Here is a 56,522-nt window from a genome sequence, read left to right as displayed (position 1 = left end):
CCTGATGGAAAACCAGATCTTTGCCCCTGGTGAGGTCGTGGACCATGTCCCGGTCCCTCAGGTCACCTTCCACCAGCTGTACGAGTCCGGTAGCCAAGGCATCGTTGAGGTTGGACCGGCGCCCCCTGACGAGGTTGTCCAGGACGTCCACGTGCGCCGCACCGGCGTCGAGCAGTTGGTCTACCAGGGTGGATCCGATGGTTCCGGCGCCTCCGGTGACCAGGACGTTGGCGCCGAGCAGCTTCTTCACTGTGCGACCTGGAGAGCGACCTCGTTGCCCGCAACGATGGTGGACTGGCCGTCTGTTCCCAGGCTTTGGGTGACGGCTTCCAGTACTGAGAGGACCCTGAGCCCGGATTCTCCGCTGGTGCGCGGTATCGTGTGGTTCCGGATGGAGCCAGCCAGCTCGGCGACCACTTGGCCCAACGGTTCGCGCTCCTGCAACGCCGGTGACCAGGTGTCGCCCAGGCGATAAGAGATGGCCGAGGTCTTTTTGTCCGCCGCGGACCGTGGCTGTTGTTCCAGGCTGACGCCGCGATCATAGACGCTGAGGCGTTGTTGCGGGTTCAGGTCGTCCCAGACGAGCGTCCTCTTTGAGCCGCCAATGATCATTTGGCGGATTTTGGTGGGACTGAGCCAGTTCACGTGGATATGTACCATGGCGTCGTTTGGCAGGCCGAAGGTCAAGTGGCCTACGCAGTCGCGGCCGGTACCCAGCGGGTCTGCGCCGTGGGCAGAGATCTCGGTGGGGTGCAGGCCTCCCGGTAGGATGAAATCGAGGATCGAGAGGTCGTGCGGTGCAAGATCCCAGAACACGTTGACGTCCGGTTGGACAAGTCCGAGGTTGATGCGCACGGAGTCAACGTACAAGATGTCGCCCAATGCCCCACTTGATACAAGCTCCTGGATCTTCAAAACCGCGGGAGTAAAACAATAGGTATGGTCTGCCATGAGGACCAGGCCGCGGGCTTTGGCTTCCTCCACCATTTCCAGGCCCTTGGCACGGCTATCCGCGAGTGGCTTCTCGACGAGTACGTGCATGCCGGCGCGCAAGGCAGTCATCACTACTCCGTGATGCGTGTGCGCCGGGGTCGCCACGGCGACGGCGTCCAGGTTGTAGGTGTCCAGGAGTTCGTCCAAGGACTCGACGACGGCGACGCCGCCTACCGTTTCGGCCAGCCGAAGTCCGCGCTCCACGTCAAGATCGCAAATTGCCACGAGTTCCCAGTCCGGGCTGGCTTTAAGGTTCCTGGCGAGGTTCGGGCCCCAATATCCCGCTCCGACCACGGCGATCCGCAATTTCGGGGTCATCCCGTGGCCGTTGAGGTGGCCTGATGGAATAGTTCCTATGCTCATTTTCCACTCGGATTCTGTGTTGGATAGCTCGGTTCTTTCTCAGGTACTGCTTGTTGTGCTGCCCGGCGTGTCCCGGGTCAGACGGTTGGTTCCAACCCTCATCAGTAGGCACCGGAGGGCTGGATCATGGCCCTGAAGGTGCGCCACATGATCATCAGGTCGCCCGCTATCGACCAGTTTTCGACGTAATAGAGGTCCAGCCGGACGGCTTCATCCCAGGGAAGGTCTGATCGTCCATTGATCTGCCACAGGCCAGTAATTCCAGGTTTGATGAGCAGCCGGCGATGGGTATGCCGTTCGTAGCCATTGACTTCGCGAAGGAGTGGCGGTCGGGGGCCCACAAGGCTCATGTTCCCGGCCAGCACATTCCAGAACTGGGGTAGCTCGTCCAAGGAGTACTTGCGCATCCAACGGCCGCACTTGGTGATGCGGGGATCCTCGCGGATCTTGAAGAGGACACCGGCGCCCTGGTCCTTACCGCTGAGTTCTTCCAGCCGCGCTTCGGCATCAACCACCATGGAACGGAATTTCAGCATCTGAAAGGTGGTGCCTCGCCTACCTATCCGTTCCTGCCGGAAAAGGACTGGACCCGGGCTGTCAAACCTGACTATCAGCGCCAAAACAGCCAGCAGTGGCGCCAGGCAAAGCAAGGCAGCAGCCGACACCACAATGTCCATGAGGCGTTTGAGTGTGTGTTTGCCACCGGAGTAGTGCGGAATATCCACGTGCATCAAGGGCAGGCCTTCAACCGGGCGCCAATGGATGCGCGGGCCTGCCACGTTGGTCAGCGTTGCTGCCAGGACGAGTTCGGCGGCATCTTCTTCCAAGCGCCAGCCCAACTCCTGGATGAACTGGTTGCCGCCAGGGACCGGACCGGCAACGATCACCGCGTTGGCGCCCGTCTGACGCACGGTATGGGCAATACCGTAAATCGATGACAAGACGGGAACCCGCACGTTATCCACCACCAGGACGGCGCCACGCCGGGCCCCTGGAAGGCATGCCCCCAGGATGTTGTACGCAGCACCGGACTTCCTGTTGATTTGCTTGATGACGTATCTGACATCCTGCGGCTCCCCCACCACAATGGCACGGGAGAGGCAGCGGCCGCGTGACTTTTCGCGCGTCAGCCAGCGGCGGAACATCCACCGGCTGCCTGTCAGGGCCACCAAGCCCACTGGCAGGGACACCAAGACGAATGAGCTTGCGGACTCCAACTGGAAAACGACTGCCACGAGCCCCAGAAAGCCGAAAACGCGAAGGCTCGCGGACAGGACACGCTTGTACTCTTCGGGCCCAACCCCGAGTACTTTCGGATCCCGTGTCCGATAGACCTCCAGAGCGCCCAGCCAGGCAATGCCAAGTATGAAGCCGAGCATAAGCTGCCGCTCATGTCCCGCGCCGCCTGCCGCAACGGCAAGGCCGTCAGTGTTCAGAAGGAAACCTGACGTGACTGCTGCCGCTACCAGGGCGCTGTCTGCCAATCGAAGACTGTTGGTGAGCGCCTTGGCCCAGCCGGATCCGTTGTACCGTTCGGCCCCGGAGGAGGCGATGCGGGAGTTGCGGTGGGTGACTGGCGGCTTGAGGTCCAGGGTGACATCTGCCCTCAACGCCGCCAGTCCCGCCTTTTCAGCCCGTTGTGCAGCAACGGACTTGTCAATCCAGGGAGACACCGGCGGATTGACATCGACAACACCAGGTTTCGCGGTGAACGCCGTGCCCAAGGAAAAGTTAGGCGCACCCTGTGGTGCTGCCACCTTGCCCGAACGCAAGACTGGAACTTTTACCATGTCAGCCTTCTTCGCAGACCTGCCGTTGCCTACATCCCAGTGAAGCGGCGGCTGTCAGGAGGCGCACCAGTAGTCGGTACTCAAGTTTGCGCAGCTTTACCCATGGCTCCTACGTGCGAGTACCTAGCCAGATGACGCAGGACTACGTGCTTTAAGCCTCACGGCGCCACCGAAAACCGCTACATTCCGGGCTGGAAACAGGACAAAGAGCTCGGGAAACGACACAAAAAACCGGCCACCGTCGGTGGCCGGTTGGTTGCCGCTTATTGAAGGCTCCCTAGTATTAGAGGCTCCCTAGTCCTCCAGGCTTTCGAGGTCTTCGTCCAGGACCTCGTCATCGTCCTCTTCCTCGTCATCAAACACCTGCAGCGGAGTAACCTCGGAATATGCCTCGTACAGGGCGTCTTCGTAAACCTCGAAGGCGTCTGCGATGGCGAAGAACGCCGCCTCGACGTTGGGGTCACCCTCGCCCCGGCGGGCTGAAGCGGCGGCCAAGTGCTCTTCCAGGGCAGCAGTCAGTGACTGAAGCGCGACACGCGGATCGATGCTCATGACTTCACGTTAGCCCGAAAAGGACGAAAATGGAGAGGGATGAAGGAACAATTTCGAGGCAGCTCCGAAGAGCGCCAACGTGACTATGCACGTCAGTACGAGTACCTCGTACTGACGGTAGGACCTGACGATTCACTGCCCGAAGCCCGGCGTCGGCTCGCAGAGCACTCCGAGTACGGAAAGTGGGAGCTGGAACGCAGCCGGCTATACCTCGGTGGCGGCAGGCGCTTCTGGTTGCGCCGAAAAGTCTATTCCGTGCAGCGCACGGTTTAGTCAGCTGCCAGGTTCCTCAGTTATCCAGGTTCCTCAGCTGTACAGGTTCCTCAGTTATCCACGGGCCCAAGCCAGGCGTTCGCCACCGTGTTGTGCGCCGATTCGTCGTTGGACGGATGGAAAATTCCAGCGAGTACATCCCGGTAGAGGCGTTCCAGTTCCGAGCCGCGGAAGTAGCTCGATCCTCCAGTGACCCTGATCGCCAGATCCACCACGTAGCGGGCATTTTCCGTGGCCCGCAACTTGAGTCCAACAAGCTTGGGGAACCACTGGGCTCCATGGTCCACCAGGTTGTCGATGTCGCGGGCTACAGCCGACAACTGGGGATAGATACCGTCCATGGCCAAGGCCGCATCGGCAACTTTCCACCGGATGTCCGGGTCCTGGGCGAAACTGCGTCCGCCGTGCTTCGCCGAGACCCGTCGCTTGACACTTTCAATGCCCAGCATGAATGCACGCTCTGCCAATCCCGTGTAGACGGCTGCCAACAAGGTCTCAAAGCAGGCAAAAATCGCGAAAATCAGTAAGTCCTGGTTTGGCCCGACAGGCAGTTTGCGGAAGATCCGCTCCTTTGGAACCGCCGCTCCCTTCAACAGGGTGGTGTTCGAGGCACTGGCCCGCATTCCCAGGGTGTCCCAATCGTTAAGGGTTTCGTGCCCGGGTTCATCACGATGGATAAACCCGAAAACCAACTCGCCCTCTCCGTTCCTGGCGCTGGCGTCCTTGCCGAACGTTCCCAGACGGGTCCAGCCACGGGAGAGGCTCGTGAAGATCTTCCGTCCGGTGAATCGATAGCCACCGTCGGGCAGCGGCTCCGCAACAGTAGTGGAGTCGAACAGCATTGAATCGTTGCCCGCTTCGGAAATTCCGAAAGCAAACACTTCCCCCTTGCCGGCTTCCTTCAGCACGAAGTCCAGCGTGGCCTCTCCCCTGGCAGCCATGAAATGCGCGACGCCGGTCCAGACCAAGTGCATGTTGACTGCCAGTGCTGTGGCCGGGGCGGCCGTGGCGAGGCGCTGCTGCAGCGCAGCTACCGCTTCCAGACCCAGTCCCATACCGCCGTCGGCAACTGGCACGAAGAGTTTCAGGTAACCGGCGGCTGCCAGCTCTTCCAGGTCTTCATGGAAGAAGAGATTGTTGTGGTCATAACCGGCCGCCCGTCCGCGCAGACGTTCCAACAGCGCATCCGGAAGGATTTCCTCTGGGGTCATCGCCCACCGTCTTTCGTGAAGATTGCGTTTTAGTAGTTGCTCAGCAGCCTGTTGAGGACGCGCGCGCCGAATTGCAGGGACTCCGCCGGCACTCGCTCGTCCACGCCGTGGAACATGCCTGTGAAGTCCAGCTCGTCCGGCAGCATCAGTGGAGCGAAGCCATAGCCGGTGATGCCGATCTTGCTCAGGGACTTGTTGTCGGTCCCTCCGGAGAGGGTGTACGGAAGTACCTTGGCGCCCGGGTCCTCGGAATGCAAGGCGTCGATCATGGAGTCCACCAGGTTGCCGGCAAACGGCACCTCCAGCGAGACATCCTTGTTGACGTAGCTGATCTCAATGCCGTCCCCAACGAGCTCCTTGATGGTTTCGAACACCAGTTCCTGCTGGCCGGGCAGCGTGCGGCAATCCACGAATGCCTCGGCCGATTCCGGGATGACATTGTGCTTGTAGCCCGAGCGGAGCAGGGTGGGATTGGAAGTATTTTGCAGCGTTGCTCCCACAAAGCGGGCCACGGTGCCAAGCTCCTTGAGCAGGATATCCGGGTTGTCGGCATCAAACTCCACGCCAGTAAGTTCGGTCACGCCGTCCAGGAACTGCCTGGTTGTGGGAGTCAGTTCTACGGGCCACTTGTATTCGCCGATTCTGGTGACGGCCGCCGCGAGCCGGGTGATCGCGTTGTCCGTATTGATCTGCGAACCGTGGCCAGCCCGTCCATGGGCCACCAGCCGCAGCCAGGACAAGCCCTTCTCGGCAGTTTGAAGCAGGTACGTTCGCTGACCGCCGATGGTCGCGGAGAAGCCGCCCACTTCGGAGATAGCCTCGGTGGCCCCATCGAACAATTCGCGTCGGTGCTCCACGGCATACCGGGCGCCATAAGTGCCGCCAGCTTCCTCGTCTGCGAAGAAGGCGAAAATGATGTCCCGCTTGGGCCTGCGACCAGTCCGGGCGAAGTCCCGCATCACTGAAAGGATCATGGCATCCATGTCCTTCATGTCCACGGCACCGCGACCCCAGATCAGTCCGTCCTTCAGCTCACCACTGAAGGGGTCAACGCTCCACTGATCCTTCAGGGCGGGTACAACGTCCAAGTGTCCGTGCACCACCAGCGCGTCAGCTGAGGGGTCCTCCCCGGCCATGCGCGTGACGACGCTGGCACGTCCCGGTGCAGACTCGAAAATCTCGGCCTCGAGACCCACTTCCGTGATCAGGCCAGCCGTGTACTCCGCTGCAGCACGTTCGCCCGGTCCCGTGTCGTCGCCGAAGTTGGAGGAGTCGATCCGGATGAGCTCCTGGCAGATCCGGACAACTTCGTCTTCGGGGCGGATGACAGACATGGAAATTCTCCTTGCGTTGGCTGGGCTGCAGGTGCCGGCGACGCGCACTGCGGACCCCGCAGCTCTACCGTCCCGTGTTCCACCAGCCTACTCACCGGAAGCGCCGTCGGTTGGGCAATTCCCGGCGCCGCCACGCGTTGGAGGCCTGCAACCCGTCCTGACCAGCATCGATTTTTTAGTTGCTTCAAAGCGTGTTAGAGTTTTTCTCGCTGCTTCGGAGGAAAGTGAAGCACCGGAAGGTGCGGAATGGCTTCTCTGAATACCACCTGCGCGGGTGGCGGAATGGCAGACGCGCTAGCTTGAGGTGCTAGTCCTCGAAAGGGGGTGGGGGTTCAAGTCCCCCTCCGCGCACAAAGAAGGCCCCGGGAAACCGGGGTTTTTTTGTGCCTTCAAGCACACTGGACCCCCCCCCTTCCAGTCATGGGTGGCGTTTTACTACGCCAACGGCCAGCCCCGCCATGACTCCTGGGCCACCCGTTTGATCTGTCCGGCTGGAAACCATTCCACATGGTAGTCACGCCGATCATCCACCCACTCCACGAGGCCATAGGTCCGCGTGTACTTGATCGCCCGTCCATACACCTCACCAACACGAACAAGCGGTTGGGCACCCGGCTCCAGCTCCATGATTTTGCCATCGTCAGGTTTAGGGTGCTTTGCTTCCGCCTCGGTCTGCAACATCATGCGGGCGAAAGCTTTGGAGTCTTGCTTGGGTCTCATGGACTAAGAATAGAACATATATTCGAATAAGACTGAGGGTCTGCACGGCGGCATCACCTTTCAGTTGCCTTGGCGGGCAGCCTTCTCGACCGCAGCCAGCATACTTTCGAAGGTCGCCGTCAGCATTCTGTCAATCAGAGGGCCGGTCAGGCGGCCGAGAGGCCCACCCCTGGGCACATAACGGTAGTCAAAGGCCATCGCTGTCCCCTCGCCATCCGGCTGGAGGACGAGCCTGGAGTTGGCTTGTTTGAAGGGCACCAGTGTCGACGGCTCGTTCTTCGTTGCGAGGACGCGGCCTTCCTCCCATTCGGTGATGGTTTCGATCATCGAGCCGACGGGCGACAAGCGTACCTGACGGCAGGCGCCCAGCCCTTGGGTCTTGTTACCGACCGATTGTGATGCCCTTAGGCCGTTCCAGACGTCGGCGAGGTTCCCGAAATCCGCTAACACAGCCCAGATGGAGGCACTGGATGCAGCCGCTTGTCGCCGTACGGTCAGGTGGCGTTCCCTCATGATCATCACTCCCACCAATCCAATTTTCCTGGCTCATCGCTTGAGCGAAATGCCGCGCCCCTGAGCCTGCCGCTGCTGAGGAGCACGTCGAAAGGCAAGAACGTGGTCGGTCGCGTCCAGAGTCAATCGGGGAAGCTTGGCAAGGCGTCTCCACAGGAGGTAGGTCCGGATATCCACACCTTTGCGTTCGAACCGCGACATGAAGACGTCCCTGCAGGATGAATAGCACAGCCGAAAAGATTCCCGAAGGCCACCAAATTGCCCCGACCTCACGAGCAGGAGACCCACATGACCTACGAGTACCGGCACCACAAACAAAGTTGGTGTGTGGCACCACTTGAAGCGAAGTTCGCTTCGCCAGCGCAATTGGCGCCTACGTAGAGGGTGACGGTCAGGATTCGGGCAGTGCTCCACCGGATCCGAGGTTCCGTGCCTGACTACGAGGCCTGAAGCCAACAGTCGAATCGATAAATCCGATTCCTCACAATAGAACCTATAGGATTCACGCAAACCGCCACAGGCCAGTACGGCATCCCGGCGCAGAGCATGAGCCGCGCCGATAAAGCTCCGGGCCAGTTGAACAGTATCGCCTGATTGGTCGCCCTGCATCAAGGCGCCGTTCTCGGTAAAGGGGACCGCAACGGCGGCAATTGCAGGCGATGAAAAGTCGGCCACGGTTTGCCGGGCCGTGGAGGCGGATGTGAAGTACGCGTCATCATCGAGGATGAGGACGAATGGAGTGGATGCTGCCCGGATGCAGATGTTCCGGGCAGCGATCAAACCGACATTCTCCTGACCCGTAATAAGTTCAACGGCGGGAAACTGCTCTCGGACCACCTCTGAAGTGCCGTCCGAGGATGCATCGTCATAGACGATGATGGGAATTGCGGGTTCCTGGCCGAGAGCGCTGGAGAGCAACCTCTTCAGATCATCAACCCGGTTGTAGGTCGAGACGCACAAACTTATCTGGTTCATGTGGCAAGACTCTCCTCCTACGGGCGGTCCGTCTGAAGAGAATATCCCGCCCCTAAGGATTTATGGAGGGCCTACGACAATGGAGCCACGCTCCCCCTAAAGTGGCGCCGGCCGCTGCGTGGGTTCCACGCCACGTAGTCCGAACGCTGCCAAGCCCCGGTTTCCGCCTGGATGGTGGATATGTCCAGCGCCACCCGGGCAGGCAGGAACACCGGCGCTTCAAACGTCACGTCCCAGGTGAAGGCATCAGACTTGACCGCTCCGACGTCTGCCAACGCTCGCGAGGCAAGGTACATGCCGTGGGCAATGGATCCCCTCAGACCCAATGCTTTGGCCGATAGCACGCTCAGATGGATGGGATTGAAATCTCCGGAGACGGCGGCATAACTGCGTCCGATGTCCAGGTCCAGTTGCCACAGGGCTGTGGGGTCCGGCGGGGAAAAGTTGCCATTGTCCCCGGAGCCGCTTGAGTTTCCCGGCTTGTCGATACCAGGCAGGAAGACCCCTTTCGCAAGGTACGTGGAAATTCCCCGCCACAGCAGCTCGCCTGAGGAGCTGGAGCGGACTTCGGCGATGACATCCACTTGCGTACCCACGCGATGACCCGAAAGGTTCTCCGACCAAGACAGGATGTCCAGGGCTTCTGTGAACTGGATGGGAACCCGCTGCTCTACATGGTTCCTGAGGTGGATCATCCCGAGCAACGGCAACGGAAAATCATCCCGGTTCATCACGCTCATGGACACCGGAAAGGCCAGCGCGTGGACGAATCCTGCTGGCAGGATGTCGCTGGCGGTCTCCCCCAGCAGGTGCTGGTAGGCGGTCAGGTTGGCGACGTCCGCCTGGACTCCCTTGACCTCGTGGCTGACGGCGGGCAGTGTCGCCTGCCCCGCAGATGACCCCATAATGCGGCGGCGAGCGGCAGTTGCCGCGGCATTCATGTAGAGCTTGGACAGCGACGGCAGCTCCCCAAGGATGACCGGCTGTGGTTTGCTCATGCTCCCACCAGTTGCTGTCCGCACACGCGAAGGACTTCGCCCGAGATTCCTCCCGCGGCATCGCTCGCGAGGAAAGCGATGGCTTCCGCCACATCCCGGGGCTGGCCGCCCTGCCTGAGGGAGTTGGCCCTGCGCGCGGCTTCCCGTATGACGAACGGCATCCGGGCTGTCATCTCTGTTTCAATAAACCCTGGTGCCACAGCGTTGATCGTCCCCCCGAAGGACTCCATGAGCGGCGCTGTTAAGCGCACCATTCCGATCACGCCACCCTTGGACGCGGCATAGTTTGTTTGGCCCCTGTTGCCGGCAATGCCGCTGGTGGATGCCACCGAAACGATGCGCGGCCTCTCCTTGAAGTGCTCGGATGCCAGGAGGGCCTCATTGATCCTCAGTTGCGCCGCGATGTTGACAGCGATGACAGACTGCCAGCGGCCCTCATCCATGTTGGCAAGGAGCCGGTCGCGGGTGATGCCGGCGTTGTGGACTACGACGTCGAGCCTGCCATGGCGTTCCACCGCGTGGTCGATAATCCGGTGACCGGCGTCCTCACGGGTGATGTCGAGTTGGAGGGCGGTCCCACGGACCTCGTTGGCCACTGCCGCCAAATGATCCCCCGCGGCAGGGACATCCACCAGCACAACCTTGGCCCCATCACGGTGTAGCGTCCGGGCGATCGCGGCACCAATACCCCGCGCTGCACCAGTGACCACGGCAACTTTGCCGGCAAGAGGTTTTTCGGCGTCAAAGGGCAAGCTACCGGACGAGGAGCTGATGGTCAGGAACTGGCCATCCACATAGGCGGAGCGGCCGGAAAGGAAGAACCGGAGGGCTCCCAGCGCGGACGGACTGGTGGTGGCCAAATCCTCATCGAGAAGAAGGCCGTTGGCGGTGGCGCCTGCGCGCAATTCCTTGGCCAATGAACGCAGCAGGCCATCGACGCCCTGCCGGGCAGCCGCCGAAGCGGGCCCTGATGCGGACCCGGCCGTTCTTGAGAGGGTAATCACCCGTCCGTTGGGTGCAAGGTCCCGCAAGGAAGCACCAATCGTGAGCACGGGCTTGCCCAGGTCCTCTGGGTGCTGCACGGCGTCGAGGACAACAATGATGGCCCCGAGCTTTTCCTTGGGCAATGCATGACGGCGGACGTCCAGGCCCCAACCAAGAAGCGCGGTGGCGAGGTCATCCGCGCCGCGGCTGTCGCCGTTGACCAGCACCGGCCCATCGATAAGCGGTGCGCCTGGCTGGTGTCGACGCAGCTCAACCGGCTGCGGCAGCCCGAGCCTTTTGGCGACGTCCTTGCCAAGTCCCTTGCTGACGATTTTGGCGTACTTGTCTGTCATCACGCTCCCCTAGGCTGCTTCCAGAATGGCAACAACGCCCTGCCCCCCGGCGGCACACACCGAAATCAGGCCACGTGCCGGCCTTCCATCCACAGCTCCCTTGTCATGGAGCATCTTTGCCAGCGAGGCCACGATCCTGCCACCGGTTGCTGCAAACGGGTGCCCGGCAGCGAGTGAAGAACCATGGATGTTGAGTTTGGTGCGGTCCACCTTTCCCAGCGCGCCGTCCAGCCCCAACCGCGTTCGTCCGAAGTCTTCATCTTCCCAGGCAGCCAGCGTGCTGAGGACGGTCCCGGCGAAAGCCTCATGGATTTCGAAGAAGTCGAAGTCCTCCAAAGTCAGCCCGTGGCGCGCGAGGAGGCGCGGTACGGCAAAGACCGGCGCCATCAGAAGTCCGTCCTTACCGTGGACGAAGTCGACGGCGGCTGCCTCACCGTCCAGGACGGTGGCGAGCTTGGGCAGGCCCCGGCTGTCCGCCCACTCTTCGGTGGCAAGCAGGACGGTTGCGGCGCCATCGGTCAGCGGCGTCGAATTGCCGGCGGTCATCGTGGCCTCGGATCCCAGGTTCCTGCCAAAGACAGGCTTCAGCGTGGAGAGCTTCTCCAACGTGGTGTCTGCGCGAAGATTCGAGTCCCGGTTGAGGCCGCGATACGGAGTAATGAGGTCCTCGAAGAAGCCGCGCTCATACGCGGCGGCGAGGTTGCGATGGCTGTTGAAGGCCAGTTCGTCCTGCGCCTCCCGGCTGATCTTCCACTGTGCCGTGGTGAGCGCTTGATGTTCGCCCATGGACAGGCCAGTACGCGGTTCGCCGGTGTTGGGAGCATCCGGGGCCAAATCCTTTGGCCGGATGCGGGCCAGGACCTTCAGCTTCTGGACGGAGGTCTTGGCGCGGTTGAGGTCCAGCAGGATTTCCCGCAGCCCCTCGCTGACGGCGATCGGGGCATCGGACGCGGAGTCAACGCCACCGGCGATCGCGGACTCGATCTGCCCAAGCTTGATCTTGTTTGCAAGCCCAAGCACGGTTTCCAGTCCCGTGGCACATGCCTGCTGAAGGTCGTACGCGGGTGTCTCTGGAGATAACGCCGAACCCAGTACAGCCTCCCGGGTGAGGTTGAAGTCCCGTGAATGCTTCAGCACCGCTCCAGCAGCTACCTCACCGATCCGCTCATCCTGCAACCCGAAGCGGGCGATCAGCCCATCCAATGCAGCAGTAAGCATGTCCTGGTTGGAGGATTTCACGTAAGCGCCGCCCGTGCGGGCAAACGGGATCCGGTTGCCCCCAACGATCACAGCAGCACGCGTCCTCTTGACGCCCTTGCTCTGCTCTCCGCTTGCGAAGCCGTCTGTACCTGCGTGCGTGTTGTGCGTGCCCGCGGTACCTGTGTTCTCGCCCGCGGGCGCGTCTGCTGCAGCCATGCTTGACTCCTTCGATGAATACCAGTTACTGATACCCAGCGTACCTGATACGCTGGGTATCGTGAACCGTCGCCGTACAGATTTTCCGAACGCACTTGCCTCTTCCAGCACGGGTGCCGTTGATGCCACCGTGGAGTCCGGCAACTCTGTTCCCGACCTTGCGGTAGATGGGCGTGCCGCCAGATGGCAGAGCCATCGCGAGGAGCGTCGGCGCGAGCTCATCAAGGCAGCACGCAGGGCTGTGCACGCCTTGGGAAGCGAAGCATCCATGGAAGACATCGCCGGTGCCGCGGGCACCTCAAAGTCGGTCTACTACCGCTATTTCGGCGATAAGGCAGGCCTTCAAGGGGCCATGGGAGAAGTAGTTCTAGGGCAAATGCAACGCCGCATGAAAGAAGCGGCCCAGTTGGCGCAGACACCACGCGAAGGGCTGTACGCCATGGTTTCGGCTTACCTGCAAATGGCGGAGTCCAGTCCCAACGTTTATGCGTTCATCACCCGGTTGACGCCCGGGGAAGCTTCCTCGCAGGATGCGATTGCGGCGTCGGGCGCGTTGGGAAACTTCTTCGAACAAATCACCGACATGATCGCCACGCCTATGCGGCAGTACCTCGGCGCAGAAAAAGAGGCGTTGATCGAGTACTGGCCCACTGCCGCCATTGGGCTCGTGCGGAACGCCGGTGAAATGTGGCTGGGAAGCCCTGCCTCGGACAGCAAGCCTAACCAGGCAACCATGGCCGGCCACATTACGGATTGGCTATGCCTGGGCATCGCTCCTGAACTCAAAGCGGCCAACTGACATGAGAAGTGATCCATCAGTTGTAAGAACCAAAGAAGGAACCAACATGACTGAAGTAGTGGACCGGGCTTCATCAGCCCATCAACCATCAGGCCGCGAGGACGCGGCCATTCGCACCAGTGGCTCCGGTACCAGTGGATCCGGCAAGCGGGCTGCGGACCCGGTGGTGGATGTCGCAGCGCTGGGTGAGCAGCTCTTGGGCAAATGGGCCCACATCCGGCACCAAGCCCGCCAAATAGCCGGTCATCCCGACGTTCGCAAAATTGAAGGCCTCCACCACACGGAACACCGGGCCCGCGTGTTTGAACAATTGAAGTTCCTGGTGGACAACAATGCTGTACACCGGGCGTTCCCCACCCGCCTGGGAGGTTCGGATGATCACGGCGGCAATGTTGCCGGATTCGAAGAGCTCGTTACGGCCGACCCGTCACTGCAGATCAAGGCCGGCGTTCAGTGGGGCCTCTTTGGCTCCGCTGTCATGCACCTTGGTACCCGGGAGCACCACGACAAATGGCTCCCCGGTATCATGAGCCTGGCAATTCCGGGTTGTTTCGCGATGACGGAGACGGGCCACGGCTCCGACGTCGCCAGCATCGCCACTACGGCCACTTATGACGAGGCGAACCAGGAATTCGTCATCAACACCCCCTTCCGGGCAGCTTGGAAGGACTACATCGGCAACGCCGCAAACGATGGCCTGGCCGCCGTCGTGTTTGCGCAGCTGGTAACCAAAAACATTAACCACGGCGTGCACGCCTTTTATGTGGAGCTGCGCGACCCCACCACCAAAGAATTCCTGCCAGGCATCGGCGGGGAAGATGATGGCATCAAGGGCGGCCTGAACGGCATCGACAACGGCCGGCTCCACTTCACCGACGTCCGTATCCCCCGCACCAACCTCCTGAACCGATACGGCGATGTAGCTGTCGATGGCACGTATTCATCAACCATCGAGAGCCCGGGCCGCCGCTTCTTCACGATGCTTGGAACCTTGGTCCAAGGCCGGGTCTCCTTGGACGGGGCAGCTGTGGCGGCCAGCAAGGTGGCGCTCAAGACAGCCATCCAGTACGCCACCGAGCGCCGTCAGTTCAACGCTTCCTCACCTACTGACGAAGAAGTCCTGCTGGACTATCAGCGTCATCAGCGGCGCCTGTTCACCCGCCTTGCCACGACGTACGCTGCGAGTTTTGCCCACGAGCAGCTCCTGCAAAAGTTCGACGACGTTTTCTCCGGCGCCCACGATACCGACGCCGACCGTCAGGATCTGGAAACCTTGGCGGCCGCACTGAAGCCCCTCAGCACCTGGCATGCGCTGGACACTCTACAGGAGTGCCGCGAAGCCTGTGGTGGCGCAGGCTTCCTGATCGAGAACCGCTTTGCCTCGTTGCGCGCCGACCTTGACGTTTACGTGACTTTTGAAGGCGACAACACCGTCCTGCTGCAGTTGGTGGCCAAGCGTCTACTGGCCGACTATGCCAAGGAATTCCGCAATGCGGACTTCGGCGTGCTTGCGCGGTATGTAGTGGACCAGGCCGCGGGTGTCGCCTTGCACAGGACGGGCCTTCGGCAGGTTGCTCAGTTCGTAGCTGACACGGGTTCGGTGCAGAAAGCAGCACTGGCTTTGCGCGACGAGGAAGGCCAGCGGACCCTGCTGACGGACCGCGTGCAGTCCATGGTGGCCGAAGTAGGTGCGGCGCTGAAGGGCGCCAACAAGCTGCCGCAGCACCAGGCGGGAGCCCTGTTCAACCAGCACCAGCATGAACTCATCGAAGCCGCTCAAGCCCATGCCGAGCTCCTCCAGTGGGAAGCTTTCACGGAGGCACTGGCGAAGGTTTCCGATGAGGGAACCAAGCGGGTCCTCACCTGGCTGCGGGATCTGTTCGGGCTTTCGCTCATCGAGAAGCACTTGTCGTGGTACCTCATGAACGGCCGGCTCTCCATGCAACGCGGCCGGACCGTGGGGACGTACATCAACCGGCTGCTGGTCAAGATCCGTCCCCACGCGCTGGACCTCGTGGATGCCTTTGGCTACGGACCCGAGCACCTGCGCGCAGCAATCGCGACCGGCGCCGAAGCAAGCCGCCAGGATGAGGCCCGAACCCACTTCCGTAAAGAACGGGCCAGCGGCACCGCGCCAGCGGACGAGAAGTCACTGCTGGCACTGAAGGCGTCCAAGTCCCGCTAACGGTACGAGATTTCCGGTCAGTGAACTTTATCGAAAGCTTGGCCAAACCACGACGGCGCCGTCCCCAGTCAAGGGGGCGGCGCCGTCGTAGTTTTCACTGCTTTTCCGGACGGTTTTGAGCTAAGGCTGCTCAGTTAAGAACGGAGCGGTATACCTCAAGGGTGGTTTCAGTGATCGATTCCCACGAGAAGTGTTCCTCGGCGCGGCGCCGTCCCGCCATGCCCATCTTGCGGGCGCGCGCTGGATCTGCCACTACCTCGTTAAGGGCTGCAGCAAAGTCGGCCACAAATTTCTGTGGGTCCAGCGGTGTTCCCGTACCGTCGGTTACCTGCTCCAAGGGGACCAGCAAGCCGGTTTCGCCATGCTGGACCACCTCTGGAATGCCGCCGGTTGCGCTTGCCACCACAGCGGCGCCACAAGCCATGGCTTCAAGGTTCACGATGCCCAGCGGTTCGTAGATGGAGGGGCAGGCGAATGCCGTGGCATGGCTGAGGACCTGGATGAGTTCCCGGCGCGGCAGCATTCGCTCAATGAGGATCACGCCCTCACGCTTGCTTTGGAGTTCCTCAATGAGGCGTGCTGTTTCAGCTGCCAATTCGGGAGTGTCAGCTGCACCGAGGCAGAGGACCAGTTGAACATCGGCGGGAAGGCTGGAAGCGGCGCGCAGCAGGTAGGGGACGCCCTTTTGGCGGGTGTTCCGGCCAACGAACACCACACTTGGCTTGGAGGGATCTATGCCCAACGCACGGATGGCGTCGTCCTCTTCGTCCCGTTCCCACAGGGAAACGTCGATCCCGTTATGCACCACCCGGACCTTGGCGGGGTCAACGTCAGGGTAGCTGCGCAGGATGTCCTGCCTCATTCCATCGGATACGGCGATGATCGCCGCGGCAGCTTCGTAGGCTGTCTTCTCCACCCATGAGGACAATGCATAGCCGCCACCGAGCTGTTCGGCCTTCCACGGACGCAACGGCTCCAGGCTGTGGGCACTCAGTACATGGGGAATGCCATGCAGCAGCGAAGCGAGGTGTCCTGCCATGTTCGCGTACCAGGTGTGCGAGTGGACGAGATCCGCTCCCGCAATGTCCGGAACGATCCGCAGATCCACGCCCAACGTCTGGAGGGCAGCATTGGCGTCGCCGAGGTCCTCGGGTGTGCCGTAGGAAGCCACGGTGGCCCCATGGTAGTCGGCATCACGTGGGGCGCCAAACGCCCGAACATGAAGATCCACGTGCTTCGCCAGCACCCGGCTGAGCTCGGCAACGTGGACACCGGCACCGCCATAAATTTCCGGAGGGAATTCTTTAGTCACAATGTCTATTCGCACGTTACCCAACGTAGTCGTTCCGGCTTATGTGTTCTAGTGTGAAAGGGTCCGGAAAATCGGACTTTTGGGGGCTACGAAGACGTACGGGGAGCTATGACCATGGCGTTGAAGAAAGTATTGGCAATCGTGTTGGCTGGCGGCGAAGGCAATCGCCTCATGCCTTTGACGGCGGACCGGGCGAAGCCAGCGGTTCCGTTTGCGGGGGGCTATAGGCTTATTGACTTTGCACTATCGAATCTGGTCAATTCGGGATATTTGAAAATCGTCGTTCTGACGCAGTATAAATCCCACAGCCTTGACCGACATATCTCCGAGACCTGGCGCATGTCCACACAGTTGGGCCGCTACGTAGCTTCCGTTCCCGCGCAGCAGCGCGTCGGCAAGAGCTGGTTCCTTGGCAGCGCCAACGCCATCTACCAGTCCCTGAACCTTATCCACGATGACGCTCCGGACATTGTGGTTGTGGTCGGCGCGGACCACGTTTACCGCATGGACTTCTCACAAATGGTGGAACAGCACATCGCCAGCGGCGCGAAGGCTACGGTAGCAGCCGTACGGCAGCCGCTGAACATGGCCAACCAGTTCGGTGTAATTGAAGTTGACCAGAACGATCCCCAGAAGATTGCGGCATTCGTGGAGAAGCCGGCCAGCACGCCCGGGCTTGCGGCCGATCCCACCCAGTTCCTCGCCTCCATGGGCAACTATGTCTTCAACGCGGACGCCCTGGTTGAGGCCCTTCATGTTGACGCCGAGCGCCTGGATACAAAGCACGACATGGGCGGGGACATCATTCCCTATTTCGTGGACAAGGGTGAGGCCGGCGTCTATGACTTCACGCTTAATGACATCCCTGGGGCGACGGAACGCGACCGTACCTACTGGCGGGACGTTGGCACCATCGACTCCTTCTACGACGCCCACGTTGACCTCATTTCCCCCGTTCCCGTCTTCAATCTCTACAACTCCGAGTGGCCCATCTACACCCGCCAGAGCATTTCCCCTCCCGCTAAGTTTGTCCGCGGCGGGAACAGCACAGTGGGCACCGCCCTGGACTCCATCGTGGCCAGCGGTGTGGTCATCTCAGGCGGCATCGTTGAAGGGTCCGTGCTCTCCAACGACGTCTTCGTGGAGGCGGGCAGCCGTGTCCAGGATTCAGTACTGATGGATAAGGTCCGCGTCGGCGAAGGCGCAGTGATCAAGCGGGCAATCCTGGACAAGAACGTCAAGGTCCCTGCCGGCGCCGCGATCGGCCTGGACCCGGCGCTGGACAAGGCCCGTGGCTACAAGGTCACCGAATCCGGGATCACAGTACTTGCCAAGGGACAGCTTGTACCTGAACCTGGCGAGGAGGAGCTCGCGTTGTCCGCGGAGTACCGCCGCGGCCTGCCGGAAGCCGTTAAGGCTGCCACCCAGGATGACCCCGAAATCCTGGATTCTGCAGAAAAGGTAGCTGCCGGCATCCAGGCCCGGGTAGTAGACGCAGCATCACAGGGCGCCGGCCGCTAGGCTCCCGCCCGGCACCGGCTGCGCTGGTAGAACCCGAGGCAGGCCTCAGGCTCCCAAGGCTGTAAAATCAGGTCAATGAGCTCCACCGATCTGACGCCTGAAGAGATCCAGGCCTGCCTCAAGGTTCTGACCACAATCCACGTCTATGACGAGGAGCACCCGGACTACGTCGCAGTCCGCCGCGCAACGGGCAAGATGTTCAAAGCCGTCAAGCGGCACCGCCGCGTCACCAAGCGGGACCTGATCGCGGAAGCCGACCGTGCAGTCCTTGCCCTGACCGCAACAGCTGCGCCGGACCGCATTGATGACGAAACGCGTGGCAACAAGCTTGCTCCGTCAGCCACCGGCGAGGTTGCGGGCCACCTGATCCGTTCCCGGCCCTGCTATATCTGCAAGCAGCACTACACGCAGGTGGATGCGTTTTACCACCAGCTGTGCCCGGAGTGCGCTGCATTCAGCCACAGTAAACGCGATGCCCGCACGGACCTCACGGGACGCAATGCCCTGTTAACCGGTGGACGCGCCAAGATTGGTATGTACATTGCGCTCCGCTTGCTCAGGGACGGCGCCCACACCACCATCACAACACGCTTCCCCAAAGACGCGGCACGTCGGTTTGCTGCCATGGAAGACAGCGCGGATTGGCTGCACCGCCTGCGGATAGTTGGCATCGACCTCCGTGATCCCGCCCAGGTGATGGCCCTGACGGACTCCCTGAACAAGGCTGGCCCGCTGGACATCATCATCAACAATGCCGCGCAAACCGTGCGACGCTCCGGCAACGCCTATAAACCCTTGGTTGACGCCGAGGACGAACCCTTGCCGGCCGCCTTGGAGGCTGCCAACGGAGGCCCCGAGCTGGTCACGTTCGGCCACGCCCATGACAAGCATCCACTGGCCTTGGCCAGCAGCGTCACCGAACATCCTGTCCTTGCCGGAGACGCGATCACTTCCCTGGCGCTCTCTACCGGCTCGGCGTCATTGGCCAGGATCGAATCCGGAACGGCTATCGATGCCGGTGGCCTGGTCCCCGACCTCGCCACTATCAACAGCTGGACGCAGGTAGTGGACGAGGTGGACCCGCTCGAAATGCTCGAAGTGCAGCTGTGTAACGTCACAGCTCCGTTCCTGCTGGTCAGCCGACTGCGCGATGCCATGAAACGCTCAACGGCACGTCGAAAGTACATCGTGAACGTTTCGGCCATGGAAGGGCAGTTCTCCCGCGCCTACAAGGGTCCTGGACATCCTCACACCAATATGGCCAAAGCCGCCTTGAACATGATGACGCGCACCAGCGCCCAGGAAATGTTGGATTCCGATGGCATCCTCATGACTGCCGTAGACACCGGTTGGATCACCGATGAACGCCCGCACTACACCAAGGTGCGGCTCATGGAAGAAGGATTCCACGCGCCCTTGGACCTGGTGGACGGTGCCGCCCGCGTGTACGACCCCATCGTGATGGGCGAGAACGGCGAGGACCAGTACGGGGTCTTCCTCAAGGACTACAAGCCCTCCCCCTGGTAAATCAAGAATCCTTTGAGTTTTGATACAGAATATGGCCCCTAGGAATGCTTCCAGGGGCCATGTCTGTAAAGAAAAATACTTATGCGAGGCGGGTGATCTCCACGGAAACGGATAGGCCCGAACCTCCACCGCCCGAAAGAATGCCTTTCAGCGGCGGAACATCCCGATAATCCCGTCCCCTCGCCACGGTCACGTGGTAGTCGCCGGCGGGCTTGTGGTTGGTGGGGTCCCAACTGCGCCATTCGCCGTCCCACCATTCCAACCACGCGTGAGACTGACCGGCCACCGTTTCGCCGATGTCAGCGGAGGACCGCGGATGGATGTAGCCCGAAACGTAGCGCGCTGGTATGCCCCGGCTACGCAAGGCGCCAATGGCCAAATGGGCAAGGTCCTGGCAGACACCCTGGCGTTGCGTCCACGCCTGTTCGGCATTCGTCGTGACGCCCGTGGTGCCCTTCATGTACGTCATCTCGCCGGCCATCCACGAAAAGATGGCCAACGCGGCCTCATGGGGGTTCTTACCGTCCACCACGCCTGGAATGATGGCGAGGACTTCCTCACCCGGACCGCTCAAGCGGGACTGGGGCAGCCAATCGCTGAACTCGTCCTGGATCTTCTCCGAGCCGATGACGTCCCAGCCCACGATGTCGTCTTCGGTTGCCACGCGCTCGGTGCGGTGCACTTCCACCGTGGCCGTCGCAAGGACCTCTAGGCTCTCGTGGGGCATCTGCATATCGAAGGCAGTGACGCGCGTGCCCCAGTAGTCGCGGTAGGTGCTGACCGAGGCCTGGTTGGGTGAAACCTTCAGCGAGGATTCCAAGACAACCTGCTGGCCGTCCGTCAATGGAGTCATCCGCGCCTCGTTATAGGACAACGTCACGCGTCGGTTGTATTTGTAGGCCGTCTTGTGGACGATGCTCAGCCGGGTCATGAAACTTCTCCCACCCAGGCGTGCTCATCAGCCTGATTGAAGTACTTACGGGAAATCGCGTCCGAAGCCTGGGTTACGGCCTTCTGCACACGTTCCATATGCTCGGGCAATTCGGACATCAGGTCATCGGTCCTGTGGAACTCAAGGAACGTTCTGGCCTGCCCAACAATCCGACGGGCATCGTTGATGAAGCCGACCCGCTGTGCTGACGGATCCAGCTTTGCCAGGCACTCGTCCGCGTCGCGCAGGGCGTAGACGATCGAGCGTGGGAACAAACGGTCCAGAAGCAGGAACTCGGCGGCGTGCTGGTCGCCAAATGCGGCCCTCCGGGTCCGGATGAAGGACTCGTACGCGCCAGCACACCGCAGCATGTTCACCCAGGACATTCCGGCGGACTGCACATCCCGCGTGGACAACATGCGTGCTGTCATGTCGGCACGCTCAAGCGAACGCCCGAGCACCATGAACAGCCAGCTCTCGTCATGGCTGACGGTGGTGTCTGCCAGCCCGCGCACCATGGCGGTCCGCTCAAGGACCCAGTTGCAGAAACGGTAGGTTCCCACAACGTCCTTGCGATGCTGGCTGAGGCCGTAATACGTGGTGTTGAGGCTTTCCCAGAGTGACTGCGAGACGGTCTCCCGCGCCCTGCGTGCGTTCTCACGTGCGGCGCCAAGCGAGCCCGCGATGGAGGATGCGCTCTGCTTGTCATAGGCAAGTGCATGCAGCAATTCGGGCAGGCCGAAGTCTTCGCTTTGTGGTTTAGCGCCCATTACGGCGAGGAGTTCGCGCGCAACACTGCGCTGCTCTTCAAGGGGCAGATGGTTCAGGCGCTCCAAGTGCACGTCCAGGATTCTGGCAGTGCCGTCGGCCCGCTCTACATAGCGTCCGATCCAGAAAAGTGACTCGGCAATACGGCTCAGCATGAAACTGTGCCTCCTTCGCGTGGTGCTTGTCGAAGTTCGGGGGTCGATGGAGCAGGGGTCCCTCTGGGCCCTGCCATCCGGATCATTGTTGCTGCTCCGTCTGGCGGTCCCGCCAGTTGCTTTCCACCGGCCACACAGAGACCTGTTCGCGGACCGTCACGGACTGGCGCGGAATGATCTCGGCAGGCATTTGCGGCGAATTGGCCAACACCCAGGTGTCCTTGGAACCGCCGCCCTGGCTGGAATTCACAATCAGTGAACCTTCCTTGAGTGCCACCCGGGTCAGGCCGCCGGGAAGGACCCAGACGTCGTCGCCGTCGTTGACTGCAAAGGGGCGGAGGTCCACGTGCCGCGGGCCGAACTTATCTCCGGAGAGCGTGGGTACCGTGGAGAGTTGGAGAACTGGCTGTGCGATCCAGCCACGGGGATCCGCAATCACGCGCTTCCGCAAAGCATCAAGCTCGTCCTTGGAAGCATCCGGGCCGATGACCAGGCCCTTACCGCCTGAGCCATCGACGGGCTTGACCACCAGCTCCTCCAAGCGGTCCAGAACATGTTCCCTGGCTTCCTTTTCCTCGAGCCGGAAAGTGTCGACGTTGGCGATGATCGGCTCTTCGTGAAGGTAGTACCGGATCAGGTCAGGCACGTAACTGTACACGAGCTTGTCATCGGCTACGCCGTTCCCAACAGCGTTGGCGATGGTCACGCCACCAGCGCGGGCAGCGTTGACCAGGCCAGGGCAACCAAGCATGGAATCGGAACGGAACTGCAAGGGATCCAGGAAGTCGTCGTCGATCCGCTTGTAAATGACATCAACGCGCTGCTCGCCGGCTGTGGTCCGCATGTACACACGGTTGCCGCGGCAGATCAAGTCCCGCCCTTCCACCAACTCCACGCCCATGAGTCCGGCGAGGAGGGTGTGCTCAAAATACGCGCTGTTGAAAACGCCCGGCGTCAGGACCACAACCGTGGGATCGTCGACGCCGGCCGGTGCGGTCTTGCGCAGCGCTGAGAGGAGCCTGCGGGGGTACTCCTCCACGGGCCGAATGTGCTGCTGGCCGAACGCCTCGGGCAGGCCCTTGGCCATGGCGCGGCGGTTTTCCAGTACGTAGCTCACTCCGGACGGGACGCGGACATTGTCCTCGAGGACACGGAAGGTGCCTTCAGCATCACGGACGACGTCGATGCCGGATACGTGGACGCGGACGCCGCCGGACGGTTCGAAGCCGTGCACGGCACGGTGGAAATGGGCGCTTGTGGTGACAAGTTGCCGGGGAATGACGCCGTCAGCCACCACTGCCATCCGGCCATATACATCGTTGAGGAACGCTTCAAGGGCCTTGACCCGCTGTGCCACGCCGCGCTCAAGGACATCCCACTCGTCAGCAGGGATGACGCGCGGGACGATATCCAGCGGGAACGGCCGCTCCTCCCCCGCATAGTCGAAAGTCACACCGCGGTCCAGGAACGTGCGTGCCATGGAATCGGCGCGGGCGGTGACATCGGCCAGGGAAAGCTCGCGCAGTGCACCGGCAACCTGACCGTAGGATTTTCTGGCGACGTGGCCGGGGGCGAACATCTCGTCGTAGGCGCCGCTGCGCGCAGCGGCCTCGGAATAATCCTGAAATAGGTCAGACATGGGAATTAGACAATCACCTTTTTGAGTCAAGCGCATTTCGCACTGGTTGTGTCGCGGTTTCCGGAGACTCCCGGTTCGCCTTTCGGTGCCCCCATCCGGCAGGGTTGAGGCATGCCCTTGAACAGTCCTGCGCCCCACCTGTCCCGGCTGGGGCCGGGGTTGGTCCTGAGTATTGCCGCAACGGGAGTCGCCTTCACCGTCCACGCGGTATTTCCGGCATTGGGGGCTATTCCCGTCATGACGCTTGCTGTTGCACTGGGCCTGCTCTCTGCAAATATACCGGGCACTGCTGTCTGGGCGGCGGGGCGCGCCCGGCCAGGCCTGGACTTCGCCGGGAAGCACCTTATGCGTGCCGGAATCGTCCTGCTTGGACTCAAGGTAAGCATGGGCGACATCCTCGGAACGGGGTGGCTGTCACTGCTTCTGATTGCAGCCGTGGTGTTACTGAGTTTTGCCGGAACCTACGGACTCGCGAAGATCCTCCGCCTTCCGGATGAGGCGGCACTCCTGATCGCCACAGGGTTCTCCATTTGCGGTGCGTCGGCCATCGGGGCCATGGCAGCGGTAAGGCGGGTCAAGCACCAGGACACTGTACTTCCCGTGGCGCTGGTGACGCTGTGTGGCACCCTGGCGATTGGGGTGCTCCCCCTCCTCATGCACCCCCTGGGCTTGAACCCGGAACAATTCGGAGCGTGGACCGGTGCGTCCGTGCACGACGTGGGCCAAGTGGTTGCCACCGCCCAAACTGCAGGGACGGCGGCGCTGGCTGTCGCCGTCGTCGTTAAATTGACGCGGGTGGTGCTCTTGGCGCCCATCGCCGCGGCTGCAGGGCTTCACCAGCGCGTGATGCACGTACGGCGACGGGCCAACGGTGTATCGGGTCAATCAGGAAAGCACGACGCCGATGGCCGGTTTCCGCCAATTGTCCCTCTGTTTGTAGTTGGCTTCATCGCGATGGTGGGCGTTCGCACCTTGGGGTGGGTGCCACCGGCAGCTCTGGAAGCCGCCGCCGGTGTACAGGACATCCTGCTCGCGACCGCCCTGTTTGGGCTCGGTTCCGCGGTGCGTGTACGCACCCTCGTTCATACCGGGGGCCGTGCCGTTGCTGTGGCACTGGGATCGTGGCTGCTCATCGCCTCGCTAGGCCTGGGCGCCGTATGGATCATGATTAGATAGCTGTGTGTCGAATCACAATCTCTCGCGCGATGAAGCCGCAACACGTTCAGCCCTGATCACCACCCATAGTTACGACGTCACCCTCGATGTCCGCGACGCGGCAGATCCCGCAACCGCCGGCTACCCGAGCACCAGCACTATCAGGTTTTCAGCCGAACCCGGCTCAGCTACCTTCCTGGATTTCATCAGTGGCGGAGTGAAGTCAGTGATGCTGAACGGCAAGGCCCTTGAAGTTGACCGTGTAGTGGACCGGGACAGGATCATCCTGGAAGACCTGGCCGCCGAAAACACGGTCACTGTGACAGGAACAGCGCTCTACAGCCGCTCCGGAGAGGGCATGCACCGTTTCGTCGACCCCGCCGATGGCCAGTGCTATCTTTACACCCAGTACGAACCGGCCGACAGCCGTCGCGTCTTCGCCAACTTCGAGCAGCCCGACCTCAAAGCCGAATTCACTTTCCACGTCATCGCTCCCGCAGGATGGGAAGTCGCCTCCAATGGCGTGGAGACCGCCCGAGCGCCTCTAGCGGACGATGCGGCAGCCTGCAGCTGGGACTTTGCTACCACCAAGCGGATGTCCACCTACATCACCACCATCCTTGCCGGGCCCTACTTCAAGGCCACTGATCATTGGGGAGCAACGCTCGACGACGGCACCCGCCTTGACGTCCCACTGGCCCTCTACTGCCGGGCGTCTTTGGCGGAGTCGTTCGATGCCGATGAACTCTTCCGGCTGACCAAGAGCGGGCTGGCGTTCTTCAATGAACTTTTCGACTACCCCTACCCTTGGGGCAAATACGATCAGGCGTTCGTGCCCGAGTACAACCTCGGAGCCATGGAAAACCCCGGCCTGGTCACCTTCACTGAGAAGTACGTCTATGCTTCGCGGGCAACAGACGCCCAGTACCAGGCGCGCGCCAACACTCTGATGCACGAGATGGCCCACATGTGGTTCGGCGACCTCGTCACCATGACCTGGTGGGACGACCTCTGGCTGAAAGAATCCTTTGCCGACTACATGGGGACCCTCGGCGTGGACCGGGCCACTGACTGGGATACCGCATGGGTGAACTTCGCCAGCAAACGCAAAGCCTGGGCCTATGTACAGGACCAGCTGCCTACCACGCACCCCATCGTTGCCGACATTCCGGACCTCGAAGCGGCCAAGCAAAATTTTGATGGAATCACGTATGCCAAAGGGGCCTCTGTTCTGAAGCAACTGGTGTCTTACGTGGGCTTTGACGACTTTATCGCCGGATCCCGCCAGTACTTCCGGGACCACGAGTTCGGCAACACCTCGCTACAGGACCTTCTGCAAGCGCTCAGCGTCGCGTCGGGAAGGGACCTTGCCGGCTGGGCGCGCCAATGGCTGCAGACATCAGGCATTTCCACCATCACCGCAGACATTGTGGATGACGACGGGATCATGGGCGCCGTGACGCTCCAACAGGATGCGAGGGACCCCCTGACGGGCAAGCAGGAGTTGCGGCCCCACCGACTCCGGTTGGGCTTGTATGACCCGGATTCCTCGGGACACCTCGTCCGGAGGGAGAGCATCGAGCTGGACGTCTCCGGCCCGAGCACGTTGGTGGCCGAACTGGCAGGGAGGCCCCGGCCCGCCCTGCTGCTGGTCAACGATGAGGACCTCAGCTACGCGAAGGTGCGGCTGGACGCCCTTTCGGAGCACACAGTCCGGAGCTCCCTGGGAACCATCCAGGACCCCATGGCACGGGCGCTGTGCTGGACCGCCCTGTGGGATTCGGCTCGGGACGGCGCAACGCCAGCGGTACGGTACATTGGCGCCGTTGAGCGTTTCGCGCCCGTTGAAACCGGGATCGGCGTCCTCCAGAACGTGTTGGGAAATGCAGCCACCGCTATTGAACGTTATGTCCCCGATGCCGTGCGGGATGGCGTGCGTAAGGACTTTCTGGCAGTCGCCGCCGCCCAATTGCAATCCGCAGCCCCCGGATCCGACCACCAGCTTGCCTGGGCCAGGGCCCTGGCCGATGTTTCCAGGCACGGTGACAGCGAGCTCCCCCTGCTGCGGGGCATCCTTGAAGGCGCCACGGTCATTGATGGCTTGACGGTCGATGCCGAACTGCGCTGGAGTTTCTGGCAGGCCCTCGCCGCCCATGGACAAGCCATGCAGCGCGAGCTGGACGCTGAACTTGAGGCGGACAAGACGGCCTCCGGCCGCGAAGGCCATGCAGTAGCCTCCTCAGCCCGCCCTGATGCCTCCGTAAAGGCGGCAGCGTGGGACGCAGCCGTCAACACTACCGGGCTGTCCAACGAGATCCTCAGCGCAACAATCACGGGTTTCACCATTGCGCCCAGAGACCTCCTGGAGCCATACATCGAGCCCTACTTTGAATGCCTGGAACGTGTCTGGACTGAGCGCAGTATAGAAATCGCCGGCAGGATCGTCAGGGGCCTCTACCCCGGCGCCCAGGATCTGGTGGCCGGAATGGAGCCAATCACGCATCCGGTGCTGGTGACGACTGACCGGTGGCTGCAGGAGCATACTGACGCTCCCCGTGCTTTGCGCCGCATCATCATCGAACAGCGTAGCCACCTGCTGCGGGCGCTGACGGCGCAGGCAGCCGGGTAGGGGCATCAGCGCACTAAGGAACCGTGCGCCCTAAGGAACCCTGTTCAACCACTCCTCCGTGCCGAACTTCGTTTCCACCCGCTTCCTGGCTTGAGAAAGTTCATCGTCCGACACGCGGGATTCAACTGCGCCGTAGCGTTCCGCAAAAACTTCCTGCATGGCCTCAATGATGGCGGCGCGGGCCAAGCCGGTCTGACGGCGCAATGGGTCCACTCGCTTCTTGGCGCTGCGCGTGCCTTTGTCTGAGAGCTTTTCCTTGCCGATGCGCAGCACTTCCACCATCTTGTCGGCGTCGATGTCATAGCTCATGGTCACGTGATGAAGCATCCCTCCGTTGGCCAGCCGTTTCTGGGCCGCGCCCCCGATCTTGCCTTGCTCAGTGGCGATGTCATTGAGGGGAACATAGAAAGCGGTGATGCCGAGCTTCTCCAACGCCGCCATGACCCATGCATCAAGGAAGGCGTAGGAATCGGCGAAACTGATGCCATCCACCAACGTCTGCGGTACGTAGAGGGAGTAGGTGATGCAGTTGCCGGCTTCCATGAACATTGCACCGCCACCACTGATACGGCGAACTACCGTGATGCCGTGCCTGGACACGCCGTCGGGATCCACCTCGTTCCGAACGGACTGGAAACTCCCGATGACCACCGAAGGTTCTTCCCAGTCCCAGAACCGCAGGGTGGGATTTCGGCGTCCCGCGCCAACTTCTTCCGTGAGGACCTCGTCGAGAGCAACGTTGACGTGTGTGGGCAGGACCGTAGGAGGGATGATTTCCCATGGGTGATCGGACCAACTGGTGGCTTTGGACAGCGCACGGCGGACGGTCACCGCGACGGCCTCTGGAGAGAACCCAAACAACACAGCCCCTTGGGGCAACCCGGCCGAGACAGCCGCAGAGATGTCTGCAGCCGGGGTCGTCGCGGGCATTCCAGTCAGAGCGGCGTTGATGTCCCCCAGGGCCTCATCGGGTTCCAGGAAGAAATCTCCACTGAGTGAAACGTCGGCCAAGAGGCCGTCCTGGACGTCCAAGTCCACCACCACGAGTTTGCCGCCGGGAACTTTATACTCCCCGTGAAGGCGAGTGGCGCCGTCGTCAATGTACTTAGGGTGTTGTTCGGGTGCGGGCTGGAACGTCATGGGTTCCATCTTGCCGGAAAACGAAAAAGCCCGCATTGCTGGAAATTCCAGCAATGCGGGCTTTCGAAAAGCCTTGGGGCGAAGTGGGTTACTTCGTGCCGCCGAAGCCCTTGAAGCGAGCGTTGAAGCGCTCGACGCGGCCAGCGGAGTCCATGATGCGCTGCTTGCCCGTGTAGAACGGGTGGGACTCCGAAGAGATTTCGACGTCGATAACCGGGTAGGTGTTTCCGTCTTCCCATTCGATGGTCTTCGAGGAAGACACAGTCGACTTGGTCAGGAACTTCGTGCCGGAAGCCAGGTCGTTGAAAACAACAGCTTCGTACTTCGGGTGGATATCAGACTTCATAATGGGACCTTTTGTTCACGCAACTGGATTTTGCCAGCTGCCAGGTATGAATGGAGGTGGTCCGCCTGCTGCAAGGTAGAGATTTCAGCGGCCGGGCCAACAATCAATCATAGCCGAAACCCGCCGGGTGCACGAACCAGGCTCAGTCCTGCGGGCGAAGCTCCCAGAACGCCACCGCCGAAGCGGATGCGACGTTCAGCGAATCGACACCGGCGCGCATCGGAATCTTGACAGCGAGATCGACGGCGGCAAGCGTCTCCGCGCTCATTCCGGCACCTTCCGTGCCGAGTACCAGAGCGAGTTTGGGGATGTTGCGGGCAGCGAGTTCATCAAGGTCAACAGCGTCTTCGGTCAATTCCATGGCGGCAACTGTGAAGCCCTGATCCTTGAGCCTTTCCAGATCACCAGGCCAGCGTTCCAGGCGGGCCCAAGGAACCTGGAAGACCGTTCCCATACTGACCCGGACGCTCCGGCGATACAGCGGGTCCCCGCAGCGCGGCGAAGCGGTGGCGCACCCCGACGCCGACCGGTACCTGCGCGCCGGGGGATTCCCCTGCGCAGACGGCCGGGTTTACTGTGAGTGCGTGCGCGGGCGAATCGAAGCCGACTATCTGGTGGTCGGCGCTGGGACAGCGGGGATGGTCTTCACCGACCGGATCCTCGCGCATTCGGATGCCACTGTCGCGATCGTCGATCGTCGGCACGCACCCGGGGGACACTGGCAGGACGCATATCCGTTCGTTCGGCTGCACCAGCCCGCGAACCTCTACGGCGTCGAATCCGTGCCATTCGGAGCCGACAGGCGCGACGTCGACGGCACGAACGCAGGCATGTACGAGCTGGCCGGTCCGAGCGAGATCTGCGCGCATTTCGAAGAGGCGATGACACGGGTCTTCCTGCCGACCGGGCGTGTAGTCTACTTGCCCGAATGCGAGTTCGTTGACGAGGGTCGGATCGTCTCCCGCCTGGACGGTCACACCGTGCCGGTCACTGTGCGCCGCCGCGTGGTGGATGCCAGGTACCTCGAGGGCCGCATCCCCGCCACGTCCGCCCCGCCGTTCGCCGTGGCCGAGGGAGTTCGTTGCATCCCCACCGGGGGGCTCGCCCGACTCGCCCACCCGGTCGGACGCTTCACCGTGATCGGCGCGGGAAAGACCGCCCTCGACACGTGTGTGTGGCTTCTCGAGCAGGGTGTGGATCCCGCCGACCTCACGTGGATCAAACCGCGCGAGGGCTGGTGGCCGAATCGGCGCTACCTGCAGCCGCGCGACCTAGTCGTCGACCAGTACGTCGCGAACGCCGCACAGATCGAGGCCATGGCCCAAGCGACGACGGTTGACGATTTCTTCGCGCGGCTCGATGAACAGGGAATCCTCCTGCGGGTCGATCCGTCGGTGCCACCCACGATGTTCCACGGCGCCATCGTCGGAGAAGCCGAGATCGCCATCCTCCGGCAAATCGAGAATGTAGTCCGCCTCGGCCACGTGCGTACTGTCGAGCGCGACCGCATCATTCTCGACGACGGTGTCATCCCCACGACACGCGACACGCTGCACGTCCACTGCGCGGCGTCGGGACTCGTCCGGCCTCCACTTCGTCCGATTTTCGAAGCTGGCCGCATCACGCTTCAGCCGATGTTCTGGGGTACCGTCTCGTTCCAGTACGCGATGCTTGGCGTCGTCGAAGCCGAACTCAACGACGACGACCAGAAGAACAAGCTGTGCCGCCCGCTGCACCTCTGGGATCGGAATGTCGACTTCCTCATCGCCTACGCCGCGCTGATGGCGAACGCCCGGGCACGCGGCCAGCATCCGGCCGTGTCCGCATGGTCGCGCACGAGCCGGCTGTATCCCTTCGCCGAGCTGGAACGTTACGCCGACGACCCACGCATCCCCGAGGCTCGCGAACGCAGCCGAGCCCATGCCGCCGGAGCGCTCTCCAACCTCCCCCGCCTCATCGCCTCGGCGTGACCCGGCCATCGTCGGCCGCCGATCGCTGAGGGTCGCTTTCCTCCCAGCGTGCATCGGACCGAGGTGAGACAAGGGTGTCCCTGGGTAGGCTGTGCCTAGCAGAGGGCTGTAGCCTGGCCTTTTGGCCAGCATGGTCTTCCCGGCTCCAGGAGGAGTGTGAATAACGGCATGAAGACTGATACTGCAACCGCTGCAATACAAGGCGAAAGGGTGCGTTCATCTCATGAACATCACGCTCGCTTCAGACGGCGGAGCTAACCACTCCCCTGGATGTAGTGCACTGAAGCCGATGCTTGCTGGCACGTCCTCAAGTCCAAGTTTCAACCCTTGACTCGCTCGGGACCACGCCGTCGGAGAAACAGGGAACATGACTGCCGGACCGACCATGGTGAGGGATCCGTTTCGACGGACATTCTTCTCGGCTTGCAGGCCGAGCTGACCAGTCATGCCGAACTTGGTCATCGTCCCCCGCGATGGATCGGATGCTGGTCCGCTACAAGATCAAAGCCGCTGGTCTCCGACGTCGTGTGGGCCTGCCTTCACTTTGACAGCGTCGACGCAGACTTCAACGACCTGCTCAACCGCCGCGATTGCCCATATCCCGAGCTGTTGGGTCGAAGGGGTCGACGATCACACCGTTTCCGAGGGCTCGCTCGGAGTTTCCGCTTCCGTCCATCCATGCGAGGACATCGAACGCTCGCAGAATGCCAGCGCGGGGAGTCACCACCCCGCGCCGGCCCCTTTTGCACTACTCGATGCAACGCCAGATCACTCGGAGTGCCCTGGAAACGACAATTCTTTCATCGCGATGGTGGAGTTCAAGCTTTGAACGCCCGGCACCGGCTCAGGACCTTGTCGTGCAGCCGCTGGTAGGCCTCTCCATTTGCAGTCACGATGGTGGATGTCCACCAGGAGGCCTCTTCATCCATTGGAGAGCATAAACACCGGCCGGAAGCCGGGTTAGATCATGCGTCGGAGCCAGCCGCGCGTATGGGCGGGTCGGCGTACTGGAGGCCGAGAAGGTGTTCGCGGATCACCACAGTGTTCAGCTCGGGTGTGGCCTCACCGACGGTGATGTTTAGTTCCTCGCCCTGATGAGAGGCCACTACATTTTGCCCTCAGCCTCTTCAGTGACCGGTCAGGACTTTGCTGCCCACACCGATTCCGGGGCCCTGAAATGCTCGTGCAGGCATGCATGAAAGGGCACGGGATGCATGAATGAGCCCCCGCGAAAGCCGGGGCTCATTCAGCTACCACTGGATCATGCGGGGAGTGATTCAGCCGTTGAGGCTGACCTTCTCATTGTCGGGTTCGGCTTCCCGCAGGTCCTGGGCTTTGGTTTCCGGGAGCCGGCTGATCACCAGTGCTGAGATCAGTTGCAAGGCCACGGCATATCCGTAGAAGATGTCGGCATTTCCGATCGAGCTGAAGTACGTCTGCAGATAGGGGGCGGTGCCGCCGAAGGCCGCGACGCAGATGGCGTAGGGAATGGCGACGGCGGTCGTCCTGATGTGGGTGGGGAAGAGTTCTGCGTAAACGGCCGGAACGATTGATGCTGCCATGGCGATGCATATGAGAGCGATGGACATCGCTACTCCGAGCATCACGGCGCTGTTGCCGATCAGGGCGTTGAGCGGAAACATGAGGATCGCGCCGCTAATGGCTCCGAGCAGCAGCACGGGCTTACGGCCGATCCGGTCGGAGAGGATCCCGCACAGTGGAAGGGCTGCTATGAAGATGACGTTAGCGACGACGCCGGCCCAGAAGGCATGGTTAGCATCCACCCCGCGGGAAGCGATGGCCTGCGCCGGCGCGTAGGAGGACCATACGTTGTACATCACGGTCAGCCCTGCGGTCATGCCGATCACTTGCAGTGCCTGCCGCTTGTGGGTCCAGACTCCCTTGAGGATATTCGGTTTCCGCGCCTTCACGAGGGAGGCACTAAAGACTTCGGGTTCCGTCATGCGAAGGCGCATGAACAGTCCGAAGATCCCGGACAGGCCGGCGATAATGAATGGGATACGCCAGCCGTAGTCGTACATGGCGTCCTTGCCAAGTGACGCTGTGAGCACAGCGGCCAGTATTGTTCCGGCGAGCACGCCTGTGGTCCCTGATGTGTAGATCAGGCTGGACCACAGTCCACGGCGCTCCTTCGGGGCGAACTCGGACACGTACGTCTGTGCTGATGGCAACTCGCCACCGTGTGCCAGCCCCTGCACAAGACGGGCGACCACAAGAATGACGGAGGCTCCGGCCCCGATAGCACCATAGGTGGGGCTGATTCCGATGGCGAGGCTTCCAACCGCGGCAAGGGTAATCGTGAGCGCCATTGACAGTTTTCGCCCTACCCGGTCGGAGATCCAGCCGAACAGGAATCCCCCGAACGGCCGAGCTACAAACCCCACGGCCATGACGACCAGCGCTGAGAGAAGCGCCGAGGTGGAGTCCTTGCTGTTGAAGAACTGGGGGGCGAAGTAAACGGCGAAAATGCCGTACAGGCTCGTGTCGAACCATTCGAGCGAGTTGCCGACACCGATTCCCAGGATCGCACGGGTATCGTTTTGGCGGACGCGCAGGCCGGCACCTGCATTTGCTGCAGCATCTGATGACATGGGGGTACTCCTTTAGAAAAGCCGTAAACGACGGAAACTCAGGCTTGTGCCCAACGGAGCCGCTGAATGGCCACTTCGGCATACAGCGCCGCGCCGTCCGGAAGGACAGAGTCGTCATATTGGGCGAACGGTGAGTGGTTGAAAGGTGCTGTCTCCGGGTCCACACCGATCGGGGTGGCGCTTAGGCCGATGAAACTGCCGGGAACCTGGGCAAGGACGAGGGAGAAGTCCTCTGAGGCGTTGAAGGGGTTTGCCAGCACGGTGCGACGGCCCTGCAGCACTTGATCGGTGACGCTGGCCACTAATGCCGTCTCGTCGTGGTGATTGAACGTCACGGGATAGCCCTCGACGTGCCGGAGCTCGACCTCGACCCCGTGGGCTGCTGCGATGCCCTGGAGCAGCCTCGGGATTGATTCCATGGCACGGTCCCGTGCTTCAGAAGAAAAGGTACGAAGGGTCGCTGCGAACTCCGCGGTTTCGGGGATGATGTTGCGGGCCGTTCCAGCGTGAAGCGAACCAACGCTCAGCACGACAGGATCGAAGACGTCGAACTGGCGCGTGACCATGGTCTGGAGGGCGCTGACCATTTCGGAGATTGCGGTCACGGGATCTTTGGCGCGGGAGGGTGCGGAGCCGTGTCCGCCGACACCGCGCACGAGGACATCCAAAGAATCGGCTGCTGCCATCATGGCTCCCTTACGGGTAAGCACTTGGCCGGTCGGGTGCCCGCCGGAGAAAACGTGCATGCCGAACGCTGCATCGACACGACGCCCGGACGCGTCCAGGACGCCCTCCTCAAGCATGATGTCCGCGCCGTGCCAGCCTTCTTCACCCGGCTGGAACATAAAGACGATGTCCCCGTCGAGCTTTTCCCGCTGGTTGGCAAGCAAATGTGCTGCGCCCACGAGCATCGAAGTGTGCAGGTCGTGGCCACAGGCGTGCATAGCCCCGTCGGTGCGGGATCGCCAGGGGAGGTCGGTTCGCTCGGTGAGGGGAAGTGCATCCGTATCGCCCCGGAGCAGCACAGTGCCGTTGTCCCTGCCGCTGCTTCCCCGCAGGACGGCCGTCACGGAGCTCAACTTTTCTCCTGTCGTGATTTCCAGCGGGAGGCCGTCGAGGGCTTCAAGGACGCGCCTTTGCGTCTTCGGAAGATGAAGCCCGATTTCGGGTTCCGCGTGGAGGGCCCGCCTAAGACCCACCATTTCGGTTGTCATTGCCCCGGCATCAGCCAGCAAGTTCATGGGACTCCTTGAGAGAATGGCCCGGCTTGCCCGGACTAAAATTCAGTGTGACACTTACCACGTTTCAGTCCGCGAAGATCTTTGGATTCGCGCATTCCCAAGAACGAAAGACCATAAACCGTGCAATCCTCCGAACTTTCTGAACAGGATTTCGAGCTAATCAATGCGCTGCAGATTGCTCCCCGCGCCGCATGGACAGACTTGGCAAAGATCTTGGGTGGAACGCCCGTTTCTGTCGCTGCACGGTGGCACCGGCTCTCCCGTGCAGGATCAGCTTGGATCACCGCATATCCGGCGATGAAACCCCGGAACGTCCTTTTGTGTTACATCGAGCTAGACTGCGCCCCAGGGACAAAGCCGTCAGTCCAGGCACAGCTGCTCAGGGAACCACGTGTCGTCACGGTCGAGGAGTCAGCCAGGGGAAGGGATCTGCTGCTCACCGTCATGTGTCCAGACCTTGACGAGGTAACGAAATTCGCCTTGGATGACCTGCCGGCGATTCCCGGTGTCCTGAGGCCCAGGACCCATTTCGTCACCAAGCTCCATTCCGAAGGCAACAACTGGCGGTTGGACGCACTCAGCCCTGAGCAGCGCCGGCGATGCGAATCCCTGGCGAGGACCAGCGGAGCCGAGCAGGTAACGCAATTGCCAGGCGATGCCTGGCCCTTGATCCAGGAACTCGCCAAGGACGGACGAGCCACCGCCGCTGATCTCGCCCGGGCTACGGGGCGGAACACGGCCACCGTCCGACGCCAGCTGAGCAAGATCATCGGATCGGGCGCTCTATCGTTCCGATGCGAACTCGCCCAAGGCAGATCTCGCTGGCCCGTCACGTGCACGTTCCTGGCGCGGATCCCGCCGGCGGATCTCGATCGCACCATCGCGGCCTTGAAGACGCTTCCTGAAATGCGGGTCTGTGTTTCAACCACAGGATCGACCAACATGCTTTTCAGTGTGTGGATGTCGTCCATTGAAGACCTGCACCAAGTGGAGAGGCGCTTCGGAACTCACCTTCCGTGGCTGGAAATCATCGACTCTGCCGTCACGCTCCGGAACCCGAAACGCATGGGATGGATCCTCAACTCCGACGGCTCCTCGACCGGACAGGTCATCGTCCCCGCCGCCCTGCGCCCAACCAGAATTGAGTCCGCCATGGACTCAGGCTTGAAGCGGTAACGCTCAAGGCCTACTCTTCCCGCCCACTTCGCACCTACTCCGCCGTGCTCCGGGGCGCATGAGCAGCCAAACCGTGGTCGCGGAACGTGTGGTCGGGATTCTGCAAGTCTGGGCAGGCGAATCAGTGACAACCAGTCTCATGGTTGCTGACAACTTGAAGGCGGCCCGGGCGGAACCGGGTGAGCGGGGCCGGCTTACTCCGCTAGTCAATGGAACGGCGGACAACCGGCAGCGCCCTGGAGGCGATTACTTCCTTCATCACGATGGTGGAGTTGAGACTTTGGACGCCGGGCAGACGGCTTAGCACCTTGTCATAGAGCTTTTGGTAAGCCTCACGGTCCGCCGCGACGATGCGGATCATGTAATCCGGCTCACCAAACAGTCGTTGGGCCTCAACGATTTCTGGGACGTCGGTGATCGCGGCATCAAACTCATCCAGGACGTCGGGACGGGTAAGCGTTGCAAAAGCGACCACTTCGAAGCCGAAACCGGCCGATGCTGCGTCCACGATTGCACGATAGCTCCGAATGGTTCCCCGGGCCTCGAGATCCCGCACGCGGCGCTGGCAGCTCGACAGGCTTAACTGCACACGCCCCGCCAACTCGGTGAACGATATTCGCCCCTCAATTTGAAGTAACGCAAGAATCTCCCGATCTATCCGGTCCATGCCTCAAAATCTAGCATCTTGAAGGGTTTTGGCCGGAGAACTTGCAAACACGTTGCAGGACTTTCGGCTTAGTGTGAACCACATCGCAAAAACACCACTAAGGAACACTTCGTGAGTACCATGCCTGACACCGTATTGATCCCCTCCCTGGACGCCGCACCGACTTCGATTTTCGATGAAGTAGTTGAGCGGCGCACCTCCAACTCGATGAAATGGGCGTATAAGGAAGCCCTTCTTTCTGCTGACGAGGCCGCGGCAGATCCGCTGCCCATGTGGGTTGCAGACACTGACTTCAAGGCCCCACGGGTCGTGCTGGATGCCTTGCATGAGGCTGTCGAGCACGGAGTGTTCGGCTACCCGGGCGGGGCCACCGACAGTTACCTCGACGCCGTCGCGGGCTGGCAGGTCAAGCGCTTCGGTTGGGAGGTCGACAAGAAGTGGATCCTTCAGACTTCGGGCATCATCACGACCCTCAAGACGGCGGTGCAGGCCTTCTCCGCGCCGGGCGACTCCGTGCTCATCCAGCCTCCGGTCTACGCGCACTTTCACAACGACATGCTCATGAACGGCCGGCATCTTGCCTACGCACCGCTGACCCGGGCCGGAGACAGGTATGAGTTGGATGCGGCAGTATTTGAGGCCGCGATTCGTCCCGACACCAAGATCTTCATCCTCAGCAACCCCCACAATCCGACCGGCAACGTGTGGACCGAAGACGAGCTGCGCACGATGGGCGAAATCTGTGCGCGGCATGGCGTGATCGTCATCGCTGATGAAATCCACCAGGACCTCATCATGAACCCAGCAAAGCGGCACATCCCCTTCGCGTCCCTCAGCGAGGAGTTCGCGCAGAACAGCATCACCTGCACCGCGCCGAGCAAGACGTTCAATCTTCCAGGATTGCAGAGCGCCAACGTCTTTGTCCCCAACAAGCGGATGCGGGAAGAACTCGCCCGCCAGTATGACCGCAACGTCTTCCCCCTGGTCAACGTCCTTGGCATGGTTGCCGCCGAGGCGGCCTACGCCCACGGTGAGGGCTGGGTGGATGACATGGTCAGCTACGTGCGCGGCAATCACGAACACTTCGCCGCGTCCATCAACAGCACGCTGCCGCAACTCACTGTTCTGCCGGCCGACTCCCTCTACCTGGCCTGGATGGACTGTCGGGGCCTTGGCCTGAACGCGGAGGAACTGGACAAGTTCATGCTCACCAAGGCCCGCCTCTGGCTGGACAAGGGGCAGAAATTCGGAGTCGAAGGACAGGGCTACATGCGGGTCAACCTCGGTTGCCCGCGCAGCACCGTCGACGAAGCCATTAACCGGCTCACCGCAGCCGTCACCAGCAACTGAAAGAAGAGAATCAATGACCATCACCGCTGAAGACCGCCTGTCCGAACTCGGCGTCGTCCTCCCCGCCCCTGCGCGGTCGGTAGCCAACTACCAGCCCTACGTCCGGACCGGGAACCTGCTGTTCACGTCTGGCCAGCTGCCGATGCGCGACGGTGCCTTCACCTCAACAGGCAAGCTCGGAGAGGACCTCGATATCTCCGCGGGTCAGGAAGCCGCCCGCTGGTGCGCTGCCAACATCCTCGCCCAGGCCAAGGACGCCTTGGGCGACTTGGCGAAGATCAAGCGTCTGGTCAAGATCACGGTCTTTGTCGCCAGCACCCCGGCCTTCTCCGACCAGCACCAAGTCGCCAACGGGGTTTCTGATTTCCTGGTCGAGGCTCTTGGCGAGGCAGGGAACCACGCCCGGTCCGCCGTCGGCGTTCCCTCGTTGCCGATGGATGTCCCAGTCGAAATCGAAGCAGTCATCGAAGTTCGCTGATTCACCTGCGGGACCTTCCCGCCCACGCCCCTTCATTAATTACACACTGGCGACCCCACACCACTGACGACCCGAACGAATGCCAGACATCATCTGATCCCCCAAGCCCCTTCAAGGAAGAAGTGCGCTATGAAATCACCCCAACGCGTTCAGGCATATGAAAAAGAGAACCTGAAACGGGATCTAAAGAGCAGGCACCTGCAAATGATCGCCATCGGCGGAGCTATCGGAACCGGATTGTTCTACGGTTCCGGCTGGGCCATTCAGACCGCCGGACCAGCCATTATCCTCACCTACATTGTCGCTGCAGCTGCCATCTACTTCGTGATGCGCGCACAGGGTGAAATGTCCGTGGAGGAACCCGTTTCAGGCGGCTACATCTCCTATTCAAGCCGTTACATCCACCCCTTCATGGGATTCCTCAACGGATGGAACGCCTTCATCTTCCTCCTCGCCACGAGCGCGGCCGAACTGAACGCGCTGGGCAAATACGTCCAGTACTGGGTCCCTGATATGCCGATCTGGGTCACCGCGGCCGTCGCGGTGCTGGTTATGTTCGTCATCAACGTCGTCGGCGTGAAGTTCTATGGTGAGGCCGAATTCTGGTTCGCCATCATCAAGGTGGTCGCCATCGTCACGCTAATTATCTTCGGTGTCGCCATGATCTTCTTTGGGCTCGGCAACGGAGGCCAGCCACTCGGCCTGGGCAACCTCACGGAGCATGGAGGCTTCTTCCCTAACGGCATCAGCGGCTCGATCCTGTCCATCGTGATGGTCGCGTTCGCATTCGGTGGCATCGAAAACCTCGGTCTGGCCGCCGGCGAAGCCAAGGACGTTGAAAAGACCATGCCCAAGGCCGTGAACGCCACCTTCTGGCGTCTGATGATCTTCTACGTCGGAGCCATCACCATTCTGGTCACGATCTTCCCGTGGACGTCCCTGACTGGAAAGGGCAGCCCTTTCGTCGAAGTCTTCACCAGGATCGGCATCCCTGCCGCTGCGACGATTATGAATCTCGTCGTGATGACCGCAGTGCTGTCCGCCGTCAACTCCAGCATCTTCACCAACAGCAGAACCTTCTACAACCTCTCCCTCCAGGGCAAGGCCCCGGCGTTCCTGGGCAAGGTCAACAACAAGCAAGTCCCCTCCCGTGCCGTCATCGCCGTCTTCGTCATCATGCTCGCGGGTGTGGGTTTGAACCTGGCTATGCCGGATCAGGTCTTTGAAATCTTCTCCTCCGTGACCACCTTCGGACTCATCTGCGCCTGGGGCTCGATCGCGCTCAGCCACCTTCGATTCCGGAAGCTGCGCATCCAGAACGGACAGGCCGACGCCATCAAGTACAAGTCGCCCTTCTACCCCTATGCCGACTACATCGCGCTCGTATTCGTAGCCGTGATCCTGGTCTGCATCGCCATCCTGCCGGATATGCAAGTCTCCCTGATGGTCTCCGCGGTCTGGGTCGTGGTAGTAGCCCTCGCCTACAGGGTCTACCGCAAGCGGCAGTCGCCTGCGCAAGTTGAAACCCGCGCTGAGGATTCCGTACCCGTCCCGGACCACATGGGGAGCTGAACCCGACCGTGCCCGTCAATTTTTACCCCTCCAACAGAAACCACCGAGAGAAAGAAGTCGCAATGACGTATCACGACCACAATGACCGCCAATTCTTCCGGAACCTTCGCAAGGGCGCTCCGGCCGCCGTCGACGCTTTCCAGGCGCTAGACAAGGCGGTCTTCGAAAACCCGGACAACGTAATCCCGCTCAAGTACACCGAACTCATCGCCGTTGCCGTCGCGTTGACCACTCAGTGTCCCTACTGCATTGAGGCACATTCAAAAGGGGCCCGCGAGGCCGGGGCCACTGAACAGGAACTTGCCGAGACGATCATGACAGCCACAGCGCTCAGGGCAGGCGGTGGGCTCACCCATGGCTGGCAGGCCCTGAAGTTCTTCCAAGGTGAAGACGCCGCTTCCAGCCCAAGCGTCCCAGCGGCATCCCTGTCCTGAGAAACCTCACGCTATAGCCCGTGTCCCGGAAATATCCGGGGCACGGGCTTCAGCCCGTTTACCATCGATAAATCCCAGTAGAGAGAACGCCCGAATGACCGCCTTCCCCCTGATCTCTGCACCGAATCCGTTGCCGCACCATAACAGGGCTGCAGTCCTCGAGGATCCCGGATTCGGGAACCACTTCACCGATTACATGGCCACTGCTTCCTGGTCCGTTCAGGACGGTTGGCACGACCAGAAAGTCGGCCCTCTTGAGGCTTTCAGCCTTCATCCCGCGACGTCAGTTCTGCACTATGCCCAAGAAATTTTTGAAGGGCTGAAGGCTTACCGCCACGCTGACGGCTCGGTCTGGCTATTCCGACCCGAAGCCAACGCCGCACGTTTCGCACGCTCTGCCGCGCGGCTTTCGTTGCCCGTCCTCGATGAAGGACTGTTCCTGGACGCGGTCACGGAACTCGTCCGCGCCGACCATGCCTGGGTCCCCCAGCACGGGAAGGAGCACAGCCTCTATATCCGGCCGTTCATGTTTGCGTCAGAACCTTTCCTCGGGGTCCGCGCCGCCGCCAAAGCGAAGTTCTGCGTCATCGCCTCCCCCGCCGGCCCCTACTTCCCTGACGGACCCACGGGTATCTCCTTGTGGGCCAGCCGAACCCAGACACGCGCAGCCGAAGGCGGAACTGGAGCCGCGAAATGCGGCGGCAACTACGCCACCGGACTGGCCGCCCAAGCCGAAGCCCGCGCCCACGGATGCGACCAGGTCCTCTACCTCGACGCCGTCGAGCACGAGTGGCTCGAAGAGTCCGGAACGATGAACCTGTTCCTGATCACAGCCGGCCGTGAACTCATTACCCCCGGCCTCGGGACCATTCTGGAGGGCGTAACCAGGGACAGCATCCTCGCTCTTGCCGAAGAACACGGACTGACTCCGGTGGAACGCCGCATCGGACTGCGTGAAGTGCTGACGCGCTGCCCAGAAGGCAGCATCACTGAGATCTTCGCCAGCGGCACCGCGGCAGCCATCACCCCGATCGTATCGATCCAGGGCGAAGACCTGGACGTCACCGTAGGGTCCGGTGCACCGGGCCCGAACACTCTGGCCATTCGTGAACATCTCCTCGGACTCCAGTACGGCCACCGGCCCGATTCGCGGGGCTGGCTCCGGCGCGTGCTCTGACGTCATTACAGGGCGCTGAACTCGTCGAAGTCAGCAGGCCGACGCTAGCTGGAATGCCTCCCGGCACCCACTGCCAGGAGGCATTCCTCGGGTGAGGCCCGTCTTCACGGGGCCTTCGTTCCCCGCCGCCTGGCAAGCGGAGGATTTGACCAAATACCACATGTATTCTTGTTGCACGACACCGATGAAGGAGCGACATGGAGGCGACTAGCGCGGCGGAACGCGCCTACCAGGCGATCCGCGACAGAATTCTCGAGGGGGTCCACCAACCCGGCGACATGCTGGGAGAGGCATCCGTCGCCATGACCCTAGGGGTGAGCCGCACGCCGGTGCGGATTGCCCTCGCCCGCCTCAAGGACGAGGGGTGGGTCGCGATCTACCCAAAGCGCGGGGCACTCGTACAGGGGCTCTCGGGCAGGCAAACCGCCGAGCACGCCGACGCGCGCCTAGTCCTAGAGGCCACGGCAGTCGGGCGGGTTGACCCGCAGCGGCGCGAGGAGTTCGCCGATCAGCTGGACGCATCCATCGCCGAGCAGCTGACCGCATTCCAGTCCCGCGACGTACGCCGCTTCATCGACCTCACCCTGGCGTTTCACCGCGGATTCGTGGAAGCCGGTGGGAGCGAGGTGTTCCTGGAACTCTATGACCGTCTCGCAGACCGGCACCGCTATCTGTTGTTCTCCGTCGGCGACAGGCTGCTCATGCGGTGCGAAGAGATAATCAAGGAGCACCGCACCCTCACGGCTCAGCTGCGAAGCGGCGACGTTGAAGCATTCGCCACCACACTCAGAGGCCACATCGCCGAAACGGCGGAGACGGCAGGGCCCACGCTTGCCCTCGGCGGCCTCCTCGCAGCCACACCAGACACACGCGACTAACTGCAGGACTCCTGACCACGTAGCTTTATTTACGGTCATCTAGGATCCTAGTTGGACTCTAGATGTATGCTAGTGGAGGCAGCGCGCGGGCTGATCCCCATGCCACGCACGCAGAACGACGACAGAATTACGGAACCGCAGAAAAAGATGACCAAGACCCAAACCACTTCCCCACTTATGAGCCAGAGAGCCTCCATACAGGACCTGGAGACCGTCCAGCGGCGAACGATGATCGTGCTTTCCGTCATGCAGGTCGTCGGCACCGTCGGCGTCGGCATCGCGCCCTCTATCGGCGTGCTCCTGGCAGGCCAAGTCACGGACAACGAAGCATGGGCGGGACTGGCGCGGACTTCGAGCACACTCGGTGCGGCATTGCTGGGCCTTCCGCTGGGCAACTTTGCGGCACGGCGGGGCCGGAGAGTTGCGCTGGCGAGTGGGTGGTGGGTGGCAGCGGCCGGCGCTGGCCTGCTGGTCGCCGCAGCCCAGTGGAGCCTCGTCGTTCCCCTGTTCGTTGGCCTGTTGCTCATCGGCGCGGGCTCCGCGGTCAGCCTGCAGGCCAGGTTCGCCGCAACAGATATTGCCAGTCCCCGCCACCGGGCCCGATCGCTGGCGCTCATCGTTTGGGTGGGCACCATCGGCAGTGTGCTCGGCCCCAACCTTGGTGTGCCTGGTGAAGCGATCGGCCGCGCAACTGGCCTGACAGTGTTTGCGGCCGCGTTCCTGATCGCAGCCGGATGCCTCGCCCTGGCCGGGGCTCTCGTCTTCGGCCTGCTCCGGCCCGACCCCCTGCTCCTTGCCCAGTCCCGTTCACTGGACGAGCCCGGCCCCCAGGGCAGCCGCGTGTCGGCCCCAACGGCAGGTCCTGGACGGTCGCGCGCCATGCTGGCCGAGCTCGGACGGAACCCGGCGGCTCGGTTGGCCGTCGTTGCGATTCTCACGTCGCAGCTCGTGATGGTGGCGATCATGACGATGACACCGGTGCACGTAGCGCACGAAGGTGGATCGGTCACCTTCATCGGCCTCACGATCAGCCTGCACATCGTCGGGATGTATGGGTTCTCCCCTGTTGTTGGCATCGCGGCGGACCGGATCGGCCACCACGTGACCATCGCGATCGGCCTCGCCCTGTTTGCTGGATCCCTCGCCATCGGCATCCTCCAGCCGAACGACATGGGATGGATGATGGCGTCCCTGATCCTGCTCGGTCTCGGCTGGTCATTCGTCAGCGTCGGAGGCTCTGCCCTGTTCAGCGTGGCGGAATCCGGCGAGACCAGGGCCGCCTCCCAAGGAGGCCTCGATGCGCTCTCCAACCTTTTCGGAGCTGCGGCCGCCTTCGCAGCCGGCCCGATCCTCATGTTCACCAGTTTCTCGGCCTTGGCGGTCATCGCCCTCATCGCACTCGTTCCCTTGACCGTGCTCACGGCCATCACTCCGAAAGGCAACCTCTCATGACCACTCACGACCTCACCTTCCAAGACTTCGAGCGAACAATCTCCGCCGACGGGATCGTGCTGATCGACTTTTGGGCCGCGTGGTGTGGTCCGTGCCGGGCGTTCGCGCCGGTGTTCGAACAAGCCTCCAAACGCAACCCCGATATCGTCTTCGCCAAGGTCGACACCGAGGCTGAGCAGGAGCTCTCGGCCATGGCACAGATCACCTCGATCCCCACGCTCATGATCTTCCGCGGCGGCGTATGCCTCTACTCCCAAGCAGGCGCACTCCCAGCTGCTGCACTGGACTCATTGATCGAGCAGGTGCGCGCCCTCGATATGGGCTCTGTCTGGGCACAGATCGCTGCCTCGCGCGGTAAGGCACAAAGCGGTCCCGTAGAGTAGGCGCACCCATGATTCGAAACCATCATGGGTGGCGGGCGGATCCAAGGACAGCGGATCGCCACCGCGCCTGGAACGATAACATTTGGCTATGGCTGAACGATTGAGCACGGAAGGCCTGCGATACGCGCGGGCAGTAGCGGAAACGGGCTCCTTCAGCGCCGCAGCGAGGTCCTACGGAGTCACCCAGCCGGCATTGTCTAACGGGATCGCGAAGTTGGAGGCATCGCTGGGCGAGAAGCTGTTCGAGAGGTCTCCCCGTGGCGTGGCACTCACTGCGTTCGGCGACGCGTTGCTTCCTAGAATCGAGAAGGCCCTCAGGTCGCTCGACGACGTCCATGCCGAGGCCGCGAGGTGGAACGCGCCGTCACCGGAGACGATCCGCGTGGGCGTTTCTCCGCTGATCGACCCGAAGCTCGTGGCCAGCGCCTACCGGGCGGTCTGCGACCAGCCGGAGCAGGACGTGCGTATGCAGCTCGTGTTGCGGGAGGCGAACATGGGCGAACTGCGCGCCGCGCTAGTGGACGGAGAACTTGACATCATCGTCGTTCCCTCTGTGGAGCCGATGCCGCGTTACGAGCACCGGGTCATCGATTCCGAGCCATTGGTCCTGGTCGAACGCCGAGCAGGGTCCGGGCCGGCCCGGCTGGAGGACTTTGCGGGGAAACAGCTGATCCTGTTGCCCGACACGTGCGGGCTCACGGCCTTCACCCGCAGCTTGATCCGGGAGCACGAACTCGCGGTCACTGCCTACCCGGGAGAAGCCGCCACCTATCGGGTCCTCGAGGAATGGTCGCAACTCGGGCTCGGCTCCGCCATGCTCCCGAAGTCGAAGCTCGCTGCTCCCGACGCAACGCACCGTGAAGTCCTCGACACCGATGGCACTGTTCTGGAGATCTTCTACGAGGCGATCTGGGACCCCAGCTCCCCCATCGCCGGCGAACTAACCGACCTCGCAGGCCGGCTGGTCCAGCCCAGGAGCTGAACTGCCTCTCGGACACAACGGGCATAAACGATTGTTATGGCTGTATTCGCGGTAGTCCTCTACTGAGGACGGGGCAGCTATTCGTAACGTTGAGGGCGCAGCCGCATCGGCTGGGAATCCTGCACGAACAATGGAGCATGAATCATGGCTTACCTGGAGATCACCCTGAAGATCGACGACGCCGACCGCGCAGCAGCGGCCGCCGTCTACGAGAAGTTCAAACAGCCGTTCCTCGCCACCATCGGGGGCGCGCAGAGCAAGGAACTCCTCGTACGCGAGGACGACGTGCAAGTCCTGCACGGATTCGGTTCAACCGACTGCGCTCAGAAGTACTTGGCCAGCGAGCTGTTCAACCAGGACGTCGTCGTGGCGCTTGCGCCTCTGCTGAAGGCCGTCCCCGAAGTCCGGATCTACGAGACCGTCTGACGTTTGGACATCGATCAGTACTGCACTCGCTGACCCAGCACTCGGGCATGGAGCTCGCACCCACACCAGATCCGTGTAAACGCGATTGCACCTGCCGTGGTTTGGACTCCGATCTACGAGGACTCCATTCCGAAGGACGAGGTCGAGGACGCCATCGGTGCATTTGATTCCTTCCATCCCCTTGGCCGGGTCGGAACCTCGGAGGAAATCGCTGAGATCGCGGCCTTCCTGTTGTCGGACCAGACCGGATGGGTGACCGGCCCGGTCTGGGACGCCGAGGGCGGAGTCATGGCTGGAAGGAACTGATCCTGCGAGAGACGGGGTGGGATGCCTCTGCATCCCACCCCGTCCATGCCGATTGCTGGGTAACGCCGCCAAATGCCTATTGACATCAGATGAAAGGACACCTTGTGTCGAATAGCCACCATCCCTCACCATCTCGCGCTTGTATGCAGGTCACGAGGCCCGGCGAGCCGTTACGGCTGGTCCATGTGATTGCACCTGCGACACCATTTGGTCACGTACGCATCGACGTCGCGGCCTCTGGCATCTGCTACGCGGACCTCAGCACCGCCCGAGCAAGTGGCAAGAACACAGTCTTTCCAGTGACGCCGGGGCATGAAGTTGCCGGGACGATCGCCGAGATCGGCGAAGGTGTCACTGGCCGGGCACTCGGAGACCGTGTGGCCGTGGGATGGTTTGGCGGCAGTTGCGGCCAATGTGCATATTGCCGTCGCGGCGACCTCGTCCACTGCCCGGAACGGAAGATCCCCGGACTGTCCTACCCGGGCGGATGGGCCCAGAGCATCACCGTCCCCGCAGACGCCGTCGCCGCGATCCCCGACGGCATGACGTTTGGCGATGCCGCACCCATGGGGTGCGCCGGGGTCACGACGTTCAATGCGGTCCGCGAAGCCTCCGTCCCGGCCGGTGGAACGGTTGCTGTCTTCGGCATCGGCGGCCTCGGACATTTGGCCGTACAGTTCGCCGCGAAGATGGGCTACCGAGTCGTCGCTATCGCCCGAGGCCAGGATCGGGCTGAGCTCGCGCACCGACTTGGCGCGCACCACTACATCGACAGCACTGCCGAAGACCCCGCAACGGTCCTCGCATCCTTCGGCGGGGCGAACCTCATCCTCTGCACCGCACCCACCACCGCACCCGTGAAAGGGCTGCTGCCGGGGCTCGCCGTCCGGGGCCGCCTCACCCTCATTGGTGTGGACACAGGCAGCATCTCCGTCCCCGTCGGACAGCTGGTCATGAACGGGCAGCTCGTCACCGGACACCTCACCGGCAGCGCCCTCGACACCGAAGAAGCCATGCGCTTCGCCCAGCTCAACGGCGTAAAACCCATGGTCGAGCAGATGCCACTGGCCCAGGCAAACGAGGCACTCACACGTCTGGCCGCGGGCGAGGCCCGCTTCCGGATCATCCTTGACCCGATGGATGCCTCATGACTGATGCAGGAAAGTGGTACGACGTCGTCGTCATCGGGGCCGGGCTCGCCGGGCTCGTCGCTACGCACAAGATCCTAGGAGCAGGCCGGACGGTGCTGTGCGTCGAGGCCCGCGATCGCGTCGGCGGACGGACACTCAGCATCGAGACCGACACAGGAACCATCGACCTGGGCGCTAGCTGGTACTGGAGCAACGAACCACGGATCCACTCACTTCTCCAACGTCTCGGCCTCGGAAGCTTCCCCCAGTCCCTGGCCGGAGACGCACTCTTCGACACCGGCCAGGAAGGTGCCCAGCGTCTGAACGGCAATCCCATTGACTCTCCCTCCCTCCGCTTCGCCCGGGGTGCACAGTCGCTCCCGCTTGAACTGGCCTCCCTTCTCCCGGAAGGATCCCTCGCGCTCAATGAGCCCGTCGAGGCGATTACCGTCAATGAGGACAGCGCACAAGTCGTCACGCGCACCCGCAGGCTGAAGGCCGGGCGGGTCGTCCTGGCCGTTCCACCCGCGCTGGCAGCCGCGTCTATCCAGTTCACCCCGGCACTGCCGGACGACGTGAGGGCTCTCGCCGAGAGCACCCCGGTGTGGATGGGCGGCATGGTCAAAGCGGTCGCGGTCTACCGCACCCCGTTCTGGCGTCGCCACGGCCTCTCCGGATCCGCAATCAGCCATGCAGGCCCATTCCGCGAGTTCCACGACCATAGCGGCCCGGACGGCAGTCCCGCAGCGATCTTCGGATTCGCCCCTAGTTCCGGACTTGTCCAAGGTGAGAACAGCGTTATAGCGGACGCGTTCCGTGACCAGCTCGTCAGGATGTTCGGTGTGGACGCCAGCGACCCCGCTAAAATCCACGTGACGGATTGGAGCGCAGAACCCTACACCCAGCCGTCCCGCCAATTGGGCGCAAACACGAGCAGCTACGGTCACCGGCTCTTCCGCCGGCCGATTTACGGGCGCATTCATTGGGCTTCAACCGAAACTGCACCCTCATACGCCGGCCATCTCGAGGGCGCAGCGACCGCCGGAATCCTAGCCGCCCAGGCGACCGCCGAAAATGAGGATGCTCTCCGCGGCAATCCTGCTCCGTTGGTCCGCCCCTAGGTGCTTCGATGTGGAAATCCGGCAGCTCTACGGAGATCCGAACCAGGGCTCTGGAGCGCGATCCTGCTCGTTTCCGAGGCTTCCATCACCTGCATAGTAAGGACATACACCCGGGGGGCGACGAAGAGCAGGTGATGCCCTCCCGCGCCTTCCGGTGGGTAGCAAATGGTGCTCTGACCTGCGGCTTCGCCTCAGAAACCAGGAGATCTCCAGCTCTTCAATTGCTCCTGACACCGCGGTCGGGCGGGTGCGTCACGTTCAGCCACTACCTGGTCGCGTAAAACGCGACAGCGGATGACGCCGCGACATTCAGCGAATCCACGCCGTTCATCATCGGAATCGTCACGCGCGCGTCGAGCACCCGATCGGTCTCTGGTCTCAGCCCTTCACCCTCGGTGCCGAAGACCAGCGCCAAGTTCTGATGGTCCTGCGCGACCAGCTCATCGAGTGTGATGGATCCTTCACCGAGCGACATGCCGGCCACGAAGTAGCCTGCTTCCTTGAGGACCTCAAGGTCCCCAGGCCACGACTCGATCCGAGTCCACGGCACCTGGAACACCGTGCCCATCGACACCCTGATAGAGCGTCGGTAGAGGGGGTCGGCGCACTGGGGTGAGACCAGGACGGCGTCAACACCGATGGCTGCGGCGCTGCGGAAAATCGCACCTACGTTTGTATGGTCGGTAAGGTTCTCCAGGACCGCGATCCTTGATCGTCCCGGCAAATGAGCTCGATCAGACTCTTGTATTTTGCGACCACTGACATTCGTGTGGTCCACGATGTCTTCGAGCACGGCTACCCGCCGGGCACCCCCCAGCAGCTGCGTGAGCGGCACGGGTGCCGGACGGTGCATGGCTGCCATCGCTCCGCGGTGCAGGTGGAATCCCGTGATTTCTTCCAGGAGCTTGGCTTTGCCGATGAACACCGGAACGTCTGGATAGGCCTGGAAAACGTCGTCGAGGTCTTCCAGCCATTTCTCCGCCAGGAAGAACGAGCGTGGCTGATGACCCGCTGCCAGTGCGCGGCGAAGGACCCTGGAGGATTCGGCAATGTACATGCCTTCTTCCGGTTCGCGGAGCTTGCGGAGATGCACATCGGTCAGCGTGGTGTAGTCGGTCACGCGGGGATCATCGGCGGACTCGAGATAGTGGAACGTCACCGGGTGATTATTTCAGCAGATTGGCGATCATGAAGCCGAGGGCGACGATGCCCAGGGTAAAGATGACAGCCCTCAAGACGCGCGGCGAAAGCTTGCGGCCAACCTTGGATCCAACCAGGCCGCCAATGGTTGAACTCACGCCAATAAGCAGGACCACGAGCCAGTTGATTCGATCGAAGGCGAAGATCAGGTAGGACACAGCAGCCACCATGTTGACGCCGAGCACCAGGATGTTCTTCATTGCGTTGGCGTTCTGCATGGTCCCGGTGAGGAACACGCCCAGTATTCCTACGAGCAGAATCCCTTGGGCTGCTACGAAGTAGCCGCCATAAACGCCGGCGAGGTAAACCAGGACCACCAGGAGGATGCCGTGGCTCCGGTCCCTGAGGGCATGCTCCGGGTTCTCTTCACGGTTTCGCACGGAGGCCTGGAGGCGAGGCTGGAACATCACCATCAGCAGCGCCAGTACCAGCAGGAAGGGGGCGACGTAGTGGAACACCTTGTCCGGCAGGTGCAGCAGCAACCATGCGCCGGTGATACCGCCCAGGAGGGAAGCTGGCAGCAGCTTCAACAATTGCCTGCCGCGGCCCGCAAGTTCCCGGCGATATCCCCATGCTCCGGCCGCAGTGCCGGCCACCAGGCCCATGGCGTTGCTCATGGAGGCAACCACCGGAGTCACACCCAGCGCGATGAGCACAGGAAAGGTCACGAGGGTGCCGGAGCCGACCACCGCATTGATGGTGCCGGCCCACAAGCCCGCAAAAAAGACCAGAACGCTGCTAAGAATCTCCACAGTCGACCAGAGGTCCGCCTAGCGGCGGGCGGTTGCGGTGTAGCGGCCGGCGTTTTCCGTGACGTCCAGGGCAAGACCGAAGGTGTTACTCAGGTGTTCGTCCGTGAGGACGTCCTTAATCACACCGGCGGCCACCACCCCGCCTTCGCGTAGCAGCATGGCGTGGGTAAAGCCCGGGGGAACTTCTTCAAGGTGGTGGGTGACCAGGACCATCGCAGGAGCTGCCTCGTCCTTGGCCAGCTCACCTAGTTTGTGGACGAGTTCCTCGCGGCCCCCGAGGTCCAGGCCAGCGGCCGGTTCATCCAGCAACAAGAGTTCGGGGTCGGTCATGAGTGCGCGCGCAATCTGCACCCGTTTCCGTTCGCCTTCGGACAGCGTGGCAAACGTACGGTTGAGCAACGGGCCCATCCCCCAGTCGTTCAGGAGGCCGAAAGCACGTCGCTCGTCATCGCGTTCGTATCCCTCGCGCCAGCGGCCCGTAACGCCGTAAGCTGCGGTAACTACGACATTGAGGACGTTCTCGTGTTCCGGAATCTGGGTAGCGAGTGCTGCCGAGGAGAGGCCAATGCGCGGCCGCAGTTCAAAGACGTCGACGCGGCCCAGGGTTTCGTCCAAAATTCCAGCCGTCCCGCTGGATGGATGCAGGCGCGCTGCAGCAATCTGGAGAAGTGTGGTTTTGCCGGCACCGTTGGGGCCAAGAATGACCCAGCGTTCGCCTTCGTTGACCTGCCAGTCAACCTTGTCCAGCAGGGTCTTTTTGCCTCGGACAACGCTGACGGAAGCCAATTCCAGAACATCACTCATAGCAGTAGACACTAGGACAAAAATACAGATGACTGATAACTGGCCATATGTGCCCGCTGCTGCGGAGAAACGAATTCGGGTGAACGTAGCATGCTCAGTAGGATTGAGGCCATGACTTCGAACTTGGCTGCGGTCAGCTATGGCGTGAATTTGTCCCCCGAATCGCTTGATAACGTGCGCAAAGTGCTGGCTGATGCCGGTGCCGCAGTGTCATCGGAATCACAGTCCGGGGACGACCGCTTTGGTGTTCACACGGCTGGTCTCGCCGTTGAAGCAGTCACGCCCGAAGCCCTGGCGGCGGTTCGACGGCGGGTGGCTGAGGCCGCGGATGCCGGAGTAGATACTGCGATCGTTCCGGAGGCCCTTCGACAGGCTCCAAGGAAGCTGCTCATCATGGATGTGGATTCCACGCTGATCCAACAGGAAGTCATTGAGTTGCTTGCCGCTTATGCAGGCAAGCGCGACGAAGTTGCAGCTGTTACCGAAGCAGCCATGCGTGGGGAACTGGATTTCACACAGAGCCTCTACGCCCGCGTTGAGGTCCTCGCAGGGCTCCCGGCCGCCGTCGTCGATTCTGTACGGGCTGAAGTGCGACTCAGCCTTGGCGCAGCAGAACTGGTGGCCGCATTCAAGGAAGCTGGCCACGTGGTGGCTGTAGTTTCCGGTGGCTTTAACCAGATCCTTGGGCCCATTGCTGAAGAACTCGGCCTGGATTACTGGATCGCCAACGAGCTGGAAATCGTCGATGGCGCTTTGACAGGCAGGGTGCTGGGCGACGTCATTGACCGAGCAGCGAAAGAGAAGTACCTGCGTAAATGGGCAGCTGCCGAGGGGATCGATCTTCAGCACACCATCGCGGTGGGCGACGGCGCCAACGACCTCGACATGCTGGGAGCGGCCGGAATTGGCGTTGCCTTTAACGCCAAACCGGCCGTCCGTGCAGTGGCAGACGCCGTCGTCAACATGCCGTACCTTGATGCCGTGCGGCACATCGCCAACGTCTGAACCCCAGGTGTCTAGCTGTTGTTACCTGCCCTGCGGTTACGGACGAACAGCAGGCCCGCACCAATGACCAGGAGAGCGCCGGCTGCGTAAAGCAGGGCCGATCCTACCCCACCGGTCAGCGGCAGCTCGAACCCGGCGTTGGAAGGCATGTTCTTCACGCTCAGGTCAATGCCGACGGCTGTGGTCGAGGAGTTGATCAGGAAAGACAAGGGTTCGGCAAGCAGTTCGTAGCCTGCCGGTGCTGCGGTCTCCACCAGATAGTAGGTGCGGTAGTCGGTGTCCCCAGGGGCAACGGCTGCACCGTTGGCCCAATCCGAGTAGCGCAGGCCTGAAATGGTCAAGGTTCCATCGTCGGCAACGGTGAAGACACTTTGGCCGTCAATATCCACGGGGTTGATGCCTGCCTTGGCATCAGCCTCATTGGTGTAGACGGAGAAAGAAGCGCCGGCCAGGCCGGCTGCATTCTCGTCCACCTTCTGCAACGTCATGCCGCCCCATTTGGTAACGACAGGCGGCGTTACTACCGGCCCTCCGGGTTGACCGGGGGTGATGTTGAAGCTCGCAGCATTCGGGTAGGCAAGTGCGACGTTTTCAATCTCGCCTATGGTGTTGACCTTGGTGCTCACAACGATCTGCACACGGGTTCCGCTGCTGGAGGCCAGGAAGGCGCGGCCGGCGTCGGTGAAGACCACCGAGACGGTGTTGGTTGTGGCATCGAAGCCCACAACGTACTCGGTACCTTCAATAAGTTCAGTACCGTCTTCCAGCATGACGGTGGCACCGACGTAGGTCAGTTTGGTGTCGAGCTGATCCACAACCTTGTAACCGTCGATCACGGCCTCGTTCGGGATATCAGCGGTGATCGTCCAATCGATCTGGTCGCCGAGCTTGACGTCGGGAGCATCAGTGACGATCTTCTCCGCACCGGAAACAGAGTTCTTCGGGTACACGTCGACGTCGTAGATCCAGTTGTCCTGGTTATCCGGATCGGTTATCGGCACCGAGACAAGAAACGGAGCCGAAGGGGTGACACCGGCAGGATAGCTGGTCTCGGTCACCAGATACAGGCCTGTGGGCAGGTTGGCGAAGATGGCAGTACCGTCGGCAGCGGTGACCTGGGCCTGGCTGGCACCCAGGCTGTATCCAGCGGCAGTAATGGAACCGGACGGGTCAGACGACGCAAACACATAGCTAAGGTTGTGTGCCGCGTCCCAGCCGGCATTGGTGGATAGATCAATGGTATTGACCTGCTGGATGGTGAACTCAATACCAGGCAAGGGCGTCAGGTTGGTGGTGTCAGGAACGGCGCGGGAAAAGTTGTTCCCGCCGCCGTTGTTGTGGCCACCGCCGCCGTTGTTCCCGCTGCCACCGCCGCCGATATTGGGCTTCTCGAACTTGTGAACGGTGATGGAACCGGTTTGGTCACTGTTGATCACCGGCGCTGCGGATGCCGGCGCGACGGAGAGGGACACAGCCAGCACCGCCCCCACCAAGGTGGCTGCGGCCGCTCGCCAATGTCGTGAGGCGCGTTGATTGGTCACACTTTTCCCCTTCGATTGATGGTGCCCTGGACACGTGGCCGAGGGCCTCCACCATCCGAGTAGCGCCCGCACAGTCTTCATGACGCGGATTCCACAACCTTTTCAGCGAAACGATTGGCGCTCTCAGGACACTCATCAGATGTGACGCTTGCCAGTTGGCGCACGTCGCCTTGCCCATACCGAAGGAGATGCGTTGCTGGAGCATGAAATCCTTTGCAGATCTGTTGTTTCAGCTGACCCGGACGGGGTGCTGAGGAAGCACTTCACCTTGTGGTGTGCGCGGTTCAAGATCTTTCCAACAGAATCCGGCTTCGCCACCGAAACCGGCCATGTTGTGTACCCGGCTCACGGAGTTATCGAAGCAGATGGAACTGTGTGGTTGTCTACCCTTGCATCCTTTGATCAATCCGGGATCCGTGGGCACGTGGAGAACCACCCGGGTTTCCGGGACATGCTCGCACACGCGTCCAAAACGCCTGACAGGGCTCCTGACGGGATAGCCCTTTTGATTGGGCGTATCCCGTATCAAGTGATCTTCCAAAATACGACCGAGGCCGGAGCGGACCATATTATCAACGTTGCCTTCATTAATCGAAAGTCGCTGTACAGAAACGATTCAGAGGCTTAGGGTCACAATTCGTGACGCCAACTCGGGAATAATTTATGCGATTGTCATTGACTGTTTCGCTTCTTGAGACGGAGCATTCCTGCGGCTTTTTAATGTGTAAAGTTGGGAACTCCAAGACAGAGCCGTGATGCGTTAGGCAGCCCGGGGTCAAGAAAAAGCAGGGGCAGAAAGTGAATCGTTCGCGGCACGCACGAAGATGGTGGAAACGTCAGAAAAAGTATTTATCTACTGAAGTGCGCGCCAATGAGGATGAGTCATTTCGTAATGTGCCGGTGCACCTGGAAGCCCGGGCGGTCTACTTCACACATATCGGTGATGATGAGAAAGAAAAGGAAGAACAAATTATGAGCACGCTTGACGAATCCATAAAGCAGTTGCTGTCTATCGAGGGCGCAACAGGCGCGGCCGTCGTGGACTATTCCAGCGGAATTGCTTTAGCCCAAGGTGGAAACCCTGGCTTTGACCTGGGCGTGGCAGCTGCCGGCAACTCCAATGTTGTCAGTGCAAAACTCCGCACCATGGCGGACCTCCACGTGGACAGCGATATCGAAGATATCCTCATCACTCTCGGCTCGCAGTACCACCTGATTAACGTCCTGAACTCGGGCGGTTCCAAGGGCCTGTTTGTCTACTTGGTGCTGGACCGAACGTACGCAAACCTTGCACTGGCGCGCCACAAGCTCAGTAACCTCGCCAAGGGAATTACCATCTGATCTTCACTGGAAGAGTAAAAGGGGCGGCCGCGCATTCGCGGGCGCCCCTTTCGGTTTCACGTCAGGAAGGGAACAGTCGTTTTACGTCAGGAAGGGCACAGTCGTTTCACGTCAAGAGGGCACAGTGCCGTCAACTCTTCACCCGGCGTGCTTCCCCACTGCCCGAGGTGAACTTCTCGCCCAGCATATGGTGCACCAGGGCGTCTTCGTTGGTATTGGCATTTGCCTCGATGGCCACCATTTCGCCGTTGCGCATCACACCAATCCGATGGCACCAACTGACCAGTTCCGATAAATCCGACGACAAGAGGATGATTGCAACCCCCGTCCGGCTGAGCTCCTGGAGCATCCTGTACACCGTCTCTTTGGCCCCAACATCTATGCCGCGGCTGGGGTGGCTAAGAATCAACACATCGCAATCACTGGTCATCCATTTGGCAAGCTGCACCTTCTGCCGATCGCCACCGGAAAGAGTAGTGATGGCGCCATGAATGTTTGTCGTGTTGATGCGCATACGGCGAACCAGCTCGATCACGCCACGAAGCTGTGTAATCTCATCCTGTAAATTCGCCCCGGAAGTATCGTCGCTGCGCTGAAGGCCTTCAACGATTCCGCTTGCCGATTCCAGGGTGTCTGCGGTGTCTGACAAGTAGCCGATCTTCAAACGCAGTGCATCCTGCAGCCCCCGGATCTCTACGGGCTTTCCTTGTATGAAAATCCGGCCCGAGGTACTCGGGTGAATACCTACCAGCGCTTCAATCAATTGATAAATGCCTGAGCGATGCGTTCCGGCCAAACCGAAAATCTCACCCTTGGATACGCTGAAGGAAATATCTCGGATACTGTCTTCCACAGTGAGCTCCACCACCCGCATAGCCTCATCTCCGGGTGCCGGATCAGTGGGCCTGGAGTTGTTAGCCAACTTGTGCTGGAGCAAGAGGAAGGCGAGCTCGTCGACGTCGGTCCGGCTGGCTTCCAGCATTTTGTGGACCTTGCCATCGCGCATGACGGCGATACGGTGCGCTATGGACCGGACTTCATCGAGTCGGTGGGTGATGTAGATGATCGCACGCCCCTGCCCGACCAGCATCCTCAGGACTCGATGCAGGACGGCGACGTCATGATCCGGTAGCGACGCGGCAACCTCGTCCATGATCACGAGTTGGGCTTCTTCGGCAACCATTCTCAGAACTTCCACAAGGGTCTGCTCGGCACGAATCAGAGTGCCCACTTTTACGTCGGGATCCAAGGTGATTCCGACGTCCTGGATGAGTTTGATTGCTTGAACCCGGAGTTCATCATGGGATTTATCGGCTTGAAAAGTTTCCCGAAAAATTGCCTCGGCGACGGTCAGGTCAGAGTTGAGCCGGAAATTCTGCGGGATGAGGCCCACGCCGCAAGCTTGGGCTTCCTCCATCGAATCCGGTCCATATTTCTCGCCAGCCAGCATGAGTTGCCCGCTATCGTGCTTATGGGATCCGGACAGTACACCCATGAGAGTTGTTTTGCCGGCACCGTTGGTTCCGATTAATCCCAGGATCTCGCCGCGGTGGAGTGAAAGTTCAACGCCTTTGAGGATGCGCCTTTGATCGTAGGACGCGTGAATATCATCAGCATGCAGTAACAGGTCCAAAGATGCTCCTAGTTCACAGTAGTGGGTTCGACCCTGGACACTGCCATAAAGTTCCTACCTTGGCCTAATACAGTTCGCTTACATTTAGGGACGACGACGCCTTGGAGATTCAATCAGATTGACTCCGTGAATGCAAAAACTGGAACTTGAAACAACTGACCGCATTTCGTGTCGCGGAAAACTGAATAATTTATCAAATTGTCACCCCCACCTTTGCCTGGCATTTCAACGGTGCCCAACTGGGGCAGGGCTATCCGGATAGCCTGGGGGAAGAGCACGGCCGTGTACGCCTGCCATCGAGTCATTCCA

Annotated in this window: 52 protein-coding genes, 1 tRNA gene and 1 pseudogene (1 of these 54 running past the window's edge); 26 read left to right on the top strand and 28 right to left on the bottom strand. The window is 61.4% G+C overall.

Translation table 11 applies throughout. The features are described from left to right. The 4 genes from ACFX4T_RS16400 to ACFX4T_RS16385 all read right to left on the bottom strand — a co-directional run. Window positions 1–250: the 5' portion of an NAD-dependent epimerase/dehydratase family protein gene (locus ACFX4T_RS16400; RefSeq protein WP_377652664.1), read on the bottom strand. It extends 770 nt beyond the left edge of the window; only the first 250 of its 1,020 coding nucleotides appear in the window; its start codon is at window positions 248–250; its stop codon lies beyond the left edge, outside the window. Beyond that, window positions 247–1,356, bottom strand: a complete 1,110-nt coding sequence (locus tag ACFX4T_RS16395) for a Gfo/Idh/MocA family protein (RefSeq protein ID WP_377652663.1) — start codon at window positions 1,354–1,356, stop codon at window positions 247–249. The genes ACFX4T_RS16400 and ACFX4T_RS16395 overlap by 4 nt, the downstream gene beginning before the upstream one ends. Window positions 1,357–1,457: 101 nt before the next feature. Next, the gene (locus tag ACFX4T_RS16390) at window positions 1,458–3,146 is read right to left on the bottom strand and encodes a sugar transferase (RefSeq protein ID WP_377652662.1); all 1,689 of its coding nucleotides are present in this window, start codon (window positions 3,144–3,146) and stop codon (window positions 1,458–1,460) included. 294 nt (window positions 3,147–3,440) lie between these two features. Next, entirely contained in the window at window positions 3,441–3,698 is a 258-nt protein-coding gene (locus ACFX4T_RS16385) for a hypothetical protein (RefSeq protein ID WP_216925727.1), read from the bottom strand. A gap of 39 nt (window positions 3,699–3,737) precedes the next feature. Here ACFX4T_RS16385 and ACFX4T_RS16380 point away from each other — a divergent pair, with 39 nt between their 5' ends. Further along, on the top strand, window positions 3,738–3,971 hold the full coding sequence (locus ACFX4T_RS16380) for a DUF5703 family protein (protein WP_216925728.1): 234 nt from the start codon (window positions 3,738–3,740) through the stop codon (window positions 3,969–3,971). Window positions 3,972–4,021: 50 nt separating this feature from the next. Here ACFX4T_RS16380 and ACFX4T_RS16375 read toward each other — a convergent pair whose 3' ends face one another. Continuing rightward, complete coding sequence (locus tag ACFX4T_RS16375; protein WP_377652661.1) at window positions 4,022–5,182, bottom strand: acyl-CoA dehydrogenase family protein; 1,161 nt, start codon at window positions 5,180–5,182, stop codon at window positions 4,022–4,024. Window positions 5,183–5,211: 29 nt separating this feature from the next. Then, the gene (locus ACFX4T_RS16370) at window positions 5,212–6,516 is read right to left on the bottom strand and encodes a M20/M25/M40 family metallo-hydrolase (protein ID WP_377652660.1); all 1,305 of its coding nucleotides are present in this window, start codon (window positions 6,514–6,516) and stop codon (window positions 5,212–5,214) included. Between the two features lie 268 nt (window positions 6,517–6,784). On the opposite strand from ACFX4T_RS16370, the gene ACFX4T_RS16365 reads away from it, so the two are divergent. After that, a tRNA-Leu gene (locus tag ACFX4T_RS16365) sits at window positions 6,785–6,867 on the top strand. Between the two features lie 84 nt (window positions 6,868–6,951). Here ACFX4T_RS16365 and ACFX4T_RS16360 read toward each other — a convergent pair. The 6 genes from ACFX4T_RS16360 to ACFX4T_RS16335 form a co-directional block, all read right to left on the bottom strand. After that, on the bottom strand, window positions 6,952–7,236 hold the full coding sequence (locus tag ACFX4T_RS16360) for a hypothetical protein (RefSeq protein WP_216925731.1): 285 nt from the start codon (window positions 7,234–7,236) through the stop codon (window positions 6,952–6,954). Window positions 7,237–7,296: 60 nt separating this feature from the next. Continuing rightward, window positions 7,297–7,749: an SRPBCC family protein gene (locus tag ACFX4T_RS16355; protein ID WP_377652659.1), complete on the bottom strand. Its 453-nt coding sequence runs from the start codon at window positions 7,747–7,749 to the stop codon at window positions 7,297–7,299. A gap of 33 nt (window positions 7,750–7,782) precedes the next feature. Next, a complete protein-coding gene (locus ACFX4T_RS16350; RefSeq protein ID WP_377652658.1) occupies window positions 7,783–8,724 on the bottom strand; it encodes a glycosyltransferase family 2 protein in 942 nt (313 codons plus the stop codon). A gap of 71 nt (window positions 8,725–8,795) precedes the next feature. Further along, window positions 8,796–9,722: a MaoC/PaaZ C-terminal domain-containing protein gene (locus ACFX4T_RS16345; protein ID WP_377652657.1), complete on the bottom strand. Its 927-nt coding sequence runs from the start codon at window positions 9,720–9,722 to the stop codon at window positions 8,796–8,798. Beyond that, window positions 9,719–11,059: a 3-oxoacyl-ACP reductase gene (locus tag ACFX4T_RS16340; protein WP_377652656.1), complete on the bottom strand. Its 1,341-nt coding sequence runs from the start codon at window positions 11,057–11,059 to the stop codon at window positions 9,719–9,721. Before ACFX4T_RS16340 ends, ACFX4T_RS16345 begins: the two co-directional genes overlap by 4 nt. 9 nt (window positions 11,060–11,068) lie before the next feature. Then, window positions 11,069–12,475 (bottom strand): acetyl-CoA C-acetyltransferase, encoded by a 1,407-nt coding sequence (locus tag ACFX4T_RS16335; protein WP_377652655.1) that lies wholly within the window; start codon window positions 12,473–12,475, stop codon window positions 11,069–11,071. On the opposite strand from ACFX4T_RS16335, the gene ACFX4T_RS16330 reads away from it, so the two are divergent. Together ACFX4T_RS16330 and ACFX4T_RS16325 are read left to right on the top strand one after the other, a co-directional pair. Continuing rightward, complete coding sequence (locus ACFX4T_RS16330) at window positions 12,474–13,274, top strand: TetR family transcriptional regulator (RefSeq protein WP_377652654.1); 801 nt, start codon at window positions 12,474–12,476, stop codon at window positions 13,272–13,274. The genes ACFX4T_RS16335 and ACFX4T_RS16330 overlap by 2 nt on opposite strands. Window positions 13,275–13,320: 46 nt before the next feature. Then, the gene (locus ACFX4T_RS16325) at window positions 13,321–15,459 is read left to right on the top strand and encodes an acyl-CoA dehydrogenase (protein ID WP_377652653.1); all 2,139 of its coding nucleotides are present in this window, start codon (window positions 13,321–13,323) and stop codon (window positions 15,457–15,459) included. 130 nt (window positions 15,460–15,589) lie between these two features. On the opposite strand, the gene glgA is transcribed toward ACFX4T_RS16325, so the two are convergent. Then, window positions 15,590–16,786, bottom strand: a complete 1,197-nt coding sequence (gene glgA, locus ACFX4T_RS16320) for a glycogen synthase (RefSeq protein WP_377652652.1) — start codon at window positions 16,784–16,786, stop codon at window positions 15,590–15,592. A gap of 93 nt (window positions 16,787–16,879) precedes the next feature. Between glgA and glgC the strand changes: the two genes are divergently transcribed. Together glgC and ACFX4T_RS16310 are read left to right on the top strand one after the other, a co-directional pair. Then, window positions 16,880–18,292 (top strand): glucose-1-phosphate adenylyltransferase, encoded by a 1,413-nt coding sequence (gene glgC, locus ACFX4T_RS16315; RefSeq protein ID WP_216925739.1) that lies wholly within the window; start codon window positions 16,880–16,882, stop codon window positions 18,290–18,292. 75 nt (window positions 18,293–18,367) lie between these two features. After that, window positions 18,368–19,819 carry an SDR family NAD(P)-dependent oxidoreductase gene (locus ACFX4T_RS16310; protein WP_377652651.1) on the top strand — a complete coding sequence of 484 codons (1,452 nt, stop codon included), beginning with the start codon at window positions 18,368–18,370 and terminating at the stop codon, window positions 19,817–19,819. A gap of 79 nt (window positions 19,820–19,898) precedes the next feature. Here the strand turns inward: ACFX4T_RS16310 and ACFX4T_RS16305 are convergent, their stop codons facing one another. The 3 genes from ACFX4T_RS16305 to ACFX4T_RS16295 all read right to left on the bottom strand — a co-directional run bounded on the left by ACFX4T_RS16305 (window position 19,899) and on the right by ACFX4T_RS16295 (window position 23,312). Next, a complete protein-coding gene (locus ACFX4T_RS16305; RefSeq protein ID WP_377652650.1) occupies window positions 19,899–20,750 on the bottom strand; it encodes a transglutaminase N-terminal domain-containing protein in 852 nt (283 codons plus the stop codon). Then, window positions 20,747–21,673, bottom strand: coding sequence for an alpha-E domain-containing protein (locus ACFX4T_RS16300; RefSeq protein WP_216925742.1), 927 nt, complete (start codon window positions 21,671–21,673; stop codon window positions 20,747–20,749). The genes ACFX4T_RS16305 and ACFX4T_RS16300 overlap by 4 nt, the downstream gene beginning before the upstream one ends. Before the next feature lie 82 nt (window positions 21,674–21,755). Next, complete coding sequence (locus tag ACFX4T_RS16295; RefSeq protein ID WP_223946004.1) at window positions 21,756–23,312, bottom strand: circularly permuted type 2 ATP-grasp protein; 1,557 nt, start codon at window positions 23,310–23,312, stop codon at window positions 21,756–21,758. 111 nt (window positions 23,313–23,423) lie between these two features. On the opposite strand from ACFX4T_RS16295, the gene ACFX4T_RS16290 reads away from it, so the two are divergent. Then, window positions 23,424–24,488 (top strand): YeiH family protein, encoded by a 1,065-nt coding sequence (locus ACFX4T_RS16290; RefSeq protein ID WP_377652649.1) that lies wholly within the window; start codon window positions 23,424–23,426, stop codon window positions 24,486–24,488. A gap of 4 nt (window positions 24,489–24,492) precedes the next feature. Next, window positions 24,493–27,096: an aminopeptidase N gene (pepN, locus tag ACFX4T_RS16285; RefSeq protein ID WP_377652648.1), complete on the top strand. Its 2,604-nt coding sequence runs from the start codon at window positions 24,493–24,495 to the stop codon at window positions 27,094–27,096. A 30-nt stretch (window positions 27,097–27,126) separates the two neighbouring features. Here pepN and ACFX4T_RS16280 read toward each other — a convergent pair whose 3' ends face one another. The 3 genes and pseudogenes from ACFX4T_RS16280 to ACFX4T_RS16270 all read right to left on the bottom strand — a co-directional run. Beyond that, the gene (locus ACFX4T_RS16280) at window positions 27,127–28,236 is read right to left on the bottom strand and encodes a biotin/lipoate A/B protein ligase family protein (RefSeq protein ID WP_223946010.1); all 1,110 of its coding nucleotides are present in this window, start codon (window positions 28,234–28,236) and stop codon (window positions 27,127–27,129) included. A gap of 88 nt (window positions 28,237–28,324) precedes the next feature. Continuing rightward, window positions 28,325–28,582, bottom strand: a complete 258-nt coding sequence (locus tag ACFX4T_RS16275; RefSeq protein WP_216925747.1) for a type B 50S ribosomal protein L31 — start codon at window positions 28,580–28,582, stop codon at window positions 28,325–28,327. Window positions 28,583–28,724: 142 nt separating this feature from the next. Further along, window positions 28,725–29,087, bottom strand: a pseudogene (locus tag ACFX4T_RS16270) (TrmH family RNA methyltransferase); the annotation flags it as partial. 79 nt (window positions 29,088–29,166) lie between these two features. On the opposite strand from ACFX4T_RS16270, the gene ACFX4T_RS16265 reads away from it, so the two are divergent. After that, window positions 29,167–30,552 carry an NAD(P)-binding protein gene (locus tag ACFX4T_RS16265; RefSeq protein WP_223946012.1) on the top strand — a complete coding sequence of 462 codons (1,386 nt, stop codon included), beginning with the start codon at window positions 29,167–29,169 and terminating at the stop codon, window positions 30,550–30,552. A 965-nt stretch (window positions 30,553–31,517) separates the two neighbouring features. On the opposite strand, the gene ACFX4T_RS16260 is transcribed toward ACFX4T_RS16265, so the two are convergent. The 3 genes from ACFX4T_RS16260 to ACFX4T_RS16250 form a co-directional block, all read right to left on the bottom strand. Continuing rightward, complete coding sequence (locus ACFX4T_RS16260; RefSeq protein WP_223946014.1) at window positions 31,518–31,658, bottom strand: hypothetical protein; 141 nt, start codon at window positions 31,656–31,658, stop codon at window positions 31,518–31,520. Between the two features lie 171 nt (window positions 31,659–31,829). Beyond that, window positions 31,830–33,164, bottom strand: a complete 1,335-nt coding sequence (locus tag ACFX4T_RS16255) for an MFS transporter (RefSeq protein ID WP_223946016.1) — start codon at window positions 33,162–33,164, stop codon at window positions 31,830–31,832. Window positions 33,165–33,202: 38 nt separating this feature from the next. Continuing rightward, window positions 33,203–34,405 carry a M20 family metallopeptidase gene (locus ACFX4T_RS16250; protein WP_377652647.1) on the bottom strand — a complete coding sequence of 401 codons (1,203 nt, stop codon included), beginning with the start codon at window positions 34,403–34,405 and terminating at the stop codon, window positions 33,203–33,205. 201 nt (window positions 34,406–34,606) lie between these two features. On the opposite strand from ACFX4T_RS16250, the gene ACFX4T_RS16245 reads away from it, so the two are divergent. Continuing rightward, entirely contained in the window at window positions 34,607–35,581 is a 975-nt protein-coding gene (locus ACFX4T_RS16245) for an Lrp/AsnC family transcriptional regulator (protein ID WP_377652646.1), read from the top strand. A 202-nt stretch (window positions 35,582–35,783) separates the two neighbouring features. Here ACFX4T_RS16245 and ACFX4T_RS16240 read toward each other — a convergent pair whose 3' ends face one another. Next, window positions 35,784–36,248: an Lrp/AsnC family transcriptional regulator gene (locus tag ACFX4T_RS16240; protein WP_223946020.1), complete on the bottom strand. Its 465-nt coding sequence runs from the start codon at window positions 36,246–36,248 to the stop codon at window positions 35,784–35,786. A gap of 120 nt (window positions 36,249–36,368) precedes the next feature. On the opposite strand from ACFX4T_RS16240, the gene ACFX4T_RS16235 reads away from it, so the two are divergent. The 13 genes from ACFX4T_RS16235 to ACFX4T_RS16175 all read left to right on the top strand — a co-directional run bounded on the left by ACFX4T_RS16235 (window position 36,369) and on the right by ACFX4T_RS16175 (window position 47,937). Continuing rightward, window positions 36,369–37,598: a MalY/PatB family protein gene (locus tag ACFX4T_RS16235; protein ID WP_223949288.1), complete on the top strand. Its 1,230-nt coding sequence runs from the start codon at window positions 36,369–36,371 to the stop codon at window positions 37,596–37,598. A gap of 13 nt (window positions 37,599–37,611) precedes the next feature. Then, complete coding sequence (locus ACFX4T_RS16230; RefSeq protein WP_377652645.1) at window positions 37,612–38,076, top strand: RidA family protein; 465 nt, start codon at window positions 37,612–37,614, stop codon at window positions 38,074–38,076. Between the two features lie 129 nt (window positions 38,077–38,205). Then, window positions 38,206–39,648, top strand: a complete 1,443-nt coding sequence (locus tag ACFX4T_RS16225; protein WP_223946023.1) for an amino acid permease — start codon at window positions 38,206–38,208, stop codon at window positions 39,646–39,648. A 62-nt stretch (window positions 39,649–39,710) separates the two neighbouring features. Further along, on the top strand, window positions 39,711–40,082 hold the full coding sequence (locus tag ACFX4T_RS16220) for a carboxymuconolactone decarboxylase family protein (protein ID WP_223946024.1): 372 nt from the start codon (window positions 39,711–39,713) through the stop codon (window positions 40,080–40,082). Window positions 40,083–40,176: 94 nt separating this feature from the next. Continuing rightward, window positions 40,177–41,259 (top strand): branched-chain amino acid aminotransferase, encoded by a 1,083-nt coding sequence (locus ACFX4T_RS16215; RefSeq protein WP_223946025.1) that lies wholly within the window; start codon window positions 40,177–40,179, stop codon window positions 41,257–41,259. 197 nt (window positions 41,260–41,456) lie between these two features. Next, window positions 41,457–42,137: a GntR family transcriptional regulator gene (locus ACFX4T_RS16210; RefSeq protein WP_223946027.1), complete on the top strand. Its 681-nt coding sequence runs from the start codon at window positions 41,457–41,459 to the stop codon at window positions 42,135–42,137. Between the two features lie 99 nt (window positions 42,138–42,236). After that, window positions 42,237–43,589, top strand: coding sequence for an MFS transporter (locus tag ACFX4T_RS16205; RefSeq protein WP_223946028.1), 1,353 nt, complete (start codon window positions 42,237–42,239; stop codon window positions 43,587–43,589). Then, on the top strand, window positions 43,586–43,972 hold the full coding sequence (gene trxA, locus ACFX4T_RS16200; RefSeq protein ID WP_223946029.1) for a thioredoxin: 387 nt from the start codon (window positions 43,586–43,588) through the stop codon (window positions 43,970–43,972). The genes ACFX4T_RS16205 and trxA overlap by 4 nt, the downstream gene beginning before the upstream one ends. Before the next feature lie 88 nt (window positions 43,973–44,060). Beyond that, complete coding sequence (locus ACFX4T_RS16195; protein ID WP_223946031.1) at window positions 44,061–44,954, top strand: LysR family transcriptional regulator; 894 nt, start codon at window positions 44,061–44,063, stop codon at window positions 44,952–44,954. 144 nt (window positions 44,955–45,098) lie between these two features. Continuing rightward, window positions 45,099–45,380 carry a hypothetical protein gene (locus ACFX4T_RS16190; RefSeq protein WP_223946032.1) on the top strand — a complete coding sequence of 94 codons (282 nt, stop codon included), beginning with the start codon at window positions 45,099–45,101 and terminating at the stop codon, window positions 45,378–45,380. Window positions 45,381–45,476: 96 nt separating this feature from the next. Next, window positions 45,477–45,686 carry an SDR family oxidoreductase gene (locus tag ACFX4T_RS16185; RefSeq protein WP_346346987.1) on the top strand — a complete coding sequence of 70 codons (210 nt, stop codon included), beginning with the start codon at window positions 45,477–45,479 and terminating at the stop codon, window positions 45,684–45,686. A gap of 143 nt (window positions 45,687–45,829) precedes the next feature. Continuing rightward, entirely contained in the window at window positions 45,830–46,837 is a 1,008-nt protein-coding gene (locus tag ACFX4T_RS16180; protein WP_377652644.1) for an alcohol dehydrogenase catalytic domain-containing protein, read from the top strand. Next, window positions 46,834–47,937 (top strand): NAD(P)/FAD-dependent oxidoreductase, encoded by a 1,104-nt coding sequence (locus ACFX4T_RS16175; protein ID WP_223946034.1) that lies wholly within the window; start codon window positions 46,834–46,836, stop codon window positions 47,935–47,937. Before ACFX4T_RS16180 ends, ACFX4T_RS16175 begins: the two co-directional genes overlap by 4 nt. A gap of 265 nt (window positions 47,938–48,202) precedes the next feature. Here ACFX4T_RS16175 and ACFX4T_RS16170 read toward each other — a convergent pair whose 3' ends face one another. From ACFX4T_RS16170 to ACFX4T_RS16160, 3 genes are read right to left on the bottom strand one after another with little or no spacing between them, the layout of a single operon-like run. Next, window positions 48,203–49,096, bottom strand: coding sequence for an RNA methyltransferase (locus tag ACFX4T_RS16170; RefSeq protein ID WP_223946036.1), 894 nt, complete (start codon window positions 49,094–49,096; stop codon window positions 48,203–48,205). Window positions 49,097–49,103: 7 nt separating this feature from the next. Further along, the gene (locus ACFX4T_RS16165) at window positions 49,104–49,889 is read right to left on the bottom strand and encodes a sulfite exporter TauE/SafE family protein (RefSeq protein ID WP_216925749.1); all 786 of its coding nucleotides are present in this window, start codon (window positions 49,887–49,889) and stop codon (window positions 49,104–49,106) included. Between the two features lie 18 nt (window positions 49,890–49,907). Continuing rightward, entirely contained in the window at window positions 49,908–50,693 is a 786-nt protein-coding gene (locus ACFX4T_RS16160; protein WP_216925750.1) for an ABC transporter ATP-binding protein, read from the bottom strand. Between the two features lie 111 nt (window positions 50,694–50,804). Between ACFX4T_RS16160 and serB the strand changes: the two genes are divergently transcribed. Then, window positions 50,805–51,698, top strand: coding sequence for a phosphoserine phosphatase SerB (serB, locus tag ACFX4T_RS16155; protein WP_223946037.1), 894 nt, complete (start codon window positions 50,805–50,807; stop codon window positions 51,696–51,698). 11 nt (window positions 51,699–51,709) lie between these two features. On the opposite strand, the gene ACFX4T_RS16150 is transcribed toward serB, so the two are convergent. Continuing rightward, window positions 51,710–53,239: a SpaH/EbpB family LPXTG-anchored major pilin gene (locus tag ACFX4T_RS16150; RefSeq protein ID WP_223946038.1), complete on the bottom strand. Its 1,530-nt coding sequence runs from the start codon at window positions 53,237–53,239 to the stop codon at window positions 51,710–51,712. A 193-nt stretch (window positions 53,240–53,432) separates the two neighbouring features. Here ACFX4T_RS16150 and ACFX4T_RS16145 point away from each other — a divergent pair, with 193 nt between their 5' ends. Continuing rightward, the gene (locus ACFX4T_RS16145; protein WP_216925753.1) at window positions 53,433–53,867 is read left to right on the top strand and encodes a hypothetical protein; all 435 of its coding nucleotides are present in this window, start codon (window positions 53,433–53,435) and stop codon (window positions 53,865–53,867) included. A gap of 344 nt (window positions 53,868–54,211) precedes the next feature. Further along, window positions 54,212–54,580, top strand: coding sequence for a hypothetical protein (locus ACFX4T_RS16140; RefSeq protein ID WP_377652643.1), 369 nt, complete (start codon window positions 54,212–54,214; stop codon window positions 54,578–54,580). A gap of 130 nt (window positions 54,581–54,710) precedes the next feature. Here ACFX4T_RS16140 and ACFX4T_RS16135 read toward each other — a convergent pair whose 3' ends face one another. Further along, window positions 54,711–56,213, bottom strand: coding sequence for a sugar ABC transporter ATP-binding protein (locus ACFX4T_RS16135; RefSeq protein ID WP_223946039.1), 1,503 nt, complete (start codon window positions 56,211–56,213; stop codon window positions 54,711–54,713). Window positions 56,214–56,522: the final 309 nt, after the last annotated feature.

The organism is Paenarthrobacter sp. YIM B13468, assembly GCF_042788025.1.
GTDB classification, from domain to species: domain Bacteria; phylum Actinomycetota; class Actinomycetes; order Actinomycetales; family Micrococcaceae; genus Arthrobacter; species Arthrobacter aromaticivorans.
The sequence above is the reverse complement of the archived record's forward strand: the minus strand, read 5'-3'. Positions and strand labels throughout refer to the sequence as shown.

What these genes read in the sequence shown, in the direction of transcription:
- ACFX4T_RS16395 (WP_377652663.1), bottom strand. Translation starts at nt 1,356, where the DNA reads ATGAGCATAGGAACTATTCCATCAGGCCACCTCAACGGCCACGGGATG.
- ACFX4T_RS16375 (WP_377652661.1), bottom strand. Translation starts at nt 5,182, where the DNA reads ATGACCCCAGAGGAAATCCTTCCGGATGCGCTGTTGGAACGTCTGCGC.
- ACFX4T_RS16240 (WP_223946020.1), bottom strand. Translation starts at nt 36,248, where the DNA reads ATGGACCGGATAGATCGGGAGATTCTTGCGTTACTTCAAATTGAGGGG.
- ACFX4T_RS16205 (WP_223946028.1), top strand. Translation starts at nt 42,237, where the DNA reads ATGCCACGCACGCAGAACGACGACAGAATTACGGAACCGCAGAAAAAG.
- ACFX4T_RS16345 (WP_377652657.1), bottom strand. Translation starts at nt 9,722, where the DNA reads ATGAGCAAACCACAGCCGGTCATCCTTGGGGAGCTGCCGTCGCTGTCC.
- ACFX4T_RS16275 (WP_216925747.1), bottom strand. Translation starts at nt 28,582, where the DNA reads ATGAAGTCTGATATCCACCCGAAGTACGAAGCTGTTGTTTTCAACGAC.
- ACFX4T_RS16280 (WP_223946010.1), bottom strand. Translation starts at nt 28,236, where the DNA reads ATGACGTTCCAGCCCGCACCCGAACAACACCCTAAGTACATTGACGAC.
- ACFX4T_RS16390 (WP_377652662.1), bottom strand. Translation starts at nt 3,146, where the DNA reads ATGGTAAAAGTTCCAGTCTTGCGTTCGGGCAAGGTGGCAGCACCACAG.
- ACFX4T_RS16330 (WP_377652654.1), top strand. Translation starts at nt 12,474, where the DNA reads ATGCTTGACTCCTTCGATGAATACCAGTTACTGATACCCAGCGTACCT.
- ACFX4T_RS16140 (WP_377652643.1), top strand. Translation starts at nt 54,212, where the DNA reads ATGAGCACGCTTGACGAATCCATAAAGCAGTTGCTGTCTATCGAGGGC.
- ACFX4T_RS16230 (WP_377652645.1), top strand. Translation starts at nt 37,612, where the DNA reads ATGACCATCACCGCTGAAGACCGCCTGTCCGAACTCGGCGTCGTCCTC.
- ACFX4T_RS16215 (WP_223946025.1), top strand. Translation starts at nt 40,177, where the DNA reads ATGACCGCCTTCCCCCTGATCTCTGCACCGAATCCGTTGCCGCACCAT.
- ACFX4T_RS16225 (WP_223946023.1), top strand. Translation starts at nt 38,206, where the DNA reads ATGAAATCACCCCAACGCGTTCAGGCATATGAAAAAGAGAACCTGAAA.
- trxA (WP_223946029.1), top strand. Translation starts at nt 43,586, where the DNA reads ATGACCACTCACGACCTCACCTTCCAAGACTTCGAGCGAACAATCTCC.
- ACFX4T_RS16355 (WP_377652659.1), bottom strand. Translation starts at nt 7,749, where the DNA reads ATGAGGGAACGCCACCTGACCGTACGGCGACAAGCGGCTGCATCCAGT.
- ACFX4T_RS16380 (WP_216925728.1), top strand. Translation starts at nt 3,738, where the DNA reads ATGAAGGAACAATTTCGAGGCAGCTCCGAAGAGCGCCAACGTGACTAT.
- ACFX4T_RS16350 (WP_377652658.1), bottom strand. Translation starts at nt 8,724, where the DNA reads ATGAACCAGATAAGTTTGTGCGTCTCGACCTACAACCGGGTTGATGAT.
- ACFX4T_RS16175 (WP_223946034.1), top strand. Translation starts at nt 46,834, where the DNA reads ATGACTGATGCAGGAAAGTGGTACGACGTCGTCGTCATCGGGGCCGGG.
- ACFX4T_RS16290 (WP_377652649.1), top strand. Translation starts at nt 23,424, where the DNA reads ATGCCCTTGAACAGTCCTGCGCCCCACCTGTCCCGGCTGGGGCCGGGG.
- ACFX4T_RS16180 (WP_377652644.1), top strand. Translation starts at nt 45,830, where the DNA reads ATGCAGGTCACGAGGCCCGGCGAGCCGTTACGGCTGGTCCATGTGATT.
- ACFX4T_RS16160 (WP_216925750.1), bottom strand. Translation starts at nt 50,693, where the DNA reads ATGAGTGATGTTCTGGAATTGGCTTCCGTCAGCGTTGTCCGAGGCAAA.
- glgC (WP_216925739.1), top strand. Translation starts at nt 16,880, where the DNA reads ATGACCATGGCGTTGAAGAAAGTATTGGCAATCGTGTTGGCTGGCGGC.
- ACFX4T_RS16360 (WP_216925731.1), bottom strand. Translation starts at nt 7,236, where the DNA reads ATGAGACCCAAGCAAGACTCCAAAGCTTTCGCCCGCATGATGTTGCAG.
- ACFX4T_RS16300 (WP_216925742.1), bottom strand. Translation starts at nt 21,673, where the DNA reads ATGCTGAGCCGTATTGCCGAGTCACTTTTCTGGATCGGACGCTATGTA.
- ACFX4T_RS16310 (WP_377652651.1), top strand. Translation starts at nt 18,368, where the DNA reads ATGAGCTCCACCGATCTGACGCCTGAAGAGATCCAGGCCTGCCTCAAG.
- ACFX4T_RS16305 (WP_377652650.1), bottom strand. Translation starts at nt 20,750, where the DNA reads ATGACCCGGCTGAGCATCGTCCACAAGACGGCCTACAAATACAACCGA.
- ACFX4T_RS16220 (WP_223946024.1), top strand. Translation starts at nt 39,711, where the DNA reads ATGACGTATCACGACCACAATGACCGCCAATTCTTCCGGAACCTTCGC.
- ACFX4T_RS16370 (WP_377652660.1), bottom strand. Translation starts at nt 6,516, where the DNA reads ATGTCTGTCATCCGCCCCGAAGACGAAGTTGTCCGGATCTGCCAGGAG.
- ACFX4T_RS16335 (WP_377652655.1), bottom strand. Translation starts at nt 12,475, where the DNA reads ATGGCTGCAGCAGACGCGCCCGCGGGCGAGAACACAGGTACCGCGGGC.
- ACFX4T_RS16210 (WP_223946027.1), top strand. Translation starts at nt 41,457, where the DNA reads ATGGAGGCGACTAGCGCGGCGGAACGCGCCTACCAGGCGATCCGCGAC.
- ACFX4T_RS16325 (WP_377652653.1), top strand. Translation starts at nt 13,321, where the DNA reads ATGACTGAAGTAGTGGACCGGGCTTCATCAGCCCATCAACCATCAGGC.
- ACFX4T_RS16250 (WP_377652647.1), bottom strand. Translation starts at nt 34,405, where the DNA reads ATGAACTTGCTGGCTGATGCCGGGGCAATGACAACCGAAATGGTGGGT.
- ACFX4T_RS16195 (WP_223946031.1), top strand. Translation starts at nt 44,061, where the DNA reads ATGGCTGAACGATTGAGCACGGAAGGCCTGCGATACGCGCGGGCAGTA.
- serB (WP_223946037.1), top strand. Translation starts at nt 50,805, where the DNA reads ATGACTTCGAACTTGGCTGCGGTCAGCTATGGCGTGAATTTGTCCCCC.
- ACFX4T_RS16295 (WP_223946004.1), bottom strand. Translation starts at nt 23,312, where the DNA reads ATGTCTGACCTATTTCAGGATTATTCCGAGGCCGCTGCGCGCAGCGGC.
- ACFX4T_RS16385 (WP_216925727.1), bottom strand. Translation starts at nt 3,698, where the DNA reads ATGAGCATCGATCCGCGTGTCGCGCTTCAGTCACTGACTGCTGCCCTG.
- ACFX4T_RS16190 (WP_223946032.1), top strand. Translation starts at nt 45,099, where the DNA reads ATGGCTTACCTGGAGATCACCCTGAAGATCGACGACGCCGACCGCGCA.
- ACFX4T_RS16255 (WP_223946016.1), bottom strand. Translation starts at nt 33,164, where the DNA reads ATGTCATCAGATGCTGCAGCAAATGCAGGTGCCGGCCTGCGCGTCCGC.
- ACFX4T_RS16340 (WP_377652656.1), bottom strand. Translation starts at nt 11,059, where the DNA reads ATGACAGACAAGTACGCCAAAATCGTCAGCAAGGGACTTGGCAAGGAC.
- ACFX4T_RS16235 (WP_223949288.1), top strand. Translation starts at nt 36,369, where the DNA reads ATGCCTGACACCGTATTGATCCCCTCCCTGGACGCCGCACCGACTTCG.